56 protein-coding genes (1 of these 56 only partly in view) are annotated in these 57,073 nt (G+C 61.3%); 30 read left to right on the top strand and 26 right to left on the bottom strand.

The features are described from left to right. Positions 1-5 precede the first annotated feature (5 nt). The 6 genes from H9642_RS01070 to ahpC form a co-directional block, all read right to left on the bottom strand. Positions 6-776, bottom strand: coding sequence for an ABC transporter ATP-binding protein (locus H9642_RS01070; protein ID WP_251834563.1), 771 nt, complete (start codon positions 774-776; stop codon positions 6-8). Continuing rightward, entirely contained in the window at positions 776-1,582 is an 807-nt protein-coding gene (locus H9642_RS01065; RefSeq protein WP_251834562.1) for an ABC transporter permease, read from the bottom strand. Before H9642_RS01065 ends, H9642_RS01070 begins: the two co-directional genes overlap by 1 nt. Before the next feature lie 96 nt (positions 1,583-1,678). Continuing rightward, entirely contained in the window at positions 1,679-2,677 is a 999-nt protein-coding gene (locus H9642_RS01060; protein WP_251834561.1) for an ABC transporter substrate-binding protein, read from the bottom strand. Positions 2,678-2,832: 155 nt separating this feature from the next. Next, positions 2,833-3,450, bottom strand: a complete 618-nt coding sequence (trhA, locus tag H9642_RS01055; RefSeq protein WP_251834560.1) for a PAQR family membrane homeostasis protein TrhA — start codon at positions 3,448-3,450, stop codon at positions 2,833-2,835. A 419-nt stretch (positions 3,451-3,869) separates the two neighbouring features. After that, positions 3,870-5,426, bottom strand: coding sequence for an alkyl hydroperoxide reductase subunit F (gene ahpF / locus H9642_RS01050; protein WP_251834559.1), 1,557 nt, complete (start codon positions 5,424-5,426; stop codon positions 3,870-3,872). A 123-nt stretch (positions 5,427-5,549) separates the two neighbouring features. Continuing rightward, on the bottom strand, positions 5,550-6,113 hold the full coding sequence (gene ahpC, locus H9642_RS01045) for an alkyl hydroperoxide reductase subunit C (RefSeq protein WP_251834558.1): 564 nt from the start codon (positions 6,111-6,113) through the stop codon (positions 5,550-5,552). Between the two features lie 272 nt (positions 6,114-6,385). Here ahpC and H9642_RS01040 point away from each other — a divergent pair, with 272 nt between their 5' ends. From H9642_RS01040 to H9642_RS01010, 7 genes are all read left to right on the top strand, one after another. Continuing rightward, positions 6,386-8,200: a sensor histidine kinase gene (locus tag H9642_RS01040; RefSeq protein WP_251834557.1), complete on the top strand. Its 1,815-nt coding sequence runs from the start codon at positions 6,386-6,388 to the stop codon at positions 8,198-8,200. Next, a complete protein-coding gene (locus tag H9642_RS01035; RefSeq protein WP_251834556.1) occupies positions 8,197-9,594 on the top strand; it encodes a sigma-54-dependent transcriptional regulator in 1,398 nt (465 codons plus the stop codon). The genes H9642_RS01040 and H9642_RS01035 overlap by 4 nt, the downstream gene beginning before the upstream one ends. 233 nt (positions 9,595-9,827) lie before the next feature. After that, complete coding sequence (dctP, locus tag H9642_RS01030; RefSeq protein WP_251834555.1) at positions 9,828-10,820, top strand: C4-dicarboxylate TRAP substrate-binding protein DctP; 993 nt, start codon at positions 9,828-9,830, stop codon at positions 10,818-10,820. A 144-nt stretch (positions 10,821-10,964) separates the two neighbouring features. Beyond that, positions 10,965-11,600 (top strand): TRAP transporter small permease, encoded by a 636-nt coding sequence (locus H9642_RS01025; RefSeq protein ID WP_251834554.1) that lies wholly within the window; start codon positions 10,965-10,967, stop codon positions 11,598-11,600. Further along, a complete protein-coding gene (gene dctM, locus H9642_RS01020) occupies positions 11,601-12,884 on the top strand; it encodes a C4-dicarboxylate TRAP transporter large permease protein DctM (protein ID WP_251834553.1) in 1,284 nt (427 codons plus the stop codon). Between the two features lie 197 nt (positions 12,885-13,081). Next, positions 13,082-14,431 (top strand): Na+/H+ antiporter NhaA, encoded by a 1,350-nt coding sequence (gene nhaA, locus H9642_RS01015; RefSeq protein ID WP_251834552.1) that lies wholly within the window; start codon positions 13,082-13,084, stop codon positions 14,429-14,431. Positions 14,432-14,691: 260 nt separating this feature from the next. Then, on the top strand, positions 14,692-16,599 hold the full coding sequence (locus H9642_RS01010) for a beta-ketoacyl synthase (RefSeq protein ID WP_251834551.1): 1,908 nt from the start codon (positions 14,692-14,694) through the stop codon (positions 16,597-16,599). A gap of 196 nt (positions 16,600-16,795) precedes the next feature. On the opposite strand, the gene H9642_RS01005 is transcribed toward H9642_RS01010, so the two are convergent. Together H9642_RS01005 and dbpA are read right to left on the bottom strand one after the other, a co-directional pair. Beyond that, complete coding sequence (locus tag H9642_RS01005) at positions 16,796-17,986, bottom strand: BaiN/RdsA family NAD(P)/FAD-dependent oxidoreductase (protein ID WP_350027849.1); 1,191 nt, start codon at positions 17,984-17,986, stop codon at positions 16,796-16,798. Further along, positions 17,983-19,362 (bottom strand): ATP-dependent RNA helicase DbpA, encoded by a 1,380-nt coding sequence (gene dbpA, locus H9642_RS01000; RefSeq protein WP_251834550.1) that lies wholly within the window; start codon positions 19,360-19,362, stop codon positions 17,983-17,985. The genes H9642_RS01005 and dbpA overlap by 4 nt, the downstream gene beginning before the upstream one ends. Before the next feature lie 254 nt (positions 19,363-19,616). On the opposite strand from dbpA, the gene H9642_RS00995 reads away from it, so the two are divergent. The 3 genes from H9642_RS00995 to H9642_RS00985 all read left to right on the top strand — a co-directional run bounded on the left by H9642_RS00995 (position 19,617) and on the right by H9642_RS00985 (position 22,282). Continuing rightward, positions 19,617-19,874, top strand: coding sequence for a DUF4212 domain-containing protein (locus tag H9642_RS00995; protein ID WP_251834549.1), 258 nt, complete (start codon positions 19,617-19,619; stop codon positions 19,872-19,874). Between the two features lie 4 nt (positions 19,875-19,878). Continuing rightward, entirely contained in the window at positions 19,879-21,675 is a 1,797-nt protein-coding gene (locus H9642_RS00990) for a sodium:solute symporter family protein (RefSeq protein ID WP_251834548.1), read from the top strand. 91 nt (positions 21,676-21,766) lie between these two features. After that, a complete protein-coding gene (locus tag H9642_RS00985) occupies positions 21,767-22,282 on the top strand; it encodes a hypothetical protein (protein ID WP_251834547.1) in 516 nt (171 codons plus the stop codon). Positions 22,283-22,310: 28 nt separating this feature from the next. Here H9642_RS00985 and H9642_RS00980 read toward each other — a convergent pair whose 3' ends face one another. After that, entirely contained in the window at positions 22,311-22,946 is a 636-nt protein-coding gene (locus H9642_RS00980) for a LysE family translocator (protein ID WP_251834546.1), read from the bottom strand. Positions 22,947-23,069: 123 nt separating this feature from the next. Next, positions 23,070-24,479, bottom strand: a complete 1,410-nt coding sequence (gene mdtD, locus H9642_RS00975) for a multidrug transporter subunit MdtD (RefSeq protein ID WP_251834545.1) — start codon at positions 24,477-24,479, stop codon at positions 23,070-23,072. A gap of 171 nt (positions 24,480-24,650) precedes the next feature. Between mdtD and H9642_RS00970 the strand changes: the two genes are divergently transcribed. Continuing rightward, positions 24,651-26,282 (top strand): methyl-accepting chemotaxis protein, encoded by a 1,632-nt coding sequence (locus H9642_RS00970; RefSeq protein ID WP_251834544.1) that lies wholly within the window; start codon positions 24,651-24,653, stop codon positions 26,280-26,282. A 292-nt stretch (positions 26,283-26,574) separates the two neighbouring features. Next, the gene (locus H9642_RS00965) at positions 26,575-26,874 is read left to right on the top strand and encodes a hypothetical protein (protein ID WP_251834543.1); all 300 of its coding nucleotides are present in this window, start codon (positions 26,575-26,577) and stop codon (positions 26,872-26,874) included. 96 nt (positions 26,875-26,970) lie between these two features. Here H9642_RS00965 and yrfG read toward each other — a convergent pair whose 3' ends face one another. Then, a complete protein-coding gene (yrfG, locus tag H9642_RS00960) occupies positions 26,971-27,633 on the bottom strand; it encodes a GMP/IMP nucleotidase (RefSeq protein ID WP_251834542.1) in 663 nt (220 codons plus the stop codon). 103 nt (positions 27,634-27,736) lie between these two features. Between yrfG and nudE the strand changes: the two genes are divergently transcribed. After that, positions 27,737-28,303: an ADP compounds hydrolase NudE gene (nudE, locus tag H9642_RS00955; RefSeq protein WP_251834541.1), complete on the top strand. Its 567-nt coding sequence runs from the start codon at positions 27,737-27,739 to the stop codon at positions 28,301-28,303. Then, on the top strand, positions 28,300-29,124 hold the full coding sequence (gene cysQ / locus H9642_RS00950; protein WP_433962654.1) for a 3'(2'),5'-bisphosphate nucleotidase CysQ: 825 nt from the start codon (positions 28,300-28,302) through the stop codon (positions 29,122-29,124). Before nudE ends, cysQ begins: the two co-directional genes overlap by 4 nt. A gap of 147 nt (positions 29,125-29,271) precedes the next feature. On the opposite strand, the gene H9642_RS00945 is transcribed toward cysQ, so the two are convergent. The 5 genes from H9642_RS00945 to H9642_RS00925 form a co-directional block, all read right to left on the bottom strand. Continuing rightward, positions 29,272-31,242: a dynamin family protein gene (locus H9642_RS00945; RefSeq protein WP_251834540.1), complete on the bottom strand. Its 1,971-nt coding sequence runs from the start codon at positions 31,240-31,242 to the stop codon at positions 29,272-29,274. 321 nt (positions 31,243-31,563) lie between these two features. Further along, positions 31,564-31,857: a DUF167 domain-containing protein gene (locus H9642_RS00940; protein WP_251834539.1), complete on the bottom strand. Its 294-nt coding sequence runs from the start codon at positions 31,855-31,857 to the stop codon at positions 31,564-31,566. Beyond that, positions 31,857-32,450, bottom strand: coding sequence for a YggT family protein (locus H9642_RS00935; RefSeq protein WP_251834538.1), 594 nt, complete (start codon positions 32,448-32,450; stop codon positions 31,857-31,859). Before H9642_RS00935 ends, H9642_RS00940 begins: the two co-directional genes overlap by 1 nt. A 10-nt stretch (positions 32,451-32,460) precedes the next feature. Next, on the bottom strand, positions 32,461-33,294 hold the full coding sequence (proC, locus tag H9642_RS00930) for a pyrroline-5-carboxylate reductase (protein WP_251834537.1): 834 nt from the start codon (positions 33,292-33,294) through the stop codon (positions 32,461-32,463). 16 nt (positions 33,295-33,310) lie between these two features. Then, complete coding sequence (locus H9642_RS00925; RefSeq protein ID WP_251834536.1) at positions 33,311-34,000, bottom strand: YggS family pyridoxal phosphate-dependent enzyme; 690 nt, start codon at positions 33,998-34,000, stop codon at positions 33,311-33,313. Between the two features lie 70 nt (positions 34,001-34,070). Between H9642_RS00925 and H9642_RS00920 the strand changes: the two genes are divergently transcribed. The 8 genes from H9642_RS00920 to H9642_RS00885 all read left to right on the top strand — a co-directional run bounded on the left by H9642_RS00920 (position 34,071) and on the right by H9642_RS00885 (position 41,018). Then, on the top strand, positions 34,071-35,105 hold the full coding sequence (locus H9642_RS00920; protein WP_251834535.1) for a type IV pilus twitching motility protein PilT: 1,035 nt from the start codon (positions 34,071-34,073) through the stop codon (positions 35,103-35,105). 27 nt (positions 35,106-35,132) lie between these two features. Beyond that, positions 35,133-36,281, top strand: a complete 1,149-nt coding sequence (locus H9642_RS00915; protein WP_251834534.1) for a PilT/PilU family type 4a pilus ATPase — start codon at positions 35,133-35,135, stop codon at positions 36,279-36,281. A 261-nt stretch (positions 36,282-36,542) separates the two neighbouring features. Beyond that, positions 36,543-37,682: a homoserine O-succinyltransferase MetX gene (gene metX / locus H9642_RS00910; RefSeq protein ID WP_251834533.1), complete on the top strand. Its 1,140-nt coding sequence runs from the start codon at positions 36,543-36,545 to the stop codon at positions 37,680-37,682. 9 nt (positions 37,683-37,691) lie between these two features. Beyond that, positions 37,692-38,312: a methionine biosynthesis protein MetW gene (metW, locus tag H9642_RS00905; protein WP_251834532.1), complete on the top strand. Its 621-nt coding sequence runs from the start codon at positions 37,692-37,694 to the stop codon at positions 38,310-38,312. Positions 38,313-38,337: 25 nt separating this feature from the next. Next, on the top strand, positions 38,338-38,754 hold the full coding sequence (locus H9642_RS00900; RefSeq protein WP_251834531.1) for a DUF4426 domain-containing protein: 417 nt from the start codon (positions 38,338-38,340) through the stop codon (positions 38,752-38,754). Beyond that, positions 38,751-39,347, top strand: coding sequence for an RdgB/HAM1 family non-canonical purine NTP pyrophosphatase (rdgB, locus tag H9642_RS00895; RefSeq protein WP_251834530.1), 597 nt, complete (start codon positions 38,751-38,753; stop codon positions 39,345-39,347). The genes H9642_RS00900 and rdgB overlap by 4 nt, the downstream gene beginning before the upstream one ends. Before the next feature lie 47 nt (positions 39,348-39,394). Next, positions 39,395-40,558 (top strand): radical SAM family heme chaperone HemW, encoded by a 1,164-nt coding sequence (gene hemW / locus H9642_RS00890; protein WP_251835333.1) that lies wholly within the window; start codon positions 39,395-39,397, stop codon positions 40,556-40,558. Between the two features lie 136 nt (positions 40,559-40,694). Continuing rightward, positions 40,695-41,018: a DUF3392 domain-containing protein gene (locus H9642_RS00885; protein ID WP_251834529.1), complete on the top strand. Its 324-nt coding sequence runs from the start codon at positions 40,695-40,697 to the stop codon at positions 41,016-41,018. 229 nt (positions 41,019-41,247) lie between these two features. On the opposite strand, the gene H9642_RS00880 is transcribed toward H9642_RS00885, so the two are convergent. The 5 genes from H9642_RS00880 to H9642_RS00860 all read right to left on the bottom strand — a co-directional run bounded on the left by H9642_RS00880 (position 41,248) and on the right by H9642_RS00860 (position 45,057). Beyond that, on the bottom strand, positions 41,248-42,591 hold the full coding sequence (locus H9642_RS00880) for a DUF1329 domain-containing protein (protein WP_251834528.1): 1,344 nt from the start codon (positions 42,589-42,591) through the stop codon (positions 41,248-41,250). 147 nt (positions 42,592-42,738) lie between these two features. Beyond that, entirely contained in the window at positions 42,739-43,455 is a 717-nt protein-coding gene (trmB, locus tag H9642_RS00875; protein ID WP_251834527.1) for a tRNA (guanosine(46)-N7)-methyltransferase TrmB, read from the bottom strand. 75 nt (positions 43,456-43,530) lie between these two features. After that, positions 43,531-44,322, bottom strand: a complete 792-nt coding sequence (locus H9642_RS00870) for a thiazole synthase (protein WP_251834526.1) — start codon at positions 44,320-44,322, stop codon at positions 43,531-43,533. A 59-nt stretch (positions 44,323-44,381) separates the two neighbouring features. Next, the gene (gene thiS, locus H9642_RS00865; protein WP_251834525.1) at positions 44,382-44,582 is read right to left on the bottom strand and encodes a sulfur carrier protein ThiS; all 201 of its coding nucleotides are present in this window, start codon (positions 44,580-44,582) and stop codon (positions 44,382-44,384) included. A gap of 82 nt (positions 44,583-44,664) precedes the next feature. Continuing rightward, positions 44,665-45,057 carry a DUF423 domain-containing protein gene (locus H9642_RS00860; protein ID WP_251834524.1) on the bottom strand — a complete coding sequence of 131 codons (393 nt, stop codon included), beginning with the start codon at positions 45,055-45,057 and terminating at the stop codon, positions 44,665-44,667. Positions 45,058-45,152: 95 nt separating this feature from the next. On the opposite strand from H9642_RS00860, the gene mtgA reads away from it, so the two are divergent. From mtgA to H9642_RS00830, 6 genes are all read left to right on the top strand, one after another. After that, positions 45,153-45,845, top strand: coding sequence for a monofunctional biosynthetic peptidoglycan transglycosylase (gene mtgA, locus H9642_RS00855; protein WP_251834523.1), 693 nt, complete (start codon positions 45,153-45,155; stop codon positions 45,843-45,845). Positions 45,846-45,867: 22 nt separating this feature from the next. Continuing rightward, positions 45,868-46,068: a hypothetical protein gene (locus tag H9642_RS00850; protein ID WP_433962653.1), complete on the top strand. Its 201-nt coding sequence runs from the start codon at positions 45,868-45,870 to the stop codon at positions 46,066-46,068. A gap of 306 nt (positions 46,069-46,374) precedes the next feature. Beyond that, positions 46,375-46,638 (top strand): DUF4212 domain-containing protein, encoded by a 264-nt coding sequence (locus H9642_RS00845; protein ID WP_251834522.1) that lies wholly within the window; start codon positions 46,375-46,377, stop codon positions 46,636-46,638. Between the two features lie 2 nt (positions 46,639-46,640). Next, the gene (locus H9642_RS00840; RefSeq protein WP_251834521.1) at positions 46,641-48,392 is read left to right on the top strand and encodes a sodium:solute symporter family protein; all 1,752 of its coding nucleotides are present in this window, start codon (positions 46,641-46,643) and stop codon (positions 48,390-48,392) included. A gap of 208 nt (positions 48,393-48,600) precedes the next feature. Continuing rightward, positions 48,601-48,978 (top strand): hypothetical protein, encoded by a 378-nt coding sequence (locus H9642_RS00835; protein ID WP_251834520.1) that lies wholly within the window; start codon positions 48,601-48,603, stop codon positions 48,976-48,978. 377 nt (positions 48,979-49,355) lie between these two features. Next, a complete protein-coding gene (locus H9642_RS00830) occupies positions 49,356-49,829 on the top strand; it encodes a YMGG-like glycine zipper-containing protein (protein WP_251834519.1) in 474 nt (157 codons plus the stop codon). A 7-nt stretch (positions 49,830-49,836) separates the two neighbouring features. Here H9642_RS00830 and H9642_RS00825 read toward each other — a convergent pair whose 3' ends face one another. Genes H9642_RS00825 through H9642_RS00815 form a run of 3 tightly spaced genes read right to left on the bottom strand, consistent with a single transcriptional unit; the run spans position 49,837 to position 53,379 of the window. Further along, positions 49,837-50,553: a TraX family protein gene (locus H9642_RS00825; RefSeq protein WP_251834518.1), complete on the bottom strand. Its 717-nt coding sequence runs from the start codon at positions 50,551-50,553 to the stop codon at positions 49,837-49,839. Positions 50,554-50,596: 43 nt separating this feature from the next. After that, positions 50,597-52,876, bottom strand: a complete 2,280-nt coding sequence (gene ptsP / locus H9642_RS00820; RefSeq protein ID WP_251834517.1) for a phosphoenolpyruvate--protein phosphotransferase — start codon at positions 52,874-52,876, stop codon at positions 50,597-50,599. 35 nt (positions 52,877-52,911) lie between these two features. Next, positions 52,912-53,379: an RNA pyrophosphohydrolase gene (locus tag H9642_RS00815; protein ID WP_251834516.1), complete on the bottom strand. Its 468-nt coding sequence runs from the start codon at positions 53,377-53,379 to the stop codon at positions 52,912-52,914. 174 nt (positions 53,380-53,553) lie between these two features. On the opposite strand from H9642_RS00815, the gene H9642_RS00810 reads away from it, so the two are divergent. Next, complete coding sequence (locus H9642_RS00810; protein WP_251834515.1) at positions 53,554-54,207, top strand: histidinol-phosphatase; 654 nt, start codon at positions 53,554-53,556, stop codon at positions 54,205-54,207. Positions 54,208-54,328: 121 nt separating this feature from the next. Here the strand turns inward: H9642_RS00810 and H9642_RS00805 are convergent, their stop codons facing one another. Both H9642_RS00805 and ilvA read right to left on the bottom strand, forming a co-directional pair. Next, the gene (locus tag H9642_RS00805) at positions 54,329-54,766 is read right to left on the bottom strand and encodes a DUF2269 family protein (protein WP_251834514.1); all 438 of its coding nucleotides are present in this window, start codon (positions 54,764-54,766) and stop codon (positions 54,329-54,331) included. Positions 54,767-54,825: 59 nt separating this feature from the next. Beyond that, complete coding sequence (gene ilvA, locus H9642_RS00800; RefSeq protein ID WP_251834513.1) at positions 54,826-56,340, bottom strand: threonine ammonia-lyase, biosynthetic; 1,515 nt, start codon at positions 56,338-56,340, stop codon at positions 54,826-54,828. 173 nt (positions 56,341-56,513) lie between these two features. Here ilvA and rpiA point away from each other — a divergent pair, with 173 nt between their 5' ends. Continuing rightward, positions 56,514-57,073: the 5' portion of a ribose-5-phosphate isomerase RpiA gene (gene rpiA / locus H9642_RS00795; protein WP_251834512.1), read on the top strand. It continues 112 nt past the right edge of the window; 560 of the gene's 672 nt are visible here — the first part of the coding sequence; the start codon lies at positions 56,514-56,516; its stop codon lies beyond the right edge, outside the window.

Below are 57,073 nucleotides of genomic sequence, written 5' to 3'. Positions count from 1 at the left end.
AAGGTTCAGCTCACCTTGCGTTCTTCCTCGCGGATCGAGCGCAACACCTCGCGCTGCAACGCGATGAAATCCGCGGTGGACACCATGTCTTCATGACGCGGACGCGCCAGGCCGACGTGGTAGCTGGTCTTGATCCGTCCCGGACCGAGGCCCATGACCACGATGCGATCGGAGAGGTACACCGCCTCTTCAATGTCGTGGGTGACAAACATCACCGTCAGCCGGTGACTTTCCCAGATGCGGGTCAGCAGGTCCTGCATCTGATGGCGGGTCATGGCATCCAGCGCGCCGAAGGGTTCGTCCATCAGCAGGATCTTCGGTCGATAGGACAGCGCGCGAGCGATGGCCACGCGCTGTTGCATGCCGCCGGAAAGTTCGTTCGGGTAGGCCTCGGCGAACGCGCTGAGCTTGACCAGCTCCAGGTGCTCGGCGGCGATTTCGCGGCACTCGCCGCGCCCGTGACCGGCGGCCTTCAGGGCGAACTCGATGTTCTGCCGCGCGGTCAGCCAGGGCAGCAAGGTGTAGGACTGGAACACCACGCCGCGATCCAGCCCGGCGCCGGTAATCGGCTGGCCATCCACCAGCACCGCGCCGCGGTCGAAATCCTCGAGGCCGGCGGCAATCGACAACAACGTGCTTTTGCCGCAGCCCGAGGTGCCCACCAGGGAGACGAATTCGTTGTCGGCCAGGGTCAGGTCAATGTCGCACAGCACCTCGCGACGCTGTCTGCCCATGGGATAGCTCTTGGTGAGTCCCTTGATTTCCAGGCTGGCCATCAGCTGCGCCTCCGGTTGTAGCGGAACAACACGCGCTCGGCGGCGCGCATCAGTTGATCGGTAATCAGCCCGAGCACGCCGAGCAGCAGGATGTAGCCGATGATGGTGTCGGTCTGAAAGAAACGCTGCGACACGGTGATGCGATAGCCCAGGCCGGAGCTGGCAGCCACCAGTTCGGCCAGCACCAGCCAGGTCCAGGCCCAGCCCAGGCTGATGCGCAAGGCGTCCCAGATGCCCGGCAACGCACTGGGCAGGACGATGCGCAGCAGAATGCGGCGATCCTTCAGGCCCAGGGTGCGGCCCAGGCCGATGAAATCCTGCGGTACCCGCTTGACCGCGTCCATGACCATCAGCACTTGTTGGAAGAAGGTACCGATCCAAATGATCAGGAATTTCTGCATGTCACCTGTGCCGGTCCACAGAATACTCAGCGGCACGAAGGCCACCACCGGCATGTAGCGGATGAAATCCACCAGCGGCTCGCTGACGGCCTTCCAGAAGCCATAGCAACCGGCCAGCACACCGACAACGATGCTCATGGCCGAGGACACCAGAAAAGCCACCAGGATGCGATACAGGCTGACCTTGAGGTCGGCCCACAAGGTGCCTTCAACAGCCAGTTTGACCATGCGGGCCCAGACGTCGGCGGGATGGGGCAGAAACAGTTTCGGCACCAGGCCACTGGCGGTGGACAGGTACCAGGCCAGGCCGAGCACGACGAATACGCCAATGCCGATCAGCCATTGCGGCCGACGCGCCAGGGGCTTGCCGATGGTGAACAGAGGGGACGCTTTGCGTAGGGGCATAATCATGACCACCCTCGGCCTGCCCTGGCGCTGGGTGGTTCTCTCGATAAAAACAGGCAGCGCTGACGCCCCGCGTCGCTGCGGGGCGCCGTTCGGTTACTTCAGGGTATCGACGAAACGGGTGTCGAGTATCTGCTCGGGATCGATCGGTTGCGGCAGGATACCGGCGTTGCCGGCGGCCTTGATGATGTGCTGCCACGTGTCGCCAACGAAGCTGCCTTGCAACTCGCGCTGGTTATCGGCCAGGGAGTAGAACTGCACCCCTGCGAAGGCGCTGTCCAGCTCACCGACATCGGCGCCGACGCCCTTGGCGATGATGGCGCGGCCTTGTTCGGGCTGGGCCTGGAAGTGCGTATAGGCCGCATCCCAACTTTTCAGCAGCGCCAGAACCTGACCGGGGCGCTGTTTCAGCACGTCTTCACGCACCACCAGCACATCGCTGATCAAGCCGGCATCGTCGGAACCCTGGTACAGCGTGTGGATGTTCGCGCCTTGCCGGGCCGCGGCGCTCAGGTACGGCTCGTAGGTGACCGCAGCCGGTACCTGGCCTGCGAGCAGCGCGCTGCCGGCGGAAGATGCAGGCATCGGCACCGGCTTCACATCGGCCAGGCTCATGCCGGCCTTGGCCAACGCGCTGTGCAGCAGGATGTCGCTGGTGGTGCCTTCCTCGTAGGCGACACTCTTGCCCTTGAGGTCGGCGAGTGTCTTGACCGAGGCATCGGCGATCAGCGCATCGGCGCTGGTGCTCTGGTCGAGCAGCAGAACGATCTTCACCGGCAGGCCGGCGGCGACCATGGCCATGGCGGTGTGGGTCGCCAGGTTGCCGGCGTCGATGCGCCCGCTGGCAAGCGCGGCGTTCATGTCCTTGTCTTCGTTGAAGTTAATCAGTTCGACTTTATTCAAGCCATTGGCCTCGAACAGCCCCTGATCTTCAGCGACATACCACTGGCCATAACCCAGCCATGGTTGTACGCCGAGCTTCAGCGTGCCGGCTTCGGGCTTTAGATCAGCAGAGAGGGTGGCAGCCTGGGCCTGGCCGGCCAACATGCCAAAACAGGTGGCGACCAGCAGGCCGCGCAAGAAGGACAGAGACATGGTGATGCATTTCTCCCGAATGACGCCTGGAAATGGCCTGGGGATTCTACGCCAAGCCGTGACGAACGGTTGTCTTCCAACCCATTCCTATCAAAGAATTCACATTATTCAGCCGTTAGTGGCGGCCAAGTCGCACGATGCCGATGCCTCGCGCCTCACAGCACATAAAAGAGAATGGCAATAAAGTGCAGCAAGCTGCCGGCAATGACGAACAGGTGCCAGATACCGTGCCAGTGGCGATACCGCGTGTCGTAGGCAAAGAAAACAATGCCCACCGTATACAGCACGCCCCCGGCGGCCAGCCAGGTAAAGCCCGCGCGCCCCAGGGCGGCGAGTAGCGGCTTGACCGCCACCAGCACGATCCAGCCCATCAGTGCATAAATGACGATGGATAACACCCGCGCTTCGGAACGCGGCTTGATTTCCTGCAACATGCCGATCAGCGCCATGCCCCAGACAATCCCGAACAACGTCCAACCCCAGGCGCCTTGCAGGGTGATCAGGCAGAACGGCGTGTAGCTGCCGGCAATCAGCAAGTAGATCGACAGGTGATCAAGCTTGCGCATGATCACTTTCGCGCGCCCGCGTACGCTGTGATAGACGGTGGAAATCGTATAGAGCAATAGCAAGGTCAGCCCGTAGACCGCTACCCCGACGATTTTCAATGGATCGCCATCCAGGCTGGCCAGTACCAACAGCCAGATTGCACCTATAAAGGAAAGAACCGCGCCGACCAGATGCGTCCAGGCGTTGAGTCGTTCTCCGTGATACATGCTATGTGTTGCCTCCCCTGATTGGCCCGTTTCAACTATGGCAGGAAAGTATGACCGCAAGCGCATCGTCGTGCCCCAGGATGAGCCCGGATGGCCAGACCAGCCAGCCGATTGAACGGCAATGCTTCGGCCCGAGGTCGGGCCTCTCACAGTTGCTTTGTACACCCTCAGGTCTGTGGGAGTGGCGACCTCGCCGCGAAGGGCAGTATCAGATACGTAGGGTGTCGCGCTTCATCGATCCACCGGGGGGCGGTCCACCGGGTGGCGGTTCACCGAGCGGGGCCTGGGTGGATGGAAAAGCGACATCCACCCTACAGGAGCTGTGCTGACCGTAGCGCGCCAAATCAGTCGGACATAAAAAAGGCCCCGTGGTTTTCACCACGGGGCCTGGCCTGTGCACGCAGGCATTTAGGTATTTCTTAGCCCTGACGGATCAGATAGTCGAAGGCACTCAACGACGCCTTGGCGCCATCGCCGGTGGCGATGATGATCTGCTTGTAGGGCACTGTAGTCACGTCACCGGCGGCAAACACGCCAGGGATATTGGTCTGGCCTTTGGCGTCGACGATGATCTCGCCGAAGCGGTTCAGTTCGACGCTGCCTTTGAGCCAATCACTGTTGGGCAGCAGGCCGATCTGCACAAAAATGCCTTCCAGCTCGACGGTGTGCAGCTCTTCGCTGGTGCGGTCCTTGTACACCAGGCCGGTGACCTTCTGGCCATCGCCCAGCACGTCGGTGGTTTGCGCCATCAGGTGAATGGTCACGTTCGGCAGGCTGCGCAGCTTGCTCTGCAGCACCGCGTCAGCACGCATGCTTTCGCCGAACTCCAGCAGGGTCACGTGGCCCACGATGCCGGCCAGGTCGATGGCGGCTTCAACGCCGGAGTTACCGCCGCCTATGACCGCCACACGCTTGCCCTTGAACAGCGGACCGTCGCAGTGCGGGCAGAAGCACACGCCCTTGGCCTTGTACTCGGCTTCGCCCGGCACGTTCATTTCGCGCCAGCGGGCGCCCGTGGACAGGATCAGCGTCTTGGACTTGAGCTGCGCACCGTTCTCGAACTCGACAGTGTGCAGGCCACCCTCGGTCGCGGCCGGGATCAGCTTGCTGGCACGCTGCAGGTTCATGATGTCCACGTCGTATTCGCGCACGTGCTCTTCCAGAGCGCGGGCCAGTTTCGGGCCTTCGGTGGCCTTCACCGAAATGAAGTTCTCGATGGACATGGTGTCCAGCACCTGCCCGCCGAAGCGCTCGGCAGCAACACCGGTGCGGATGCCCTTACGGGCGGAATACACCGCTGCCGCTGCGCCCGCCGGACCACCGCCGATGACGAGCACGTCGAAGGCGTCCTTGGCGTTGAGTTTTTCAGCGTCGCGGGCACCAGCGTTGGTGTCCAGCTTGGCGAGGATTTCTTCCTCACCCATGCGGCCCTGGCCGAACAGTTCGCCGTTCAGGTAGATGCTCGGCACCGACATGACCTGGCGTGCCTCGACTTCATCCTGGAACAACGCGCCGTCGATGGCGACGTGGCGAATGTTCGGATTGAGCACGGCCATCAGGTTCAGCGCCTGCACGACATCCGGGCAGTTCTGGCAAGACAGCGAGTAGTAGGTTTCGAAGGAGTAGTCGCCTTCGATGGCTTTGATCTGTTCGATCACGTCCTGGCTGGTCTTGGACGGGTGGCCGCCGACTTGCAGCAGCGCCAGCACCAGCGAGGTGAATTCGTGGCCCATCGGAATACCTGCGAAACGCAGGTCGATGTTGCCGTTGATGCGGTTCAACGAGAACGAAGGGCGGCGTGCATCATTGCCATCGGTGCGCAGAGTGATCTTGTCGCTCAGGCTGGTGATGTCTTGCAGCAGGCCCAACAGTTCCTGGGATTTCGCGCCATCATCGAGGGACGCGACGATCTCGAACGGCTGGGTGACCTTTTCGAGGTAGGCCTTCAACTGGGTTTTAAGATTGGCGTCCAACATGTGTGCGGTACCCCGTTTCACTAAATTCAGGAAATAAAACGCCCGGACGGATCACGCCCGGGCGTCGGGCTAGCAGGGACCGGGTTTCAGCCCCTTATAGCGTTACAACCGTGGTGGGTTGTTTTAGATCTTGCCAACCAGATCCAGGGAAGGAGCCAGAGTCGCTTCGCCTTCCTTCCACTTGGCCGGGCAGACTTCGCCCGGGTGGGCGGCAACGTACTGGGCAGCCTTGACCTTGCGCAGCAGGTCGGTAGCGTCACGGCCGATGCCTTCGGCGGTGATTTCCACAGCCTGGATGATGCCTTCCGGGTCAACGATGAAAGTACCGCGGTTGGCCAGGCCCTGGTCTTCACGCAGGATTTCGAAGTTGCGGCTGATCTGCATGGTCGGGTCGCCCAGCATGGTGTACTGGATCTTGCCGATGGTCTCGGAGCTGTCGTGCCAGGCCTTGTGGGTGAAGTGGGTGTCGGTAGAGACCGAGTAAACTTCTACGCCCATCTTCTGCAGCTCGGCATAGTTGTCAGCCACGTCGCCCAGTTCGGTCGGGCATACGAAGGTGAAGTCAGCCGGGTAGAAGAAGAATACGGACCACTTGCCCTTCACATCAGCTTCGGTAACTTCGATGAACTTGCCCTGCTTGAAGGCTTGGGCTTTGAACGGCTTGATCTGAGTGTTGATAACGGACATTTACTGACTCCTTGGGGGTTCAGGTGTTTAAAATTTACGAGAGGCATCTTAGCCGATCAGTCGACAAGCACTAATTTATTAACTAAATGCTATCGATAGATTCGACCAATCACGCTTCCTCTCCTCTAGCTTGGGGCGTTTAGCTGAGTTTCAAGGGATGCCAACCCGCTCGCCCGAACCAAACGCGCCCCGGCCGACGTTGGTCGTCGCCACTTGCCCGCAGGGCTCTTTTCCAGCCACCCTATGTTTCGCTTGCCGAAGTACGCTTGCCTATGTCCGAATTCCAGCTTTACCTCAAACGCCCCCGCTGGCGGCGCCTGGTTCCATTTGCGCTGGCGCTGGCAGCCTTGCTCTGGCCGTTGAAATACCTGGCTGAAAACCATTACCACGCCAAACTCATCGAGCAGAATCGCCAGACTTTGGATCTGTATGTCGCCAACCTGCTCGGCACCTTGCGTGGCTATGAGAACCTGCCGGCCATCCTTGGCAACCTGCCGGTGCTACGCAATGCCTTGCTCAGCCCACAGAACTCCGCCTCTCAGGAGCTGGCTAGCCATGTGCTCAAGCAACTGCAGCAGCAGACCGGCGCCGATGTCATCTACCTGATGGATGCACAGGGGCTGACCCTGGCCGCGTCCAACTGGGATCAAAAAGACAGTTTCGTCGGGCGCAACTTCATTTTCCGGCCGTATTTTCGCGATGCGATGGATGGTCGGCTGGGTCGTTTTTTCGGCCTCGGCAACACCTCGGACAAACGGGGTTATTACTTTGGCTCAGCCGTTTACAGCGGCAGCGAAGCGCTGGGCGTACTGGTCGTCAAGGTCGATCTGGACCACACGGAGACCCTGTGGGGCAACGCACCCGAACGCCTGCTCGTCACCGACGGCCAGGGTGTGGTGATTCTCACCTCCCATGCGGACTGGCGCTTTCGCCTCACCCGCGAGCAGACAGATCAGGAACGGGCGGCCATCGCCTTTCACAAGCCTTATCCGACCCAGGAGCTACAGCCGCTGGAACTCGGCGCAGGGGTCTGGCTGTCGCAACAGCGCGAGCTTGAAGAAATCGACTGGACGGTGAGTATTCTCGCGCCCACCAGCCTGATCGACCGCCCCGTGCGCAGCGTGATCGGCGGCGGCGTCATCGCCCTGCTCGCCGTGCTGTTGCTGTTCGGCCTCTGGCTGCAGCGTCAGCGCCACTACCTGGAACGTATCGATCTGAGTACCAAGGCACGGCGCGACCTGGAGTTACGTGTGCAGGAGCGTACCCGCGCCCTGGAAACCCTCAATAGCCGCCTCAAGCAAGAAGTGCTGGAACGCGAACATGCCCAGCAGGAGCTGGTGCGTGCCCAGGATGAACTGGTGCAGGCGGGCAAACTGTCGGCGCTGGGCACCATGAGCGCGAGCATCAGCCACGAACTCAACCAGCCGCTGGCGGCGATCCGCAGTTATGCCGACAACGCCCGTGTACTCATGGAGCACCAACGCCACCATGACGTGCACGGCAATTTGCAGCAGATCAGCGCGCTGACCGCCCGCATGGCCTCGATCATCGCCCACTTGCGCGCCTTCGCCCGTCGCGACCGTCATGCGCCGGAAAGCATCGCCCTGCAACCGGCCCTGGAAGATGCCATTGCCCTGCACAGCCAGCGACGCCGGGCCATGGATGTCGAACTGATCCGCGACCTGCCGGACGCCCCGCTCTGGGTGCAGGCGGGCGAGACCCGGCTGCGCCAGGTGCTCAGCAACCTGATCGGCAACGCGCTGGATGCCCTGGCCGAAAAACCCCAGCCCCGCAAGCTCTGGCTGCACACCACACAGACCGAAGACAGCATTGAGCTGCGCATTCGCGATAATGGCCCAGGCTTCAGTGACGAAGCCTTGCAACGTGCCTGCGAGCCCTTTTTCACCACCAAGACCAGCACCCAGGGACTGGGCCTGGGCCTGGCCATCTGCGACAGCCTGATGCGCGCCCTGGACGGCGAACTGCTGTTCGAAAACCACCCCCAAGGCGGCGCCGTGCTGACCTTGCGTCTGCGCACCGGCGCGCCCGGCGTCAACCCCTATCCGCCCGAGGACCTTCCCGCATGACCACGGAATTCGCCATTGACAGCGCTATCCAGGTTTTGCTGATCGACGACGATCCCCATTTACGCCAGGCACTGAGCCAAACCCTGGACCTGGCGGGACTCAAGGTCGTGGCGCTGGATTCGGCGCTGCATGTCGCCGCGCGCATCCACCCTGACTGGCCCGGCGTGGTGGTCAGCGACATCCGCATGCCCGGTCTCGACGGCCTGCAATTGCTCGAACAGATTCAGGCCCAGGACCCGCAGTTGCCGATCTTGCTGATCACCGGCCACGGCGACGTGCCGTTGGCCGTGCAGGCCATGCGCGCCGGCGCCTACGATTTCCTCGAAAAGCCCTTCGCCAGCGAAAAACTGCTCGACAGCGTGCGTCGCGCACTGGATCTACGTCGCCTGGTGGTGGACAACCGCAGCTTGCGTCTGGCCCTGGCCGACCGCCAGCAGCTGGATGGCCGCCTGCTCGGCCAATGCCCGCCCATGCAGCGCTTGCGCGAGCAGATCGGCGCCCTGGCGGCGACCTCCGCCGATGTGCTGATCCTCGGCGAAACCGGCACCGGCAAGGAAGTCGTGGCGCGCGCTCTGCACGACTTGTCCAGTCGCCGCAGCGGCCCCTTCGTGGCCATCAATGCTGGCGCTCTGGCCGAGTCGGTGGTCGAGAGCGAACTGTTCGGCCATGAAGCCGGAGCCTTCACCGGCGCGGCCAAGCGGCGCATCGGCAAGTTCGAACATGCCAATGGCGGCACCCTGTTTCTCGATGAGATCGAGAGCATGAGCCTCGATGTGCAGGTCAAACTGCTGCGCCTGCTGCAGGAACGGACGGTCGAGCGCATGGGTTCCAACCAACTGATCCCGCTGGACATCCGCGTGATTGCCGCGACCAAGGAGGATTTGCGTCAGGCCGCCGATCAGGGACGTTTCCGCGCCGACCTCTATTACCGGCTGAACGTCGCGCCCCTGAAAACCCCCGCACTGCGCGAGCGCGGCGATGACGTGCTGTTTCTGTTCGAGCATTTCGCCCAGGCCGCCAGTACCCGCCACGGTTTGCCGCCCCCCATGCTGCAGCCGGCGCAACGGGCCCAACTGCTGCGCCACGACTGGCCCGGCAACGTCCGCGAGCTGCAGAACGTCGCCGAGCGGTTCGCCTTGGGATTGGGCCTGGGCCTGGAGCATGAGACAGAAGAGGTCGGCGCAGAGACCTCGTCGGTGACGGGCGGCCTCAGCGAACAGGTCGAGGCGTTCGAGCGCGCCTTGATCGCGGCGGAACTCAATCAGCCGCACAACTCACTACGCAGCCTCGCCGAAGCCCTCGGCCTGCCGCGCAAGACCTTGCACGACAAATTGCGTAAGCATGGGCTGAGTTTTCATGAAGCTGGCGGAAACTCGCCAGAGGTTGCCGACTAGCGTGGCGGTAATCCGCCAGAAAGCGCCCCTTGCCTGCGCATACAACGCCAGTGCGATAAGGTTCACACGGCTTCGCAGGTCTGGCATACCTATTGCTAATATCATAGAGCGCGTTAAACGAGACACGCTTTAGAGGATGTCCGGTGCTATCGGTCAGATGATTCATTAGACTGCGGCTGGCATCAACGCGCCATCGCACTTGCGATACATAAAACAAAGAGGAAGCATTCCAAATGTTCAAGCTATCTGCCAAGGCAATTGCCTGCGCACTGTCCCTGAGCATCGCTGGTATGGCCCAGGCGGCCGACCCGATCCTGATCAAGTTCTCCCACGTGGTTGCCGAGAACACTCCTAAGGGGCAGGGCGCCAACCTATTCAAGAAGCTGGCTGAAGAACGCCTGCCCGGCAAAGTCCGCGTCGAGGTCTACCCGAACTCTTCGCTGTACGGCGACGGCAAGGAAATGGAAGCGCTGCTGCTGGGCGATGTACACATCATTGCTCCGTCGCTGGCCAAGTTCGAGCATTACTCCAAGGGCGTGCAGATCTTCGACCTGCCCTTCCTGTTCGACAACATCGAGGCGGTGGACCGCTTCCAGAAGAGCGAAGCCGGCCAGAGCCTGCTCAACTCCATGGAAGACAAGGGCATCACCGGTCTGGGCTACTGGCACAACGGCCTCAAGCAGCTGTCGGCCAACAAGCCCCTGCGCGAGCCGAAAGACGCCCGCGGCCTGAAGTTCCGCGTACAGGCTTCCGCCGTACTGGACGAGCAGTTCAAGGCTGTGCGCGCCAACCCACGCAAGATGAGCTTTGCCGAGGTGTATCAGGGCCTGCAGACCGGCGTGGTAAACGGCGCCGAGAACCCCTACTCGAACATCTACTCGCAGAAGATGCACGAAGTGCAGAGCTACATCACCGAGTCCAACCACGGCCTGCTCGACTACATGGTGATTACCAACACCAAGTTCTGGGAAGGCCTGCCGGCCGACATTCGCACCGAGCTGCGCAGCATCATGGATGAAGTCAGCGTTGAGGTGAACAAGCTGGCCAACGACCTGAACGAAGGTGACAAGCAGCGCATCCTGGCTGCCGGCACCACCGAAATCCTCACCCTGACTGACGCGCAGCGCGCCAAATGGCGTGATGCGATGAAGCCGGTGTGGAAGAAGTTCGAAGCTGAAATCGGCGCCGACCTGATCAAGGCCGCCGAAGCCTCCAACCAACAGTAAGTAAGACTGTTGCGGCGGGTACGTTTGCGCGTACCCGCTTCTGTTGCAGGGTTCTCCGGCAACAGAAACGCTTTGCCAGGTAAGGCTCCCCGTTCGCTCTTGCGACGCCTCCAATAACTGCCAATCAATCAGGAGATGTCATCCATGAACGCCCTGCGGCGCCTCTGGGATCACTTCGAGGAAGGCTTTATCGTCTTCCTGCTTGCAGCCATGACACTGGTGACTTTTGTCTACGTCATGCTCAACAACCTCTACTCCATGTTTTATTACTTCGGGGATACCTTCCCCAGCATGGAAAATTTCTGGTACGCCATAGGCGATCCCATTCTCAGCATGGCCCAGGCGATGACCTGGGGTAACGCGCTGACTAAGGCCCTGTTCGCCTGGTTGATCTTCTTTGGCATCGCCTATGGCGTACGCACCGCCGGCCACATCGGCGTCGACGCTTTGGTCAAACTGCTCAATACCCGTAATCAGCGTATCGTCGGCACCATTGCCTGCCTGGTCTGCCTGGGCTACGCCGGCCTGCTGGGCGAATCCAGTGTGGAGTGGGTCTACACCCTGGCCAAAGCCGGCATCGGTGCAGAAGATCTCGGCCACTACGGCATCATGCAATGGCACATCGCGGCCATCGTGCCCTTCGGCTTTTTCATGTGTTTCATTCGTTTCGCTGAAATTCTTGTGCGCATCCTGCGTGGCCAACAACTGGGCCTGGGCCTGGCTGACGAAGCCGCCGACGCTACAAAGTTGAATCAGGTCGACACCGAGGAGCGCAAGTAAATGTCCATTCTGTTCCTGTTTGCCCTGCTCTTCGCGCTGATGTTCATCGGCGTGCCGATTGCCATTTCCCTCGGCCTGGCCGGCTCGATGACCATCATGTTCTTCAGTAACGACTCCGTGCGTTCGCTGGCGATCAAGCTGTTTGAAACCTCCGAGCACTACACTCTGCTGGCCATTCCGTTCTTCCTGCTGGCCGGTGCGTTCATGACCACCGGCGGCGTGGCCCGTCGCCTGATCGACTTCGCCAACGCCTGTGTCGGCCATATCCGTGGCGGTCTGGCCATTGGCGCCGTACTGGCATGCATGCTGTTCGCCGCCCTGTCCGGTTCTTCGCCGGCCACCGTGGCCGCGGTCGGCTCCATTGCCATTGCCGGCATGGTGCGCTCCGGTTACCCGCAAGCCTTCGGCGCCGGCATCGTGACCAACGCCGGTACCCTGGGCATCTTGATTCCGCCGTCGGTTGTCATGGTGGTATACGCCGCTGCTACCGAACAGTCGGTTGGCAAGCTGTTCATGGCCGGTGTCGTCCCGGGCATTCTGCTGGGCCTGGTGCTGATGGTGGCGATCTACATCGTTGCCGTGAAGAAGAACCTGCCGGCCATGCCGCGCGCATCGCTGCGCGAATGGTTGCGCTCCGGCCGCGAAGCCATGTGGGGCCTGCTGTTGATGGTGATCATCCTCGGCGGTATCTACTCCGGCATGTTCACCCCGACCGAAGCCGCCGCCGTGGCCGCCGTGTACTCGGCGTTCATCGCGATCTTCGTGTACAAGGACCTGACCTTCAAGCAGGTCCCTCATGTGATCTTGGACTCTGGCAAGCTGGGCATCATGCTGATGTTCATCATCGCCAACGCCATGCTGTTCGCCCACGTGCTGACCACTGAGCAGATCCCGCAGCAGATCACCGGCATGGTGATGGGCATGGGTCTGGAGCCCTGGCAGTTCCTGCTGGTGGTGAACATAGTTCTGTTGATCGCCGGTGCGTTCATGGAACCGTCTGCGGTGATCCTGATTCTGGCGCCGATCCTGTTCCCGATTGCCATGGAGCTGGGTATCGATCCGATCCACCTGGGCATCATTATGGTGGTGAACATGGAGATCGGCTTGATCACCCCACCAGTGGGCCTGAACCTGTTCGTCACCTCAGCGGTGACCGGCATGACAGTGCCGCAGGTAATCCGCGCAGCCATGCCGTGGCTGTGCCTGCTGCTCGGCTTCCTGGTGCTGGTCACCTATGTGCCCTCGATCTCGCTGGGCCTGCCAAACTGGCTGGGTATGCCGTAACTCAACCCTTGCGTAAACACGGAGCCCGGCCTAGTGCCGGGCTTTGTGCTTTCTGGCCTACCCTCATCCTATAGCCGTATGCCTGCCCTTTGCCTGATGCCGGTCCCTATAATTCGGCACGGGTGCATTCACCGGCTGCTCGGTGAAGCAGGTTAAAAAACTCATGCGAGGTCGGGCCGCCACGCAGGGAGTTCCGTATGCCACAACCCTTGTCCTATCGCCCTGCCTCCAGGGCTCAGCGCTATACCCAGCAGGCTTTCTCCGCCCTCGAACGCTTTATCCACATCGAAGCCGTTAGCGGCGCGGCATTGCTGATCGCCACCCTGATCGCCCTTATCTGGGCCAACTCCGCACAGGCACAGAGCTACGAGGCACTCTGGCACCTGCCCATCACCCTGGGGCTGGGCGACTGGCAGTTCACCCGCTCACTGCATTTCTATGTCAACGATGCGCTGATGACGGTGTTCTTCCTGGTGGTCGGCATGGAAATCCGCCGCGAAATCCACGACGGTGCCCTGGCCAACCTGCGCCAGGCTGCCCTGCCGGTGATCGCGGCCTTCGGTGGCGTACTGGTACCCGCGCTGCTTTACCTGGCTTTCAACCAGCAGGCACCGCTCAGCCATGGCTGGGCGATTCCGACCGCCACCGACATTGCCTTCGCTATCGGTGTGCTCGCCCTGCTGGGCCGTGGCATTCCCAGTAGCCTTCGCATCTTTCTGCTGACCCTGGCGATCATCGATGACGTGATCGCCGTGCTGATCATCGCCGTGGTGTATTCCGGCGGGTTGGATTACAGCGGTCTGCTGGTGGCCGGCCTCGGCATGCTGATGGTGCTGGCTTTGCAATGGATCGGCATCGGCACGGCCTATGCCTACGTCATTCCCGGCGCCGTCATCTGGTTCGGCTTGCTGAAAACGGGCGCGCATCCCAGCCTGGCCGGTGTGGTGCTGGGCCTGATGACGCCCGTAGTACGCTTGTATCGCCATGCCCATCCGCTGGAGGCGCTGGCCAGCAATCTCGATGAGGTACGCAGATTGGCCGGGCAGGGCCAGGCGGATGAACTGGCCCAGCCGCTCAGCGAGCTGCGCAAGACCCAGCGCGAGTTGCTGCCCCCGGTGATTCGCGTGCAAAAGGCCCTGCACCCCTGGGTGGCCTTCGGCATCATGCCGCTGTTCGCCCTGGCCAATGCCGGCGTGGCGCTGGGCACGGTCGACCTCGCCCTCGCCGACTCGCAGAAGGTCATGTTCGGCGTGTTCTGTGCGCTCGTGCTGGGCAAGCCCCTGAGCATCTTCCTGGCCACCTGGATCACCGTGCGCCTCGGTCTGTGCCGGCTGGCACCGGACATGAATTGGAACGGCGTGCTGCTCATCGGGCTGCTGGGCGGCATCGGCTTTACCATGTCGATCTTCGTCGCCAACCTGGCCTTCACCAGCGAGAACCTGCTGAGCGCCGCCAAGCTGGGCATCCTGCTGGGCTCCGCCACTGCGGCCTGCGTGGGTTTCCTGTGGGGCGTGCTGCTGTTCAAACGGGCGCGCAGCCGTGCTTAATGCTTCGCTGGAAAGGCGCCACCTGTTCGCCAAACCTTTGCAACCAAGCCGCGGCAACAGACGAACGGCCTGCCACGGCCACCCTGAAATCTACGACCATTGGGTTACCGCCGTGACTTGATGGTCGAGTGCCGCGTCAGCATAGGCATCCACAAGAATTGTCCGTCGCTGGCTGAACGCAGTCGGCATGATCGACGGCCTCAGGCCTGTCACCCCCACCTTCGGGCGCCAGGCCCTTTGCGTAAGGAGTTTTCCGGGTTATGTCTCGCTTACCTGTCATCGTTGGTTTCGGTGGTTACAACTCCGCCGGGCGCAGCTCGTTCCACCACGGTTTCCGGCGTATGGTCATCGAGTCCCTGGACAGTGAGGCGCGTCAACAGACCCTCGCCGGCCTGGCGATCATGATGAAGCTGGTGCGCTACGCAAACGGTGCCTACCGCGACAGCGACGACCAGGCACTGACCCTGGCTGACATCGAAACCCGCTACGCCCGGCAGATTCTCGATCACACGCTGATCCGTCGCATCGAAAAACAGTATTTCGACGTCGATGCCACTCATTGGCAGAAGAGCATCAGCCTGAACAGCGACAGCGACGCGCCCTTCAGCTTCACCACCAGCCGCAAGCAGCTGCCCGAGCCGCTGCCGGCCAACTGGAGCATCGAGCCGCTGGCGGGCAACGAGGTGCGCGTCACCCTCAACGGCAGCTGCGACTTCAAGGTCGACAGTTATCGCGAAATGCCGGTGAAATCCGCCGGGCAACTGCCCACCGGTTTCGAGCCCGGCGAGCTGTACAACTCGCGCTTCCACCCCCGCGGCCTGCAGATGTCCGTGGTCGGCATGACCGATGCACTGCGCTCCATCGGCATCGACTGGAAAACCATCACCGACAGCGTACCGCCGGACCAGATCGCCGTGCACGCCGGCAGCATCATGAGCCAGCTCGACGACAACGGTTATGGCGGCCTGATGCAAGCGCGCCTGAAAGGTGGACGGGTCTCCTCCAAGCAATTGCCGCTGGGCCTGAACACCATGCCGGCGGACTTCATCAATGCGTATGTGCTGGGCAGCGTCGGCAGCACCGGCGCAATGACCGGCGCCTGCGCCACCTTTCTCTACAACCTGCAAAAGGGCATCGACAGTATCGTCGACGGCCGCTCGCGGGTGGTGATCGTCGGCAACAGCGAAGCGCCGGTCACCGTCGAATGCGTCGACGGCTACGGCGCCATGAGCGCCCTGGCCACCGAGGATGGCCTGCGCGCCATCGAAGGCAAGCCAGAGGTGGACTTCCGCCGCGCCAGCCGCCCATTCGGTGAGAACTGCGGTTTCACCCTGGCCGAGTCCTGCCAGTTCGTGGTGTTGATGGATGACGAGTTGGCTTTGCAACTGGGCGCCGATATCCATGGCGCGACCCCAGATGTCTTCGTCAATGCCGACGGCTTCAAGCGTTCGATCTCCGCTCCCGGCCCGGGCAACTACCTGACCCTGGCCAAGGCCGTGGCCAGCGCCGCGCAAATCGTCGGCATCGACGGCGTACGCCAGCGCAGCTTCGTGCATGCCCACGGCTCCAGCACCCCGGCCAACCGCACCACCGAATCTGAACTGCTTAACCGCATCGCCACTACGTTTGGCATCGACGGCTGGCCGGTGGCAGCCGTCAAGGCTTATGTCGGCCACTCCCTGGCCCCGGCCAGCGCCGACCAGTTGATCGCCGCCCTCGGCTCGTTCAAGTACGGCTTGATTCCCGGCATCAAGACCATCGACCGGGTCGCCGACGACGTGCACCAAGATCACCTGCAGATCTCCACTGCCGACGTTGCGCGCGACCAGCAGACGCTGGACGTGTGCTTCCTCAACTCCAAGGGCTTTGGCGGCAACAACGCCACCGGCTACGTCTTGGCCCCCCATGTGGCCGAACGCATGCTGCGCAAGCGCCACGGCGAAGCCGCCTTCAACGACTACCTGGCCCGCCGCGAACAGACCCGCGCCAACGCCCAGGCCTACGAAGAACGCGCGCTGCAGGGCGACTTCGACGTGATCTACAACTTCGGCCTGGATATGATTCATGACCAAGATCTGCTCATCACCGATCAGCTGATCCAGGTACCGGGCTTCGCACAGCCGGTGACCTACCAGCAGGACGAACGCTACCGCGACATGCTCGACTGATCCGCGGCGGCGCCTGAACGACGCCGCTGCACCCGGTTCCCCTTGCCGCGTCGTTGGTTACAACGGCGCGGTTTTTTTATGTGCAGCGTATGGCTTGGACATGTAGGGTGGACAACGTTTTTTTTGTCCACCGAGCGGGGGCACTGGTGGATGTAAAAGCGTCATCCACCCTACGTCTGCCGAGGTTTTAACGGGTTCAGACGTATTGCGCCGCCGCGTAGGCCGAGGCCCAGGCCCATTGGAAGTTGAAGCCGCCCAAGTGGCCGCTGACGTCGAGCACCTCGCCGATGAAGTACAGGCCCGGCGCCTTCAGCGACTCCATGGTCTTCGAAGAAACTTCACGGGTATCCAGGCCGCCCAAGGTGACTTCGGCGGTGCGGTAACCCTCGGTGCCGGCCGGCACCAGTTGCCAGGCCTGCAACTGTTCGGCGATAGCGTTCAGTTCGCTTGGCGTGTACTGCTTGAGCGGCTTGGAGACGAACCACTGCTCGCACAGCAGCCCGGCCATCTTCTTGGTGAACAGCTCGCCCAGCAGGGTTTTGAGTTCCGTGTTGGGCCGTTCGCGCTGCTGTTCGGGCAGCCATTCAGGCAGCTCCAGGTGCGGCAAAAGGTCGATCTCGACGCGGTCGCCCGGCTGCCAATAAGAAGAAATCTGCAGGATCGCCGGTCCCGACAGGCCACGGTGGGTGAACAGGATGTTCTCCACGAAACTCTGCCCGTTGCAGCTGACCCGGCAATCCTCCACCGAAGTGCCGGACAGCTCTGTGCACAGCTGTTTGAGCTGCGGATCGGTGAGGGTGAACGGTACCAGCCCGGCACGGGTTGGCAGCACGCTGTGGCCAAACTGACGCGCTATCTGATAACCGAAGCCGCTGGCGCCCAGCGTGGGAATCGACAGGCCGCCGGTGGCGATCACCAATGATTGGCAGACGAATTCGCCCATGCTGGTGGTCAGGCGATAACCGCCGCCGTCGCACGGAGCGATGGTCTCGACCGAGGTATCCAGGTGAATCTGCACATCGGCTTCGCGGCATTCGTTGAGCAACAAGTCGAGGATGTCGCTGGACTTGCCGTCGCAAAACAGCTGGCCGAGCTTCTTCTCGTGGTAGGCCACGCCGTGTTTGCCGACCAGTTCGAGAAAATCCCACTGGGTGAAGCGCGCCAGCGCCGACTTGCAGAAGTGCGGGTTGGCGGATAGGAAGTTGCCGGACTCGACATACAGGTTGGTGAAATTGCAGCGCCCGCCACCGGACATGAGAATCTTCTTGCCGGCCTTGTTGGCGTGCTCGAGCACCTGCACGCGGCGGCCGCGCATGGCCGCCTGAAAGGCGCACATCAGCCCGGCGGCACCGGCGCCGATGATCAGCACATCGGTGGCATGACTCACAGGCTACGCACCCGGAACGAGCGGCCCTTGATCTTGCCGTTCTGCAGGCACAGCAGCGCCTGATGCGCAACGCTGCGCTCCACCGCCACATACGCCTGGTGATCAAACAGGGCGATCTTGCCGACCTGCTCGGCCTTGAGGCCGGCATCACCGGTCAGCGCGCCGAGGATGTCGCCGGGGCGCACCTTGTCCTTGCGCCCGCCACCGATGTTCAGGGTGATCATCGGCGGGCGCAGCAGCTCGCTGCCGTTCGGCTTGAGGCTGTCGAGGTTTTTCCAGTTCAACGCACGTTGCTGCAGGTCTTCGATGGCGCTGGCGCGCTGCGCCTCGCTCGGCGCGACCAGCGATACCGCCAGGCCCTTCTCACCGGCGCGACCGCTACGGCCGACGCGGTGGATGTGGATTTCCGGGTCGCGGCTCAGCTCGGCGTTCAGCACCAGGTCGAGGCCGGCAATGTCGATGCCGCGCGCCGCCACGTCAGTGGCCACCAGCACGCTGAGGCTGCGGTTGGCGAACAACGTCAGCACCTGATCCCGATCGCGCTGTTCCAGGTCGCCATGCAAGGCGGCTGCGCTCAGGCCACGGGCTTTGAGAAAGGCCACCAGTTCGTCGCACTGGATCTTGGTCTGGCAGAAGGTGATGGTCGAGGTGGGCCGGTAATGGTCGAGCACTTGCGCCACCGCTTCCATACGGCGCTGCGGTTCGATTTCGTAGAAACGCTGTTCGATCTGCGCGTTGTCGTGCTGACTTTCCACCTCGACCCGCGCCGGCTTCTTCAGGAAGCGTGCAGCCAGCTGCTCGATGCCTTCGGGGTAGGTGGCGGAAAACAGCAGCGTCTGCCGGCGTGCCGGCGTCTGCTCGATGATCGCACTGATCGAATCGATAAAGCCCATGTCGAGCATGCGGTCGGCTTCGTCGAGCACCAGGGTGTTCAGGCCGTCCAGTTTCAGGGTGCCCTTGGCAAGATGCTCCTGCACGCGGCCCGGCGTGCCGACGACGATATGCGCGCCGTGTTCCAGCGAGCCGATCTGCGGGCCGAATGGCATGCCGCCACACAGAGTCAGCACCTTGATGTTGTCAGCGGCTCGCGCCAGGCGGCGGATTTCCTTAGTCACCTGGTCGGCCAGCTCGCGCGTCGGACAGAGCACCAGCGCCTGGCAGCCGAAGTAACGCGGGTTGAGCGGGTGCAGCAAGCCGATGCCGAAGGCGGCGGTCTTGCCACTGCCCGTCTTGGCCTGGGCGATCAGATCCTGGCCTTTGAGGATCAGCGGCAGGCTCTGCGCCTGGATCGGCGTCATGGCGCTGTAGCCAAGGTCCTCGATAGTGGACAGCAAGGCGGCGGACAGCGGCAGGGAGGAGAAAGCAGAGGTGGTCACAGAGGCAGGCCTGGGGTGCGAAAAATGGCGTGCAGTGTATCAGGCTGCACGGCTCAGGCAGAGCCGCCGGGCAGGCGCCGCTGCCCGCACTACCTGGCGCGTAATGGGCTGCCCAGAGCCTTTCCTCAAAACCGGGCAGATACAAAAAAAAAGAAAAAAGACTAAAACAGGGGGTTATTCTGCGCGTAATTTCTCTATAAATTTGTCTGGCAACGCTACATCAACTCAATAAATACAAAACACGAGATGAGCCTATGCAAGATAAAACACAAGCTGCTGCCTATTGGTCTGCCAACCTACGCTTGATTACCTGCTGCTTCGTGATCTGGGTACTGGTTTCGTATGGCTTCGGCATTCTTCTACGGCCGTTGTTGGCCGGCATCGATGTAGGTGGGGCCGACCTTGGTTTCTGGTTCGCCCAACAGGGAGCCATTCTGACCTTTATCGCCTTGATCTTTTTCTATGCCTGGAGAATGAACAAGATCGATAAACAATTCGATGTGGAGGAGTAACAGCATGAGTCAATTCATGATCAACATGCTGTTCGTCGGTGGCTCATTCGCTCTTTACATCGCAATTGCCTGGTGGGCCCGCGCCGGGTCCACCAAAGAATTTTACGTTGCAGGAGGGGGCGTTCACCCCATAGCCAACGGCATGGCAACCGCGGCCGACTGGATGTCAGCCGCGTCGTTCATTTCCATGGCCGGCATCATTGCCGCCACGGGCTATGCAAGTTCTGCTTACTTGATGGGCTGGACCGGCGGCTATGTCATTCTGGCGATGCTGCTGGCGCCGTATTTGCGTAAATTCGGCCAATTCACCGTACCGGACTTCATTGGCGAGCGTTTTTACAGCAAGAGCGCACGATTGGTTGCGGTGCTGTGCCTGATCCTGGCATCCGTCACTTATGTGATCGGGCAAATGACCGGTGCCGGTGTTGCGTTCTCTCGCTTCCTGGAAGTGAGCAGCGAGGCAGGCATCTGGATCGCGTCGCTGGTGGTATTCGTGTACGCAGTTTTCGGCGGCATGAAAGGCATCACCTACACACAGGTGGCGCAATATGTTGTCTTGATCATTGCCTACACCATTCCTGCCGTATTCATTTCTCTGCAATTGACCAACAATGTCATTCCCAGCCTGGGGATGTTCAGTACCCATATCGAGTCGGGCGCACCCTTGCTGGGCAAGCTCAGCGAAGTTCTGGTTGAACTCGGCTTCACCGACTACACAGCGGATGTGCCGAGCCACTTGAACATGGTGCTGTTCACCCTGTCGCTGATGGTGGGTACTGCCGGTCTGCCCCACGTGATCATTCGCTTCTTCACCGTACCGAAGGTTGCCGATGCGCGTTGGTCGGCCGGCTGGGCTCTGGTGTTTATCGCGCTCCTGTACCTGACGGCGCCTGCCGTTGCCTCCATGGCACGTCTGAACCTGCTCACCACGGTCTACCCGGAAGCCGCGGGGCAAGTGGAAAACTACGATCAGGCTCTGGGTTCCCCCCTAGCCTATGAAGAGCGTCCGCAGTGGGTGAAGACCTGGGAAGAAACAGGCTTGATCAAGTTCGTGGACAAGAACGAAGATGGCCGTATCCAGTTTTATGACGACACCAACACCACCTTTGCCGCAGAAGCGGAATCGCGTGGCTGGGCCGGCAATGAGCTGACGGTCAACAACGACATTCTGGTGCTGGCCAACCCGGAAATTGCCAATCTGCCGGGCTGGGTAATCGGCTTGATCGCGGCGGGCGGGATAGCCGCGGCACTGTCGACGGCAGCGGGTCTGCTCTTGGCGATTTCGTCGGCCATCAGTCATGACTTGATCAAGAAAATCATCAATCCGAAGATATCCGAGAAAAACGAAATGCTTGCAGCACGGATCTCGATGGCTGCCGCAATTGTTTTGGCCACCTGGCTGGGACTCAATCCGCCGGGATTTGCCGCGCAGGTGGTGGCATTGGCGTTCGGTATTGCCGGAGCGTCGATCTTCCCGGCGCTGATGATGGGTATCTTTTCCAAGAAGATGAACGATAAGGGTGCGGTTGCCGGCATGCTGGCAGGCCTGACTGCCACCCTGTTGTATATCTTCACCTACCTGGGCTGGTTCTTCATCCCGGGCACCAACATGCTGCCGAACACGCCGGACAACTGGGTCATGGGTATCTCGCCCCTATCCTTTGGTGCAATCGGTGCTGTGATCAACTTTGCGGTCGCCTACAGCGTGTGCAGCGTCACTGAAACGACGCCGCAACGCATCCGCGACCTGGTTGATAGCGTGCGTTACCCGAAAGGTGCCGGTGCGGCGCTTGATCATTAAGCAACTCACAGCTCCTGCAGCAAAACGCTGACAGGCCTATCGCGGGCGGGCCTCTTAATCGAGGCCCGCTTGCTTATAAGAAGAGAAAAGTATGCTTTGGCATTTAGTCGCAACTATCTTTGCGGGTCTGGGCGCAGCGGGCATTGCCCTGCTGATTCGCGTCCTGTCTAAAAACAACGCGCCTAACTGGCTGATCCCGGTGTTCGCCGGTATCGGCATGCTGGGCTACCAGATTTATTTTGAATACAGCTGGTTCGACCATCAAACCTCCCGCCAGCCGGAGGGCGTCGTTGTGGTCTCCAGCGAACAGGGCGAGGCCTTCTGGCGACCCTGGACCTATCTCTTTCCGATGACCACGGCGTTTACCGTGGTCGACAGCGCGAATACCCAAACACGCCACCTCGAAGGATTGACCCTGGTTGAATTCATCCAGTATCGCTTCGAGAAAAAGGCGTTTGATGTGGTCACTCATAGGCGCTACGTCTTGAATTGCACGCAAGCACAAATGATCCCGGTCTCAGAACACAATCGGGCGCTGACTGAAACGCCGCAGGTCATCGAGCGCACCAGCCCGCTGTTTGTTGCAGTCTGTCCCGCCTCCGCATAACTCAGGTACCGGAGGGGCCAGAAGGCCATCAGGCCTTTTCGCTCAGCGCCAGACGCAGCCCCAATGCCACCAACAGGCTGCCCATGCCGCGCTCCAGCCAAGCGGCAATCGCTGGGCGACGGCGCAACAGGCCGGTGGCCTGGCTGGCCGCCAGCACCAATGCAAGCTCGACCAGAATCGCCACGACGATGACCAGCATGCCAAGCCCCAGCAATTGCAGCGTGGTATGGCCAAGTTCAGGGCGAACGAATTGCGGCAGGAACGCCATGAAAAAGATCGCCGCCTTGGGATTGAGCAGGTCGACCAGCACCCCCTGGCGATAAATCTGCCACCCGTTGCCGCTGGGTGCCACCTGCTCCACAGCGGTGAAACTGCGCCCGGCGGAGCGCAGCGCCTGCCAGCCGATATACAGCAGATAAGCGGCACCGATCCACTTCAACACGCTGAAGGCCAACGCCGATGTGGCCAGGATCGCCGAAAGCCCAAGCGCCGCAGCCAAGACATGCACCAAGGCTCCGCTGCACACCCCGCAGGACGCGGCGATGCCGCAGCGCCGACCTTGGGCAATGCTGCGCGACAGCACGAACAAGAGATCAGGACCCGGCGCCAGGTTGAGGGCCAGCGCGGCGGAGAAGAACAGCAGCCAATAGGTCGGATCGAGCATGGCGGCGACCTCGCAGTTTCAGCCCGCAGTCAAAAAGGTCACCTTCCGCCGGTGATGGATGCGGGTCAAGAGGCACCAGACCAACAGTGGATCCCGGCGCTGGATGCACTTCGATCTGCGCGCCTACGGTTGCGGGGGGGCCCTGCCATCTTCCCGCCCCAATTGCAGGAAGATCGTCGAGGCCAGCATCGAAATGCCGCCGACGCACAGGAAGGTCAATTGGAACGCGCGCAGTACCGCCTCGCTGCCAGGCGCCGCCCCCTCAAGAGTGAAACCGCCGAGGAGCGCACCGGCGGTGGCCACCCCCAGGCTCATCGCCAGTTGCACTACTACCGCCAGCAGGCTGTTGCCGCTGCTCGCCTCTCGGTCATGCAAGCCGATCAGGGTAATGGTGTTCATCGCGGTGAACTGCAGCGAGTTGATCGCCCCGATCAACCCCAGCTGAATCAACAGCATGAACAGCGGTGTCTGTGCGTTGGTGAAGCCCAGGCTGCCGATCAGCAGGCCGAGCAGCAGCGTATTGGTGGTAAGAACACGTCGATAACCCAGGCGATCAATCAGCAACTTGGCAAATGGCTTGATGGCCATGGCGGCCAGCGCCAGGGGAATCATGCTCATCCCGGCTTCGGCGGGTGAGTAGCCGAGCGCCACTTGCAGCAACAACGGCACCATGAAGGGCAGCGCCCCACTGCCCAGGCGGCCGAACAGGTTGCCCAGAATGCCCACGGAGAAGCTGCGCGTGCGAAACAGGTTGGGGCTGAACAACGGCTTGGCGATGCGCCCCGCCCGGAGCCAGTAAGCGGCCAGGCAGGCAGCGCCGGCAAACAGCAGCAGCATGACCCGCGCATGGGGCATGTGCAGCTCGCCGAGGCCGCCCAGGCCCAGGGTAATCATCAGCATGGCTGCGCCGAACAGCACGAAACCCAGTGTATCAAAGTGATTGCGCTCCGGACCGCGCAGGTCGGGCATGAAGCGCAACGCGGCATAACACCCCAGCGCTCCGACCGGCAGGTTGATCAGGAAAATCCAGTGCCAGCTGGCATATTCCACCAGCCAGCCGCCGAGCGTCGGCCCCAGCAGCGGACCGACCAGGCCAGGCAGAGTGATCAGGCTCATTACCCGCACCAACTCCGAGCGTGGATAAGCGCGCAGCACCACCAACCGTCCGACCGGCATCATCAGCGCGCCGCCTACCGCTTGCAGCACGCGCGCGCCAATCAATTGGGGCAAGGTCATGGACAGCGCGCAGAGCAGCGAGCCGAAGGTGAACAACAAAATGGCGCTGAAAAAAACCCGCCGCGTGCCAAAACGGTCGGCAATCCACCCCGACGCGGGAATCAACAGCGCCACGGTGAGCATGTAGGCAATGATCACACCCTGCATGCGCAGCGGATCTTCGGCCAGGTCGATCGCCATAGCCGGCAGGGCCGTGTTGAGGATGGTGCCATCCAGGGTCTGCATGAAGAAGGCGACGGCTACCAGCCAGGGCAGCAGGCGAGCGGTACGGTCATCGAGCAGGCTGGAAGGACGCATGACGGACCCCGCGGCAAAAGCTGGGAGTTTAAAGCAGCTATGCCTGCAACGGCATATGCAGAACCGCCTGTCTGGCCCCCTCAAAAATAAAGCGATAAAAAAGCTTTGTTAAACGGTGGCCTATATCATTGATGCCAATTTGACACCAACTCCCTTTTTGAGGCTCGACCCTTGCTGGCCCAACTCTCTATAAAGCGCCTGCTGACGATATCCTTCGGCATCATTCTGAGCGCTCTTTTGATCTTCAGCCTCTACCTGCATATCGCCATCGGCAACGTGGGGGCACAGCTGCAGAGCGTGGTCGAGCGCAACGTCAGCCTGCTCGACTCGATTTCCAACCTGCGCTACAGCACGGTGACCTACCGGCGTTTCGCCCTTGATTACGGCTTGACGACCGAGGCCAGCGAACACCCGGCCATCCTGCGCAAGATTGAGACAAACAATGCGGCAGTGGAGCGGCATCTGCGCGAGATGGAAGCGCTGGCGGCCGGCAGCATGATTCGCAACTTCATTGCCGACTTTCGCCGTCAAATGCAGGCCTACCACGACATGCAGAACCGCTATGTGGCACTGATCGATGAAGGCCGCATAGACGCGGCGCGCCGCGAGATCCTCACCGACATGCTGGCGCCCTTCGACCAGCTGGTGGCCTTGCTCACGCAGGTGCAGGCACAGATCGTCGAGGAATCGAACCGGCTCAAGGCCGAACAGGTTGCCACCATCAAACATCTGCAGCTGCTACAGACGCTGATTGGCCTGGCCCTGTTGTTGGTGACCCTGGCCCTGGGCTGGACGATCATCAACAAGATCAACCGTCCCCTGCAGCAGTTGAGCGCACAGATGCGCCGAGTCGGTGAAGGCAACCTGAGCCAGGACTTGGATCTGCATGCCTTCCACGAGGACGAGCTGGGCGAACTGGCCCGCGACTTCCATGCCATGCAGCAGGGTATTGCGGGCCTGGTAGGCGCGGTACAGGGCCGTTTGATCGAGCTGCAAGACACCTCCGTGCAGATGCATAACCTCTCCCGCGAAGCCGCCACCGAGCTCAACGAGCAGCAAGGCGAAATCGCGCAGATCGCCACGGCGATGAGCCAAATGGAGTCGACGTTCCATGAGATGGCCCGCAACACCGGGCAGGCCGCCACTGCCGCCGGACAGGCGCATAACGAGACCGTCAGCGGCGATCGCGTGGTTAGCCAGGCCATCCAGCAGCTCGACCAGGCCGCTGCCGAGGTCACCGAAGCCGGCGTACTGGCCCGTGCCCTGCAGAGCGACAGCGCAGCCATCGGCGCCATCTCCGACGTGATCAGTCAAATCGCCGACCAGACCAACCTGCTGGCGCTCAACGCCGCCATCGAAGCGGCACGGGCCGGCGAGCAGGGCCGTGGCTTTGCTGTGGTCGCCGGTGAAGTCCGCAATCTGGCGCGGCGCACCCAGGACTCGATCGGCGAGATCAACGGCATCATCGATCAGCTACAAAACCGCAGCACGCAAATCGGCGCGGTGATGCAACGCAGCCAGGCGAGCATGCAGACCAGCGTTGAACAGGCCGGAAGCGCCGGGGGATCGATTCGCCAGATCACCACGGCTGTGTCGCAGATTTCCGAAATGAACATGCAGATCGCCACAGCCGTCGAGGAACAAAGCGTGGTCACCGCCGAACTCAACCGCAATGTGGCCAGCATCAGCACCACCTCGGTGCGTGTCGCCGGCACCGCGCGCGGCGTCGGCGATGCCGGTGAGCGTCTCAACGCCATGACCCGCGTACTGAGCGACATGGTCAACCGTTTCCGCCTTTCCTGAAACGCTTGAGGCGGGGGCGCTGACGACGCGACAGCTGAGTTATACCGTCCCCCCGGCGCGCCCTCTCAGAGAGATGCCGCGCCGCCCAGTAGAAGCTGCAACTGGCTGGTGTTGCTCAAAAAAACGCCATCGGCAGGGAACCCACCGATGGCCGTTGCCGGCTGCGCTTGCCGACAGCTTGTCCCCAGAGTTATCCACGCCCCCTGTGGGTAAACCGTTGTCTCTGCGGAACTCCGCGCCGCACAAATCCTCACAAGAGCGATGCTTATCTCTGTCCAACAGGAGTTCTGCGATGCGTGCCATGTCCCTGACCGCTCTTTTCATCCCGTTACTGCTCAGCGCCCCGCTCATGGCCGGCGAATGGCCCGCTGGCGCCAAAAGCCAGTTCATCAGCGAATGTCAGCGCAGCGCCACCGCGGGCACGCCACCCGCCAAGTCCGAGGCGTACTGCACCTGCGCGGCAGAGCGGGTCAGCGATGAATTCAGCGATGCAGAAATCAAGCAGCTGCAAGGCGAAAACGCACTGGATGCCGACACCCGTGAGCGTCTCGGGCGTGCGGCAAGCGCCTGCCTCAGCCACTTGAACGAATGACGCACTGACCGTTGTAACAGGCCTGACTCGGGCGTTCCCAGGCATCCCGGGCGGCCACCCGCCGGCACGTAACAGCAGCCATCAGGGCATGCCCCGTTACAAGCCGGCGATCAACGCCTGGTAGTCATCCAGCGCCGCGAATTCCTCGGTGTCCTTGGCGTCTTTGCGACTGTCCGGTTGGCGTACCGCCAGCAGCTGGGCGATGCCGTAGCGCTGCGCGCTGCGTAGCACCGGCAGGCTGTCATCGATAAACAGCGTACGCGCCGGCTCGAAGCCGAAGTCCGCTTGCAAGGCGTGCCAGAACTGCTGATCTTCCTTGGCAAAGCCATAGTCGTGGGAACTGATCAGGCGGTCGAAATACGGCGCCAGTTCTATGCGTTCCAGTTTCAGCGACAGCGAATCACGGTGCGCATTGGTAACCAGAGCCACGCGCTTGCCAGCCTGACGCAACGCCTTGAGAAAACGGTCGGCGTCTGGGCGAAGCGTAATCAGATGCGCCACTTCGTGCTTGAGTTCAAGCACCGGCAGGTGCAGTTCGGCACTCCAGAAATCCAGGCAGTACCAGCTCAACTGACCGGCGTGGCGCGCAAACAACGGCGCCAACTGCTCGTCGGCCAGGGCACGGCTGATGCCGTGCTGCTCGGCGTAACGCAGGGGCAGGTGTTCGAGCCAGAAATGATTGTCGAAATGCAGATCGAGCAGTGTGCCGTCCATATCCAGCAGCACGGTGTCGATGGCGGTCCAGGATAAAGCGGACATGAGCGAATTCCAGATGGGCGTGGCACACGAAGCCACGAGCTGTGGCGCGGTGCGGCTGAAAAAGGCGGTTATGATACCCCCACGCCCGACTTGGAGATGCCCCATGCGTGAGAAACCTACCGTTCTGGCCCGCGAGATTGTCGCGCGCAGTCGGCTATTTGCCGTCGAGGAATTGCAACTGCGCTTCAGCAACGGCGTGGAACGAACCTATGAACGGCTGGCGAGCCGGGGCAGCGGTTACGGCGCGGTGATGATCGTGGCGATGCAGGATGCCGAACACGTGGTACTGATCGAGGAATACTGCGCCGGCACCGACGATTACCAGTTGTCACTGCCCAAGGGCCTGATCGAACCCGGCGAGGACGTGCTGGTTGCCGCTGACCGCGAACTCAAGGAAGAAGCCGGCTTCGGCGCCCGGCGCCTGGAGCTGCTCACCGAGCTGTCGTTGTCGCCCGGTTACATGAGCCAGCGCATCCAAGTGGTCTTGGCCACCGACCTCTACGAGGAACGCTTGCCCGGTGACGAACCCGAGCCGATGGCGGTGAGCAAGGTCAACCTGCGCGAGTTGCTAACGCTCATCCAGCACCCGCAGTTCAGCGAAGGGCGCGCATTGGCGGCGCTGTATCTGGTTCGCGACCTGCTGGTGCAGCGCGGCGAGCTGACGCTATGAGCACGGTCGATCTAATGCAGCCGGTCATCGACCTGGTGCAGCGGGCCGGAACGGTCATCCTGCCCTACTGGCGCAGCGACGTGGCGGTGCAGGAAAAAGCCGACGCATCACCGGTGACCGCAGCCGATTTAGCCGCCCATCACCTGCTCGCCGAAGGCCTGACTGCGCTGGCCCCGGACATTCCCGTGCTCTCCGAGGAAGCCTGCGATCTTGCGCTGGCCGAACGGGCTGGCTGGACTCGCTGGTGGCTGGTGGATCCTTTGGATGGCACCAAGGAATTCATCGCGGGCAGTGAAGAATTCACCGTCAATGTGGCGTTGATCGAACGAGGCCGTGTGGTGTTCGGGGTAGTGGGCGTACCGGCCAGCGAACGCTGCTATTACGGAGGCGCCGGGCTGGGCGCTTGGCGCGTGGCGCCACAGACCGCACCGCAACCTCTCAGCGTGCGTCTGGCACCGCAGAGTGCCTTTACGGTCGTGGCCAGCCGGCGCCATTCCAGCCCCGCCCAGGAACGCTTGCTGGCCGGATTGAAGTCGTCGTTTGGCGACCTGCAACTGGCCAGCGTGGGCAGTTCACTGAAGTTCTGCCTGCTGGCCGAAGGCGAGGCCGATTGTTACCCGCGCCTGGCGCCCACGTCGCAGTGGGATACCGCGGCCGCTCAGGGCGTGCTGGAAGGGGCAGGCGGCGAAGTGCTCGATTTGCAGGGCCACACGCTGCGCTACGACGCCCGAGAGAGCTTCCTCAATCCCTCGTTCCTGGCCCTGCCCAGCGCTGCCACGTGGCGCGCAACCTTGCTGGAGCTGGCCCGCTCTATAGGTTGAGACGCAGGCTGAGAGATTCAGGATTTGCCAGGCGGCCCGCGCCGATACCCATCAGGCCAAACAACCCGATGGGTATCGCTGCGCTCAACGCCATCCTACAACGGGGACGTGCTGGCCTGCAGGCCAATAAAATCGGACCGACGAAAACTAGCCTGACTGCTGCGCCGACGGCAATGTCACCACTTTGCCGCGGCTGAGCATCGGCGCCGGACGGCGCAGGATGCGCAGCATGTCGTTGGCCTGGGACAATTGGCTGCCCAACTGCTCGGCGTAGCGCGACAGGATCTGTCCGCGCACCTGCGCCTGGTGGCTGTCCTGGCTCAAGGTGCGCAACTCCAGCAGGTGCTGCTCCAGAAGCTGTTTGCGATCGCGGTGATAATGCAACAACGGCAGCAGGGCTTCCGCGTTCCAGTGCTCGAGCGCCTCACGCATGCGCTGATGCAGATCGACCACTGCCTGCGCCAGGGTAGTGAGAAAGCGTCGGGTCAGGCTGCGCTGCTCGGTGAGCAGCGTCTTGATCTGCAGGCGGAACAGGTCCGCCTGCTCCTTGAGTTGCTGCAGCTCGCGACGGTACGGCTGCAACCTGAGGCTGGGCGCCTCGACCGCATGCAGCGGGTCTTCCTGGTTATGCCGCTCATAGATCGCCGCAACCATCTTGTTGGCCATGGCGGCTTCACGTTCGAGATGGTCCAGATCGGCATCCAGTACGCTGAAGAACGCCAGGATCGCGCGATTGATGCCCAGTGTCGTCCAACTGCTTTTCAAATGATGCTGCACCTGCTGCACATGGGCCTCCAGGCGGTGCACGTGCAGCGCGGCCCTGAGCAGTTCAGACTGGCGCTGCAACAGGCTCTGATTGGTACGCAGGCCCAGCAGCCGTTTGTGGTGCAGATCGTGCTCGACGCGCACCCGCGCGCTCAATCCGGCCAGCACTTGGGCGTTATTCCCCTTGCGTTCGCTGAGTTGGTAGTGCTGTTCCAGCACCTTGTCCAGGCGCTGTTGGAGCAGTTGCTGGCTGTTGGTAAGCAGGCCCAGTATCTGGCCCACCACCTGCCCTTCCAGCAACTGTTCCTTTTGCGCAACGATGCGTTCACACAGCAACGTTTCCAGGTCCGCCAGCCGGCTGCGTTCAAACAGCGCGACGTCGCCGCGCACCTTGGCCAGTAGGGCCTGCTTGGCCGACAGGGGCAGTACGCTGTGTTCGTCGAGGCCGAGTTGCTCGGCGGTAAGCCGGCGAATGCGCTCCACCTCGCCCGACATGTGGGCGCTACCGTCCAGATCGTCCCAGAGCACGTCGATCTTGTTGAGCACGGCAAACAGCCGCTGTGGGCGATCCTCATCGAGCTGCCCGATGTGCTGTTTCCAGATCATCATGTCGCTGGCCGTTACGCCGCTGTCGGCCGCCAGCATGAACAGCACCGCCTCGGCATTGGGCAGCATCGACAGGGTCAGTTCCGGCTCGCAGCCCAGGGCATTCAGACCCGGGGTATCCAGCACGCGCAGCCCGTTGCGCAGCAGCGGATGATCGAGGTTCACCAGCGCATGCCGCCAGGCAGGCACCAGCACATGCCGTTCTGCCTCGGCAGGCTCCAGCTGATGAGGATGGAAACCCAGCTCGATGGCCTGCATCACCGGCAACGCTTTCACCTTGGCCACCTGGCTAAAGGCCTGCGCCATGTTTTCCGGATTGGCCGGATCGAGGGTCAGGTGCAGCCAGCCCTCGGAGCTGCGTTTATGCTCCGCCACACTGAGTTCACCCAGCCGCGTCTCGATTGGCAGCAAGCGCAGATAGCCCTGTTCGGCACGGGAATCGAAAAACAGCTCGGTCGGGCACATGGTGGTACGCCCGGCCTGAGACGGCAGCATGCGCTGGCCATAGTGGGAAAAAAACAGCGCATTGATCAGCTCGGTCTTGCCGCGGGAAAACTCGCCGACAAAAGCCAGGGTGATCTGATCGCTGCGCAAGCGCAGCAGCGCGCGCTCCAGCCGCGCCAGCAAGGCGGGCGAACTGAGCCGGTTGGTCTCCAACCAGCCGCGATAACGGGTGATTTCGCGAATCAGTACCCGCTTCCAGGCGACAAAATCATCGACCTGCTGGCTGAGACGTTCCAGGCTCATGTGGCACATCCTTGTGGGAGCGAAAGGCATGCCAAGCATTATTGGTCAGCGACGGCGAACGTCCAGCGACTGGTGCACATCTGCTGCGATCAATGAGCGTTTCGCCCGCACCCGAGCGGCAAGCCCTGGCGCAAACGATCCTCACCCGGTTCGATAAAAAAACGGGCGACCGCCCAAAGGTGGTCGCCCGCGTACCATTACCGCTACGCCTTAGGCGCTACGCTTCTTGCGCTCCGACTCAACACTCAGGAAAACTCCAGCGAGTCGTCCAGCGCCCCCATACACGGTGCTTTGCGCAGCCGCCGCCGTTAGCTGCGCTGTCTAGCTATGTGGCTGCACCCCGAGCCCTTCCGGCAGCCGCTGCGGCTTGGTAATTCGCACACGCTTCTGCCGATTCAACTCGCCGCTTTCCAGGCTGACCTGGCTTTTCGCCACGCCGAAGGCCTTGGCCAGGAAGGCCATGAGGTGGGCGTTCGCCTTGCCTTCCACCGGCGGGGCGGTGAGGCGGATCTTCAAACGATCGCCGTTCAGGCCAGCAAATTCGTCCTTGCTGGCCTTGGGCTGCAAGTGACAGGCGAGGATCAGGTCCTCGCCGTCCCAGCGGTACCACTCCATTACATGAAGGGGCTGAGGATGGTCGGCATGTTGGTCATGGCCGCCAGGTTGCGGATCACCAGCATGTCGAGCAGGTTCAGCGCGATAAAAGCGAATATTGGCGAAATATCCAAACCACCGAGGCTCGGCAGAAACCGCCGGATCGGCATCAGCAGTGGCTCACAGAGCTGGTTGACCAGTTGCGCCGCCGGGTTGTGGCTGCCAGGCGCCACCCAGGACAGGATCACGCTGATGATCAGGGCGAAGAAGAAGATCTTCAAAAACAAGGCCGTGACCCCGATGACCGACCAGATCAGCACCTGCAGCAAAAAGCCGCCAATGCCGTAACCCATCAGCAGCAGGGTGACCACCATCAGCGCCAGCTGCACGAGGATGGCCAGCACCAGCGAGGCCAGGTCGACGCCGCCGAAGCCGGGAACGATGCGCCGCAGCGGCATCAGCAGCGGCGAGGTGGCGCGCACGATGAACTGGCTGAGCGGATTGTAGAAATCGGCACGCACCAGTTGCAGGATGAAACGCAGCAATACGATCAGCAGGTACAGGCTGCCCAGCGTCTGGATGACGTAGACGGCGGCGGTAGTCAGACCATTCATCAAAAACTCCTTATTGACCCAATTGTTCGGCCAGCTCGGCCGAGCGTGTCGCGGCCGCGGTAAGGGCCTGGTGTACCAAGGCCTCGAATCCACCGGCCTGGAAACTCGTTATCGCCGCTTCGGTCGTACCGTTGGGCGAGGTAACCCGGCGGCGCAACTCAGCAGCGTCGACATCACTTTCCAGCGCCATGCGCGCTGCCCCCAAAGCCGTCTGCATCGTCAGCTGGGCGGCGGTTTCGCGGGGCAGCCCGAGCTGTTCCCCCGCAGCAGTCATCGCCTCGATAAGCAGGAAGAAATACGCCGGCCCGCTGCCGGACACCGCAGTGACCGCGTCGATCTGTTGCTCAGCATCCAGCCACAACGCCACGCCCACGGCGGACAGCAGTTGTTCGGCCTGCTGACGCTGTTCGGCGGTGACCCGCGCCGTGGCGTACAGGCCGCTGACGCCCTGGCGCAGCAACGCCGGCGTGTTGGGCATGCAGCGCACTATGGCCGGGGCGGCCTCCGGCTGGGCACTCAGCCACCGCTCAAGGCTGTTACAGGGAATACCGGCGGCAATGGACACGATCAGTTGGCTGTCGCTCAGGTGCGGCGCCAATGCCTGGCACACACGCTTCATCACCTGCGGCTTGACCGCCAGGACGATGACATCGGCGCCAGCCACAGCCTCGGCATTGTCGGCGCAGATGAAGATGCCGTGTTCAGCGCTGATTTTGGCGCGCTGCTCGGCGCCTGGGTCACTGGCACGGATGCGTTCGACCGGCACGCCTTGGGCGAGCAGGCCACCGATCAGGCTAGCGGCCATGTTGCCGGCACCGATAAAGGCAATTCGGGGTTCGTTCATGGAGAGAAGTCCTTAATTAAGGGCGCGTGCCGTAGTCGCGTGCGCCAAACAGCGCAGTGCCGACGCGCACCCAGGTGGCGCCTTCGGCAATGGCGGCTTCGAGGTCGTGGCTCATGCCCATGGAAAGTGTGTCGAGATCGAAGGGTAGCGCGCTCTGCAGTTGGCGCAGGCGGGCAAACGCGGCGTGTTGTTCGCGGGGATCGTCGCTGGGTTCGGGAATTGCCATCAGCCCGCGCAGCCTGAGGTGTGGCAACTGGGCCACAGCGCTGGCCAGCGCCGGCAGCTCCTCTGGCGCACAACCGGATTTGCTCACCTCGCCGCTGACATTCACTTGCAGGCAGATATTCAAGGGGGGCAGGTGGGCCGGGCGCTGCTCGGCCAAGCGCTGGGCAATCTTCAACCGGTCGACGGAGTGCACCCAGGCGAAATGCTCAGCGATGGCGCGGGTCTTGTTCGACTGTATCGGCCCGATGAAATGCCAGGTCAGCTCCAGGTCGCCTAGTTCGGCCTGTTTGGCCAATGCTTCCTGCAGATAGTTCTCGCCGAAATCCGTCATTCCGCTGGCATGCGCTTGACGAATGGCCGCCGCTGGCTGGGTCTTGCTCACCGCCAACAGGCCAACGGCGGCTGGATCTCGATGCGCGGCTTGCGCCGCCTCACGGATCCGCGCACGAACCTTTGCAATCATCTCTTCTATCGTCGACATTACTTGCGCTCTAAAGGCCGGCCCGTCTGGGTCAGGCATTCTACCTGCTTGCTTGTGATTGGGGAGTCCCATGGATATTACCGAGCTGCTCGCCTTCAGCGCCAAACAAGGCGCGTCGGACCTGCATCTGTCGTCCGGTTTGCCGCCAATGATCCGTGTGGATGGCGACGTGCGACGCATCAACCTGCCGGCTATGGATCACAAGCAGGTGCATGCGCTGATCTACGACATCATGAACGACAAGCAGCGCAAGGACTATGAGGAATTCCTGGAGACTGACTTCTCCTTCGAGGTGCCCGGCGTGGCACGTTTCCGGGTCAACGCCTTTAACCAGAACCGGGGCCCCGGCGCGGTATTCCGGACCATTCCGTCCAAGGTTCTGACCATGGAAGACCTCGGCATGGGCGAGATCTTCAAGACCATTTCCGATGTGCCGCGCGGTCTGGTGCTGGTCACCGGCCCCACCGGCTCGGGTAAATCCACCACCCTGGCGGCAATGCTCGATTACATCAACAACCACAAATACCAGCACATCCTCACCGTCGAAGACCCCATCGAATTCGTCCACGAATCGAAAAAGTGCCTGGTTAACCAGCGCGAAGTGCACCGCGATACCCTGGGCTTCACCGAAGCGCTGCGCTCGGCATTGCGCGAAGACCCGGACATCATTCTGGTCGGTGAAATGCGCGACCTGGAAACCATTCGCCTGGCTCTGACCGCGGCGGAAACCGGCCACTTGGTGTTCGGCACCCTGCACACCACCTCGGCGGCCAAGACCATCGACCGTATCGTCGACGTGTTCCCCGCCGAGGAAAAATCCATGGTGCGCTCGATGCTGTCCGAATCGCTGCAGGCGGTGATCTCGCAGAGCCTGCTGAAGAAGATCGGCGGCGGCCGCGTGGCGGCCCACGAGATCATGATCGGCACCCCCGCCATCCGTAACCTGATCCGCGAAGACAAGGTGGCGCAGATGTACTCGGCGATCCAGACCGGCGGCTCGCTGGGCATGCAGACGCTGGATGCCTGCCTGAAAAACCTGGTGGCCAAGGGGCTGATCAGCCGCGACAGCGCCCGCGAAAAAGCCAAGAGCCCGGAAAACTTCTAAGGACTGCGCACAGGGAGTCACTGATTCATGGAATTTGAAAGCCTGCTGCGCCTAATGGTCGAAAAAGGTGCCTCCGACCTGTTCATTACTGCCGGTGTGCCGCCATCGATGAAGGTCAATGGACGCATCCTGCCAGTGACCAAGACGGCACTGTCACCCGAGATGACCCGCGAAACCGTGCACTCGGTGATGAACGAGCAGCAGCGTCGGGATTTTGCCGAGAATCACGAATGCAACTTCGCCATCAGCGCCCGCGGCATCGGGCGTTTTCGGGTCAGCGCCTTCTATCAGCGCAACCTGGCCGGCATGGTGCTGCGGCGCATCGAGACCACCATTCCGACTCTCGATGAACTGAAGCTGCCGGAAATTCTCAAGAAGCTGTCCTTGTCCAAGCGCGGGCTGGTGTTGTTCGTTGGCGCCACCGGCACCGGTAAATCCACCTCGCTGGCGGCGATGATCGGCTATCGCAACAAGAACTCCAGCGGGCACATCATTTCCATCGAAGACCCGATCGAGTACATCCACCAGCACCAGAATTGCATCGTCACCCAGCGCGAAGTCGGCATCGACACCGACTCCTTCGAGGTGGCGCTGAAAAACACCCTGCGCCAGGCCCCCGATGTGATCCTGATCGGTGAGGTGCGGACCCGCGAGACCATGGACTACGCCGTGGCCTTCGCCGAAACCGGCCACCTGTGTCTGGCCACCCTGCACGCCAACAACGCCAACCAGGCGCTGGACCGCATCATCAACTTCTTCCCCGCCGACCGTCAGCAGCAGGTGTGGATGGACCTGTCGCTGAACCTGCGTGCCATCGTCGCCCAGCAACTGGTGCCCACTCCGGACGGCAAAGGCCGCCGCGCGGTGATCGAAGTGCTGATCAACACACCGTTGGCGGCAGACCTGATCCGCAAGGGCGAGGTGCACGAACTCAAGGCGCTGATGAAACGTTCCACCGAGTTGGGCATGCAAACCTTCGACCAGGCGCTCTATGAGCTGTACACCCAGGGCGAGATCACCTACGAGGATGCCCTGGCCCACGCCGACTCGGCCAACGACCTGCGCCTGATGATCAAGCTGGGCTCGGAAACCGACAGCGAATACCTGGCTCAGACCGCGCAAAAACTGGCCCTGGCGCCCAGCGACGACGACACGCCCGGCCGGCTCTTGCGCTGAAGCCTCCCTGGAGACCAAACCACGCCATTCCCAGGTCGGCCTCGCCCGTTGCACGGTGAGGCCAGATGGGTACGCCATTTTTACGTGGCGGGTCACCAGCGTGGCCTAGCAGGCACAGTCTGGCTTCACCTTCTTTTCCATATCTGACGCCCGTATTCCGGCTCGCCACCCCGCTATCTGGACCTGCAGCCGCTTTGCTTGATGAATTACCTGGCGCCAGGCAGTAGACTTTGCGGCTTCCTTTCTGCATGAGCCGGGTCGATGTCGTCTGTCTTTCCCGAAGATTCCGTAGGGCTCGTCGAGCCTCGTACTGCGCACTTCGCTGAACCGCTGCCCCTGGCCTGTGGGCGCGAAATAGCGGACTACCAGTTGGTCTATGAGACCTACGGCGAACTGAACACCGCGCGCAGCAATGCCGTGCTGATCTGCCACGCCCTGTCCGGCCATCATCATGCGGCCGGCTATCACAGCCCCAACGACCGTCGTCCGGGCTGGTGGGACGGTTGCATCGGTCCGGGCAAGGCCATCGACACCCGCAAGTTCTTCGTGGTCAGCCTCAACAACCTGGGCGGTTGCAACGGCTCGACCGGGCCGGCCAGCCTCAATCCGGCCACCGGCAAAGTCTATGGCGCGGACTTCCCGGTGGTCACCGTGGAGGACTGGGTGCACAGCCAGGCGCGCCTGGCCGATGTCCTGGGTATCGACCAGTGGGCGGCCGTGGTGGGTGGCAGCCTGGGCGGCATGCAGGCGCTGCAATGGACCATCAGCTATCCCGAGCGGGTGCGCCATTGCCTGAGCATCGCCTCGGCGCCGCGTCTATCAGCGGAAAACATCGCCTTCAATGAGGTGGCCCGCCAGGCGATTCTGTCCGACACGGACTTCCATGGCGGCCATTTCCAGGAACTGGGCGTGGTGCCCAAGCGCGGCCTGCGCCTGGCGCGCATGGTCGGCCACATCACCTACCTGTCGGATGACGCCATGGGCGCCAAATTCGGCCGCGAGTTGAAGAGCGACCAGCTCAACTACGACTTCCACAGCGTCGAGTTCCAGGTGGAAAGTTACCTGCGCCACCAGGGCGACGAGTTCTCCACGCGCTTTGACGCCAACACTTACCTGCTGATGACCAAGGCGCTGGACTATTTCGACCCCGCCGCCGCCCATGACGGCGACCTGGCCAAGGCGCTGAGCCCGGCCCAGGCAAAATTCTGCGTGATGTCCTTCACCACCGACTGGCGTTTCTCGCCAGCGCGCTCGCGGGAGATCGTCGATGCGCTGATGGCCACGGGCAAGAACGTCAGTTACCTGGAGATCGACGCGCCCCAGGGCCACGATTCCTTCCTGCTGCCGATCCCGCGCTATCAGCACGCCTTCAGCACCTACATGAACCGCATCGCCGTTTAAGGAGTCGTCATGCGCGCCGATCTGGACATTATCCAAGACTGGATTCCCGCCGGCAGCCGGGTGCTCGACCTGGGCTGCGGCGACGGCGAGTTGCTGGCCTGGCTGTCCGAGCACAAGCAGGTGAGCGGCTACGGCCTGGAAATCGACCCGGACAATATCGCCCGCTGTATCGAACAAGGCGTCAATGTCATCGAGCAAGACCTGGACAAGGGCCTGGGCAACTTCGCCACCGGCAGCTTCGACGTAGTGGTCATGACCCAGGCGCTGCAGGCGGTGAACTACCCCGACCGTTTGCTCGACGAGATGCTGCGGGTCGGCAAGACCTGCATCGTCACCTTCCCCAACTTCGGCCACTGGCGCTGTCGCTGGTACCTGACCACCAAGGGCCGCATGCCGGTGTCGGACTTCCTGCCCTACACCTGGTACAACACGCCGAACATCCACTTCTGCACCTTCGAGGATTTCGAGAACCTGTGCCGCGAGCACCAGGCCCGTGTGCTCGATCGCCTGGCTGTGGACCGCGCGCATCGCCACGGTTGGGCCAGCCGACTGTGGCCTAATCTATTGGGTGAGATCGGTATCTACCGGCTCAGCAGCCCAGGTTTGCAGGATCACGGCATCGCTGTCTGACCGTTTGCCACTGAGGAGAGCCACCATGCGCCGCCTATTCCTTTTGTTCTTCAGCCTGTGCCTGGCCCTACCGGCCATGGCTGAACGCAAATACAGCTTTGACGATGTCGACGTGCATTACAGCGCCTTCAACTCCAGCTTCCTGCAACCGCAGATTGCCGAAGCCTCCGGCCTGACTCGCGGCAAGAATCAGGGCGTGCTGAACATCGCCGTGCAGAAGGCCGGCAAGCCGACCACCGCGACGGTCAGCGGCCAGGTGCGCAACCTGATGGGCCAGGTCAGCAACCTGAGCTTCCGCCAGGTGCGCGAAGGCGATGCCATTTACTACCTCGCGCAATTCCCGTTCAGCGATGAAACCCTGTCGTTCACCATCAACGTGCAGAGCGCCGGCGGTCCGCGCAACAGCTTCACCTTCAATCAGGAATTCTTCTCCGAACGATGAGCCTCTTTCCCGAACTGGTGCTGGCCAGCCACAACGCCGGCAAACTCAAGGAACTTCAGGCCATGCTCGGCGAGCATGTGCGCGTGCGTTCGATTGGCGAGTTTTCCAGCGTCGAGGCCGAGGAAACCGGCCTGTCGTTTATCGAGAACGCCATCCTCAAGGCCCGCCACGCGGCGCGCCTGTCCGGCCTGCCGGCATTGGCCGACGACTCGGGTCTGGCCGTCGATGCCCTCGGCGGTGCGCCGGGCATTTACTCGGCACGCTACGCCGATGGCGCTGGGGACGCCGCCAACAATGCCAAGTTGCTCGAGGCGCTCAAGGACGTGCCGGACGCCGAGCGCGGCGCGCAGTTCGTCTGTGCCCTGGCCCTGGTGCGTCACGCCGACGATCCGCTGCCGATCCTCTGTGAAGGCCTGTGGCACGGGCGCATCCTGCATGCCGCACGCGGCGAGCAGGGGTTTGGCTACGACCCGCTGTTCTGGGTGCCCGAGCGCGACTGCTCCAGCGCCGAACTGTCGCCGTCCGAGAAGAACCAGCTCAGTCACCGCGCCCGCGCCATGGCGCTGCTCAAGCAGCGGTTGGGGATTGTGTGAAAACCAAAAGCCACAAGCCGCACGCTGCAAGCACGGACAGCCCCAACCTGTCGGTTGAGGCGCTCCGCTTCGAGCTGCCGCCCTTGGCGGCCTATGTGCACATCCCCTGGTGCGTGCGCAAATGCCCGTACTGCGATTTCAACTCCCATGCCGCCGGCCCGTCGCTGCCTGAGGCTGAGTATGTGCAGGCCCTGCACGCCGACCTGCGGGCGGATCTGCCTTATGTTCAGGGCCGCAAACTCACGTCGATCTTCTTCGGCGGCGGCACCCCCAGCCTGTTTTCGCCTCAGGCGCTGGAACGCATCCTCGCTGATCTGGAACATGAGGTCGGCTTTGCCGACGGCATTGAGGTCACCCTGGAAGCCAATCCGGGCACCTTCGAGCAGGCCAAGTTCCGCGATTACCGCAGCCTGGGCATCAATCGCCTGTCGATCGGCGTGCAAAGCTTTCAGGCCGACAAGCTGCAGGCCCTGGGGCGCATCCATGACGGTGACGAAGCGGTACGCGCCGCCGACATGGCCCGCGCGGCCGGCTTCGACAATTTCAACCTCGATCTCATGCATGGCCTGCCGGGCCAAAGTATTGTGGATGCGCTGTACGACCTGGAAATCGCCATCGCCCAGCAACCGACTCACCTGTCCTGGTATCAGCTGACCGTCGAACCCAACACGGTGTTCTGGAACCAGCCGCCCGTGCTGCCCGAAGACGACATTCTCTGGGACATCCAGGAAGCCGGGCAGGCGCTGCTGGCTGCCAACGGTTACGCACAGTACGAAACCTCGGCTTACGCCCAAGCGGATCGCCAGGCGCGGCATAACCTGAATTACTGGACCTTTGGCGATTTCCTCGGCCTCGGCGCCGGCGCCCACGCCAAGCTCAGCGACCCACAGGGCCAGATCCTGCGCAGTTGGAAAACGCGCCTACCCAAGGACTATCTCGATCCGGCCAAAGCCTTCCAGGCCGGCGTCCGCCCGTTGGGCGCCGACGAGTTGCCCTTCGAGTTCCTGATGAACGTGTTGCGCCTGACCGCTGGCGTGCCGGCCGAACTGTTCACCCAACGCACTGGACTGCCATTGGCCAGCCTGAACGCGGCGCGGCACGAAGCCGAACGGCGTGGCCTGCTGCAAGCCGACCCGCAGCGTCTGGTGGCCACGCCTAAGGGCCAGCTGTTTCTCAATGATCTGCTGCAACTGTTTCTGCCGGACGCCTGATCCCCGTCTACCCCGTCGTAGTGCAACACGCCGCGGATTTGATCGACTGCGGTAAAACCTTTCCTGCTTTATTTCTTCGGGTTATAAACGCTGCCTCATCCCTCTCGATATCAGGCTTTTGAGGAGCAGTACGCGCATGGACATTGTTCTGGATCTACTCGTCACCCTGTCGCGCTGGAGTCGCGGCCATCTGAGCGAAATCGCGCTGACGCTGATGGCCACCTTGCTGGTGCTGTTAGGTCCCAGTCTGAACAGTTGGCTGCGCCGACAGATTGGCAGCCTCAACTTTTTCCTGCGCACCCTGCTGTTCATGATCTTTTGCGCGCTGGTCTATGGGTTTGGCATCGTCTTCGTTGCGCCCTGGCTGGTCAAAGGCCTGGCCCAGTTAAACAACTACAGCTTGGCGCCGGTGCTCCTGCTGGCCTTCGTCATGCTGGGGATTATCGCTGACCGTCGGTGACGGTCTTATCCAGTGGTCAGTCGGCGCGCACGACAAACATGCGGCAGCCGCCTGCTCGCCGAACGTGTTGCTGGCGATGGCGCGGTCGGTTTGTAGGGTGGATGTCGCTTTTTACATCCACCGTCTACCGTGGGCAGGACGCTTACGTGCGACACGCAGTGGTGGAAAACGTTTTGCGGTTTTCCACCCTGCGAGTGGCTAAGGCTAATCCGCGTGCAACTCGAGGCCTTCAGTTACCTTCGCGACGCAACGCCTGGGCGGTGAAGTCGCGCGGGTGGAGCCTGACGTTGAAGTCGTACATCGGCTCGTTGTTGTCCAGACCGTCGACGAAGTAGCGCTTGTCCTTGAAGTCGTACAGGGTTTCCAGCGTACTGACGAACACCGGGACTTCGTAATAATTGATCGGATGGGCTTCCTGCAGGCCAATCAGCTCGCCCTGCTTGTCGAAGAGGTCCACCACCAGGATTTGCCAGCTGTCCTCATCGATGTAGAAGCGGCGCTTGGCATAGGCGTGGCGATGTCCGGTACGCAGCGTGGCTTCCACCACCCAGACACGGTGCAGCTCGTAGCGCAGCAGGTCAGGGTTGACGGTTTTCTCACGCAATATGTCCTCGTAGGGAATACCCTGCTGATGCACCGCATAGCTGTTATAGGGCACGATCATTTCACGCTTGCCCAGCAGCTCCCACTCGTAACGGTCCGGTGCGCCATTGTAGGCATCGACCATGTCCGCCGTGGCCATGCCGTTGGTGTCAGGCTGCAGCGAGTCGTAGGCCAGGGTCGGCAGGCGGCGTACGCGACGTTCGCCACGGCTGAAGCGCCAGGCCTTGCGGATCGCCATGACCTGATCAAGAGTTTCCTCGATCACCAGCGCCGAGCCGGACAGCTGGGAGGGCGATACCACCCGGTATTTGTAATGGAACAGGGTGTTGTTCAGTTCGGCCGGCGTCATGCCTTCGCGGCCATAGTTGAAGCGGATATCGCGATCCAGTTTGAGCAACGTGTAACTGCCGTTGGCCAACACCGCCACCCGGTTGGTGACCATATGCAGCTGCTCGCCACGATAACGCAGGATATGGTTCCAGATAGCTTCCAGCCCGTTCTGCGGCAACGGGAAGGGAATGCCCGACGCAGCTCCATCCACGCCATTGCCTGCGGAGATCAACTCAACCGTTGTCGCATTTCTCTGCGTCTCGGCATAGATACGCTCTGGCACCGAAGCGCTGCGCCGCGTCGGGTAGACCCGCAGCGCATAATTCGTATTTTGCTCGAGCAGTTTCTGCAGTCCTTCTGGCAGCTGCGCCAGATGGGCCGCCATGTTGCTTTTGTCGATGACCCGCAGCACCGGATCGTCGGCAAACGGGTCCGGGTGATGCATGCCCGGCTGATACGAGGCGGGCGGCTGGGTAATCCCGCCCGTCCAGGCGGGGATGGTACCTTGGGCATTACCGGCGCGCTCCGCCCCCAGCGGGGTAAGATCTTGTCCCAGGCGCGCGGCTTGAGCAGGGGTGACTTGGGCCTGGGCGTGCATCATGCAACCGGCCATCAGCAGTATTACCACGGGTTTCAACACAGCTAACTCCCCGCGACACTCACGTGTCGCACTCCTGTAATTGGCCGAAGCCATCTCCATTGCCTGTGAGGAAAAACCAGCTCACCGGGTGGTCCCGGTTTATTGTTGTTGTTTTTTCCTTGTAGCCCTGCTGTCGCTTGCGTGGCTTCAGTCAGTGCGCTGGAACTTCAGGTCCCAGACACCATGGCCGAGTCGCTCACCCCGTCGTTCGAATTTGGTAATCGGACGCTCCTCGGGGCGCGGCACAAAGTCTTCCGCTCCGGCCAGGTTGGTATACCCCGGCGCGGCACGCATGACCTCCAGCATATGCTCGGCATACGCATGCCAATCTGTAGCCATGTGCAGCACACCACCCACCTTGAGCTTCTGGCGCACCAGCTCGGCAAAGGCCGGCTGCACGATCCGCCGCTTGTGGTGGCGTGACTTGTGCCAGGGGTCAGGGAAGAACAGCAGTACCCGGTCGAGGCTGGCGTCGGCAATACAGTCGCGCAGCACTTCCAGGGCGTCGCAACTGTATACCCGGACATTCGTCAGGTTCTGTGACAAAAGTCCGTTTAGCAGGGCGCCCACGCCCGGCCGATGTACCTCGATACCGATAAAGTCCTGTTCCGGCGCAGCGGCGGCCATCTCCAGGGTCGAATGCCCCATGCCAAAACCGATTTCCAGGGTACGTGGCGCCTGACGACCAAATACCTGGTCGAAATCCCGCAGGCCGTCAGCCAATTCCAGGCCGAACAAGGGCCAGCCCTGATCCAGCCCGCGCTGCTGGCCTTCGGTCATGCGCCCGGCGCGCATGACGAAACTCTTGATGGTGCGGCGGTGCTCCGGCTGCTCGTGCTCGGGCGCTTGGCTCTGGTCAGTCATAAAAAACCTGTGACAAATAAACGGCACGTGACGGTAGGCCCCGCCACGTGATGGTCGGCGTTTTCAGCGGCCTGATTAAATCAAACCATCCAGCGGCGAAGACGCGCTGGCATAGAGCTTTTTCGGCATGCGTCCGGCCAGCCAGGCCAGGCGACCGGCTTCGATGGCATGGCGCATGGCACGGGCCATCAGCACTGGATGCTGGGCATGGGCGATGGCGCTGTTCATCAGCACGGCCTCGCAACCCATTTCCATGGCAATGGTGGCATCCGACGCGGTTCCGACGCCGGCATCCACCAGCACCGGAACGGTGGATTCTTCGAGAATGATGCGCAGATTGTAGGGGTTGCAGATCCCCAGCCCGGTGCCGATCAACCCGGCCAGCGGCATCACCGCAACGCAGCCGATTTCGGCCAACTGACGCGCGATGATCGGATCGTCGCTGGTGTAGACCATCACCTCGAAACCATCCTTGACCAGCACTTCGGCGGCCTTGAGAGTTTCGATGACATTAGGGAACAGGGTTTTCTGGTCAGCCAACACTTCCAGCTTGATCAGCTGTTGGCCATCGAGCAGTTCGCGGGCCAGACGGCAAGTGCGCACCGCCTCCTCGGCGTTATAGCACCCAGCGGTATTGGGCAGGATGGTATAGCGCGAGGGGGAAATCACATCGAGCAGGTTCGGTTCACCCGCTGTCTGGCCAATGTTGGTGCGGCGCACCGCCACGGTGACGATTTCGGCCCCTGAAGCCTCGATGGCCACGCGGGTTTCCTCAAGGTCACGGTACTTGCCGGTGCCTACCAGCAGGCGCGACTGATACGTGCGGCCGGCCAGCACGAAGGGTTTGTCTTGGGGTGCTGCGCTCATGGGTTAGTCCTCGGTAGCGAAAAAACATCGATCATCGATTAGCGCATTACCAGCAGGACTCAACCGCCACCAATGGCATGCACCACTTCAAGTCGATCACCTTCGGCCAGAAAGGTACTGGTGTGCTGACTGCGCGGCACGATGTCCAGGTTGAGCTCCACCGCCACTCGCCGGCCGGTCAGCTCGAGCCGCGCCAGGAGATCGGCGACGGATTGGCCGTCGTTCAGCTCGTAGGGTTCGCCGTTCAACAGGATACGCATGCCGTAACGCCCACCGTCTGGAAAAGGGACGACATTCTAGCCCGATCATGGGGGCCGACCAAGCCGCGCCCCGTCGTCCGGCTTACGGCGTGGGTCGCTGCCAGGCGGCCACACCCAGGCACAACCAGCCGCAAAGAAACAGCACACCGCCCAGCGGCGTGACCAGTCCCAGGTTCAAACCGGCCAGCGTGATCAGGTACAGACTGCCGGAAAACAACAGGATTCCCAGGCTGAACAGCGCGCCAGCGGTGGCCAGCACGCCAGCGGTGGCCAGCACGCGCGAGCCAGCCTGGCGGGCCAGCAACGCGACACTCAATAACGCCAAGGCATGAATCAGCTGATACTGCACAGCGGTCTGGAACACCGCCAGGTACTGCGTGGTCAAATGGCTCTTCAAGCCATGTGCGGCAAAGGCGCCCAGCGCCACACCGGTAAAACCAAAAAATGCTGCCGCCAACAGGTAGGCTCGCCACATGGTCACACTCCCGCCGATAAAAACAGACCCGCCATAATGCCTTGCCAGTCCGTTATTTGCCTGCCACCGCAACACCTCGCCGTACCGGGCCAGCCATGATACGGGCCATGATCCGTCGTCTGCTGCAGGTCATATCGGCCCTGGTTCTGCTCAGTATTGCCCTGGTGGTGATCTTCCGCTGGGTGCCGCCGCCCGGCACCGCCCTGATGGTCGAGCAAACCGTCGACGCCTGGCTGGAAGGCAGGCAACCCCAGCTGCAGCGTCACTGGCGGCCGTGGGCTGAATTGCCGGACTCGCTGAAAGTCGCCGTGATCGCCGCCGAAGATCAAAAATTTGCCGAGCACTGGGGATTCGATTTCGATGCCATTCAAGACGCTCTGGCCCACAACCAGCGCGGCAGCTCGTTGCGCGGTGCCAGTACACTCAGCCAGCAGGTGGCCAAGAATGTGTTTCTCTGGTCGGGCCGCAACTGGGTGCGCAAGGGGCTGGAAGCCTGGTTCACCGCGCTGATCGAGGTGTTCTGGCCCAAGCAGCGCATTCTCGAGGTGTACCTCAACAGCGTTGAGTGGGGTAAAGGCGTGTTCGGTGCCGAAGCTGCCGCCCGCCATCATTTCGGCATTGGCGCGCGTCAGTTGTCAGCGCGCCAGGCCAGCCTGCTCGCCGCCACCCTGCCCAATCCTCTGCGCTGGAGCGCCGGGCAACCGACCCGCTATATCGAACAGCGCGCCCGGTGGATTCGCCAGCAGAGCTGGCAGTTGGGCGGTAGTGACTACCTGCAGCGCCTGTAAGCGCTTCGCGGCGGATGCGCTATTGGCAAACGACGCGGTACACACGCACTACCGCGTCTTGCACGCTGTCGGTCAGCCGCAACACCGCAGTCGTAGCCAGCCACCGCGCACGGGTGAAGACGCCGACCAGCCATGTGCCGAACATCGCCAACCAGGTATGGTCATGGAACATGTGCCCGCCGACAGCGGTACGGGCCCGTATTTCTACCTGTACCTGATTTGAGGGCATCTACCGCCACAAGAAGGCGGACTGGGAGGGTCCACGAACAGGGAAGCGCCGAGCTGGGCGCCACGCCATCGCACAGCCGCCAAAAAAACACTTAGCTCACTAACGTTAAGAATCCTAAAGTCGAATGGCAAACTTGTTAGGGTGCCGTATAAATCACCCAGGAAAACCACTAAAAAACCAGTGGCAATAAAAGAACGGCCCATCCGTGAAAATGGAGATTCAAGAGGAATTCCATACATAAAAACAATAACTTAAGCAATCCTAGCTAACAAAAACAATTTATCAAAGGAAAGCATAATTATGCCTAAACAAGTCACCGAAAAAGATAAGGCGTATTGGGCAACCAACCTACGCTTAATCATCATCACTATTTGCATATGGGCAACAGTCTCATACGGCTTTGGTATCTTACTGCGCCCTTTCTTAATGGGTATCCACATCGGTGGAGCTGATATGGGCTTCTGGTTTGCACAACAGGGTTCGATCTTTACTTTCCTAGCATTAATCTTCTTCTACTCCTGGAGAATGAACGCGCTAGATAAAGAATACGGCCTGGAGGAGTAAGCATGAGCCAATTCGCAGTCAACTTGATCTTTGTGCTGGGCTCCTTTGTAATCTACACCTGGATTGCAGTATGGGCCCGTGCAAAGTCAACAAGAGAGTTCTACATCGCCGGGGGTGAAGTTCACCCAGTAATGAACGGGATGGCAACAGCTGCCGACTGGCTGTCTGCTGCGTCCTTCCTTTCGGTTGCAGGCTTGATTTCAGCGGGTTACGTCAACTCTTCCTTTGTGATGGGCTGGACGGGTGGCTATGTGCTACTTGCTACTCTGCTAGCTCCTTATCTGCGTCGTTTCGGGACTTACACAGTGCCGGACTTCGTTGGGAAGCGTTACGACAGTAAGCCAGCACGTGTGGTTGCGGTTGTGTGCTTGATCATTATCTCGCTCACTTACGTAATCGGCCAGATGACCGGTGCCGGTGTTGCCTTCGCCCGCTTCCTGGAAGTGAGCGCTGACTGGGGCCTTATCCTCTCGGCTATCGTGGTGTTCTTCTACGCGGTGTTGGGTGGCATGAAGGGTGTAACTTACACTCAGGTAGCTCAGTACATTGTATTGATTCTAGCCTTCACCATTCCTGCCATTTACCTCTCGCTGATGATGACCGGGCACTTCCTGCCACAAGTAGGTTTGGTGGGTGAGCACACAGCTTCAGGTATGCCACTACTTGCAAAACTTAACCAAGTAGTAAGTGACCTTGGCTTCCAGGACTACACCGCTGACGTGTCTAACAAGTGGAACATGTTCCTGTTCACCCTGACCTTGATGGTGGGCACTGCAGGTCTGCCCCACGTCATCATCCGCTTCTTCACCGTACCCAACATTCAGGACGCACGCTGGTCGGCGGGCTGGGCACTGGTCTTCATTGCCCTGTTCTACACCACTGTGCCCGCGCTGGCAGCGATGTCGCGCCTGAACCTGCTGGAAACGGTGTTCCCAGACGGTACTGATAAGCCTGCACTGGTTTACGAAGAGCGTCCGGATTGGTTCAAAAACTGGGAAGTTACCGGCCTTCTTACCTTTAATGACAAGAACAACGATGGTCGCATCCAGTTCTACAACGATGGCACCCTGCCGACGCCCGACAAGTCCTTCGACAAGGCTGAAGAGCGTGGCTGGATGGGTAACGAGCTGACTGTAAACAACGACATCATGGTATTGGCTGTGCCAGAGATCGCCAACATGCCGGTGTGGCTGATTGGCTTGATGGCGGCGGGTGCCATTGCCGCGTCGCTGTCCACAGCGTCTGGCTTGCTACTGGCCATTTCGTCTGCACTCAGTCATGACTTGTTGAAGAATACGCTAACGCCAAATATCACCGATAAACAGGAGATGCTCTATGCGCGTCTCTCCATGACAGCGGCTATTATCGTGGCGACATGGCTGGGGCTTAATCCACCCGGCTTTGCGGCACAGACAGTGGCACTGGCATTCGGTATAGCAGCATCCTCGATCTTCCCGGTACTGATGATGGGCATCTTCTTTGCCCGCATTAACAGCAGGGGCGCGGTTGCAGGCATGTTGGCGGGTTCGCTCTTCACCATTGGCTATATCTTCACCTACCTGGGCATCTTCTTTATTCCGGGAACCAACCTCCTGGAGAATACGCCTAGCGAGTGGATACTTGGCATTTCGCCGCTGTCTGTTGGCTGTATTGGTGCAGCCATTAACTTCACCGCTGCTATCACTGTTTCTCTGCTCACAGAAAAACCATCAGAAGAAATTCAAGGCATGGTACGTCGCGTGCGCTACACATAAATCTTGAATAGTGTAAAATAGGGTTGCAAAACTTTAGTGGGCTTTCTTAGAAAGCCCACTTTTTTATCCGGAGTAATAATTAATGATATGGCACCTTTTCGCTGTTTTGATAATAGGTCTTTGCGGAGGCGCCTTCCTTCACCTGCTAAGAAAATTAAGCGGTGGCAGACTACCCAAATGGACTATCTCAGTCGGTGCTGGCTTATGCATGTTTGGCTACCACGCCTACTACGACTACAGCTGGTACGAATTTAAAGCCGGCCAACTACCCGCAGGAAGCATCGTTATTTACGAGAAACACACCACCAGTTTTTTTAAACCCTGGAGCTACATCTCCCCGGTGATCAATGCCTTTACCGCCTTTGACGGCACCTCAAAGCGCAGCGAACAAAACCATCAGATTCTGGTGGAATATTTCACTTATCACTTCCTGAAAGACCCGAGCGAGCGCCAAATCATCTTTGAGTCCGTTTTAAATTGCACCACACAAGAGCGCGCCACACACGAAAGAGGCAAGCCCGTCAGCGATACCATATTTGAAAAAGTTGATACCACAGATAAGGTTTATCAACTGGTCTGCAACTAAACCAAGCACCCCGCACCTGTCGCGGGGTTTGCGCTCCGCACTGCCTGCCTACTGGGGAAGGGACAGCGAAGACACAGACTTCGCTGTCATAGCGCAGCATTCATTGAACGAGGCTGTGGCTGCCGATGCCGCTACTGCGACCATGATGTGCGCGTTGAAGTCCCGCGCTGGATGAAAAATCAACAGCTGCGAGTTGCTCCAATGGTTGGCCAAGCTGTATCGGACCTTGCTCTCGCAAGCAAGGTTCCATGTATCTGCAACTCCTTGTAAAGACTCAGTAAAAAGCCGGTAAAGCCATGCAGCTCGTCGGCTTCCGGCTTGTGTAGAAAGCATTTGGCAGCGAGCATCGCTTCGTCATTCCGATGAGGCAACACCTGATGAAAAGACATTCCCCGATTATATTGCTGACCCTTGGCTTGTTCAGTGGCGGCGTCTTTGCCGGCAACAATACTGAATCGGCAGTCGGTGGTGCCCTGGGCGGCGTAATGGGTAGCGTGGTCGGTGGACATATCGGTGGCAGCACAGGTGCCGCGATCGGCGCAGGCGTTGGCGGTGCCGCTGGCAGCGCGGTGGGTGCCGACCGGCGCAGCCGTACCGAAGCCGCAGTGGGCGGCGGCCTGGGCGCGGCCGGCGGCAACGTGCTGGGCCAACAGGCAGGCGGTGCAAATGGCGGCTTGCTGGGTGCTGCCATTGGTGGCGCCGCGGGCGGTGCCCTGGGCAATGCCTACGGTGACGATGACCGCCGCGACTACCGGGGTGATCATCGCCGCGTGCATCATGACCGCCACAAGCACAAACACAAGCGTGGCAAGGGCCATTACAAAGAGCACTGGCATCACAAGCACCGCTAACCGCGTCTTATCGGGCCACCTGCTCGCGCACCAGCGCCCAGATCAGCAGGTGGCCGGGATACAGCAGGTAACCCCAACGCCGCAACGGCCAGATGCGCAGTTCTAGTCCACCCCGCAGCAAGCTCAATCCCAACAGCGGCGCCACTCCACAGACCATTACGCCTACCCAGGCGAAGGCCTGAAACTGTCGCGCGCCGGCCCATAGCGTCGGTGAATAATTGGCCAGCACCGCACACATTCCCGCGAGCAAATACCAACCGCCGCGTCGACTCAGCGCCAACAGGCAGGCCGTTGGCAGCAAGGCACCAATAAAGCCGAACATCAGATGCTGCTGTCCCCACCAGGCCACGCCGAGTGCCAGCAACGCCAGCCCGCGCACTCGCGCTTGTTCATGAGCAACACCCTGAGCAATCAGCAACCCCAGCGCCAAGGTGGGCAGGATATTGAGCGTCGTGCTGTTGCCCACCAGCAACCGGTACGGCCACTCCGATAGCAGGGCAAACATGAGGAGCCACGCCAGGTAACGCCAGGACAGTACACCGCGCCTGACATTCGCGGCCACAGCCAGACAGAAGAAGGGAAAGGCCAGGCGACCGGGCACGAACGCCCAGGCCAGCTCAGGCCAGACAAACCGCAGGTGATCGACAAACATGCTCAGCATTGCCAGCCACTTGAGCAGATCGAGGGCCGCATCGCGACTGCCTACCAGGGCAGGCTGCATCATGAGTCGTCACCTTCATGGGTTGCCCACAGGGGTGCAAAAGCTTTCAGGCCTGGATGGACGCTGCCGGGTTGATCACCCGCCCCAGCCCCAGATTCCGCAGCGCCAGGTTCATCGTGCTGCGGATGATATGCGGACTGTCAATTTGCATGACCTGCTCCAACAGCTCGCGGGCCTTGGCCGAACTGATCTGCCGTAGCAGCCACTTCACTTTGGGCAGGTTGGTGGCATTCATCGACAGGCTGTCGAAGCCCATTGCCAGCAACAGCACCGCCGCCACGGGATCGCCGGCCATTTCGCCGCAAATGCTTGCCGACTTGCCTTCGGCATGGGCACCGTCAACCACCTGACGGAGCGCCTGCAAGACCGCCGGATGAAAGAAATCGTAGAGGTCGGCAACCCGGGGATTATTGCGATCCACTGCCAGCAGGTACTGGGTCAGGTCATTGGAGCCGACCGAGACGAAGTCAACCAGGCGCGACAGCTCGCGGATCTGATACACCGCTGCGGGAATCTCGATCATCACCCCTACCGGCGGCATGGCAATATCGATTTCCTCGTCGCGCACCTCGCTCCAGGCGCGATGAATCAGGTGCAGCGACTCTTCCAGCTCATGCAGCCCGGAAATCATCGGCAGCAGAATGCGCAAGTTGTTCAATCCCTCACTGGCCTTGAGCATGGCGCGCACCTGGACGAGGAAAATTTCCGGATGGTCGAGAGTGATGCGAATGCCGCGCCAGCCCAGGAACGGGTTCTGCTCCTTGATCGGAAAATACGACAGCGCTTTGTCGCCGCCGATGTCCAGGGTTCGCATGGTGACCGGCTGCGGATGGAAGGCGGCCAACTGCTCGCGGTAGATGACCAGTTGCTCCTTTTCGCTCGGAAAGCGCTCCTTGCTCATGAACGGCACTTCGGTGCGGTACAGGCCGACCCCTTCGGCACCGCGCTTCTGGGCACGGGCCACGTCGGCGAACAGGCCCGTATTCACCCATAACGGCATGCGCTGCCCGTCAAGGGTTTCACACGGCAGCGCCCTTAGGGAATCCAACCCCTGGGTCAGTTGCCGCTCCTCCTCGACCACCTCGGTGTATTGCTTGCGCAGGATCGGGCCGGGATTGGTGAACACCTCGCCATGGTAGCCGTCAATGATCAGCTCGATGCCATCGATCTTCGAATACGGCAGATCGACAGCACCCATCACCGTGGGAATGCCCATCGCCCGGGCAAGAATCGCCACATGGGAGTTGCCCGAGCCGAGCACCGAGACCAGGCCGACCAGCTTGCCTTCCGGCACCTCGCCGAGCATCGCCGGGGTAAGCTCCTCACTGACCAGGATGGTGTTGTCCTGGTATTCCAGCGTCTGTTGATGATCTTCCTGCAGGTAGGCCAGCAACCTGCGACCGATATCGCGGATGTCCGATGCTCGCTCGCGCAGGTAGGCGTCATCCATCATTTCAAAGCGATGCACGTGCGCCTTGACCACCTGACTGAGCGCCCCCTGCGCCCAGTGGCCGCTCTTGATGATGCGCACCACTTCCTTACTCAGCGAAGCGTCGTCGAGCATCATCAGATAGACGTCGAACAAGGCCCGCTCTTCCGGGCGCAACTGGGTGGCCAGCTTGGTCGACAGTTTTTGCATGTCGATGCGCACCGCGGCGAGCGCGTTGTCGAAGCGCTTGAGCTCCGCGTCGATATCCTCAATGGACTTGTCCGGCACCACATCCAGATCGGCCGGCGGTAACACCACCACGGCGGTACCGATGGCGGCGCCGGGTGCGCCGGGGATGCCAACAAAGCGAGCTTCCTGGATGCCCTTGCCCTGTTTGCCCAAGCCGCGGATCGTGCCGGTGGCCTCGGCATGAGCGATGACGCCAGCGAGCTGGGCACTCATGGTCACCAGAAAAGCTTCTTCACCCTCGTCGAACTGGCGGCGTTCTTTTTGCTGAATCACCAGCACGCCCATCACGCGTCGGTGGTGAATGATCGGTGCACCGAGAAACGAGGCGTAGCGCTCTTCGCCGGTTTCGGCGAAGTAACGGTAACGGGGATGCTCGGATGCATGTTCCAGGTTGAGGGGTTCTTCACGGCTGCCGACCAGGCCGACCAGACCCTCGTTGGGCGACATGCTGACCTTGCCGATAGCACGCTTGTTGAGGCCTTCAGTGGCCATCAGCACATAGCGGTTGGTTTCCGGGTCGAGCAGGTAGACCGAGCACACCTGGCTGCCCATGGCCTCGCGCACCCGCTGCACAATGATGCCCAACGCCGTTTTAAGATCTTTGGCGGCATTCACTTCCTGGACGATCTTGCGCAGCGTATTGAGCATGCTCAGAGCCTTTCTCCCCGTTTCCCGTCCCGCGCCTACAGGCGCGGGGCTAATTCTTTTAAGGCGCGGCGGTAAACCTCGCGCTTGAAGGTGACGACCTGGCCCAGCGGGTACCAATAACTGACCCAGCGCCAGCCATCGAATTCGGGCTTGCCGGTCAGGTCCATGCGCACCCGCTGCTCATCCGCGACCAGGCGCAGCAAAAACCACTTCTGCTTCTGACCGATGCACAACGGTTGGCTGTGAGTACGCACCAGGCGTTGCGGCAGGCGATAACGCAACCAGCCCCGGGTACAGGCGAGGATTTCCACATCCTGCGGATCCAGACCGATTTCTTCGTTCAATTCACGGTACAGGGCTTGTTCGGGCGTTTCTTCCGGATTGATGCCACCTTGGGGAAATTGCCAGGCATCCTGATTGATTCGTCGTGCCCACAGCACCTGGCCACTATCATTGGTCAGGATGATGCCGACATTGGGACGGAAACCATCGGAGTCGATCACGTCGGACCACCTCGTAAACCTACATTCACCGCATTGTTCCACAAAAATACTCGGTGCCGAAAGCAACTTGCATGCCTCTGTGTCAAGGCGCGTGAACGCAGTCCGTCACCTTCAGCCAAACCGACAGACCCGGTATGCTTGGTCTCTTTTATTTTCCGCATTTGCGAGGTTTCCGTGCGCCTGGCCTTATTCGATCTTGATAACACCCTGCTGGCTGGCGACAGCGACCACGCCTGGGGCGAATTCCTCTGCCAACGCGGCCTGGTCGACGCCGACAGCTACCGCGCACGCAACGATGCCTTTTATGAGGACTACCTGCAGAGTCGCCTGGACGTACTGGCCTATCAGGATTTCTGCCAGGAACTGCTCGGGCGCAGCGCCATGAGTGACCTGGAAGGCTGGCACCGTGAATTCATGGCCAGCCATATCGAGCCCATCATCCTGGCCAAGGGCGAGGCGCTGATTCGCCAACACCGCGACGCCGGCGACCGGGTGGTGATCATCACCGCCACCAACCGTTTTATCACCGCACCCATCGCTCGACGCCTGGGTGTGGACACGCTGTTGGCCACCGAATGCGAAATGCAGGACGGCCGCTACACCGGGCGCTGCATTGACGTGCCCTGTTTCCAGGACGGCAAGGTCACGCGTCTGGAGCGCTGGCTGGCAGAAAACCGGCAATCCCTGGACGACAGTTATTTCTACAGCGACTCGCGCAATGACATGCCGCTGCTGTCGCGCGTCAGCCACCCAGTAGCCGTCGATCCCGACCCGATCCTGCGCGAGGAAGCGCTAAAACGCGGCTGGCCGGTTATATCGCTGCGTTGAGCCGACCAGGTCCGGCCGCCGATACTGAGGTTCAGGGTGGGTCACGCGTTATCGATCCACCGCGCGATGGTCATGGCGGATGTAGAAAGCGACATCCGCCCTACGGCAGGCGACGGTTTCGCTACAGCGGACGCAGCGCGATCAACAGCAGAATGATCAGCAACACAACCAGCGCTACAACGGCGCAGGCGAATGTCACGGGTAAAAAACGCGCCTGGTCAGCCAGCGCGGGCTGACGATACACGCGCAGCAGGCGCTGTCCCAACAGCAACCAGGCGATGCCGGCGAGCAGATAGAGACAGGCGCTACCCAGCACCCACAAGTAACCGAACGGCACCTCGCCCAGGTGCAGCAACCACCAGGCCACTATCGGCGCGGCGATAACCAGCACGGCCAACGCCGGCAGGCCCACCCGAACCGAGGCATCCAAGGCAGGCCGCTGCGGCCAGCTCGAAGCCTGCCAGCGGTGCCAAACCATCCATGCCAGGCCGGCACTGACGGCCAGCAACAAGACCGCCAGCAACCCTTGCAGAATCTGCAGGCTCAGGTAGGCCTCCATGGCGCGCTCCCCGTTGTTTGATGCTTGCAGTCTAGCCAGTCGAACGTCGCTGTCCTTGCTTACCCTAGAAACAGCTTGTAGGCCGGGTTCTCGCTTTCATCCCAGTACGGATAACCGATCGCTTCCAGCGCCGCCGGCAGCAGATGACGGTCCGCCTCGGGCACCTGCAGCCCGGCGACCACCCTGCCGTCGGCCGCGCCATGGTTGCGGTAGTGGAACATCGAGATATTCCAACGTCCGCCCAGCTTGTTGAGGAAGTTGAACAACGCGCCCGGGCGCTCCGGAAACTCGAAGCGCAGCACAATCTCGTCATTGATGGCTGCCGAATGGCCGCCAACCATGTAGCGGATATGCAGCTTGGCCATCTCGTCTTCGCTCAGGTCAAGCACCGGAAAGCCTTTCTCGCGCAGCCCTTCGACCAGCGCTTCGCGCGGATCGTGCTCGGGGTGGGTCTGCACGCCCACGAAGATGTGCGCTTCTCGCTCGGAGTTGTAGCGGTAGTTGAATTCGGTAATTTGCCGTTTGCCAATTGCCTGGCAGAAGGTCTTGAAGCTGCCCGGTTGCTCGGGAATGGTCACGGCGATGATCGCTTCGCGCTTTTCGCCCAGCTCGGCGCGTTCGGCGACATGGCGCAGGCGGTCGAAATTGATGTTGGCGCCGGAGTCGACTGCCACCAGCACTTGCCCTGTGATGCCTTCACGGGCGATGTACTTCTTGATACCCGCCACCCCCAGCGCGCCGGCCGGTTCGGTGATCGAGCGGGTATCCTCGTAGATGTCCTTGATTGCCGCACACACTTCGTCGGTGCTGACGGTAATCACCTCATCGACGTAATCCTTGCAGATCTCGAAAGGGCGCTCACCGATCTGCGCCACGGCCACGCCATCGGTGAACAGGCCGACCTGGGGCAGCACCGTACGTTCGCCATCGGCCAACGCCTGCTGCAGGCAATTGGAATCATCCGGCTCGACGCCGATTACCTTGATTTCCGGGCGCAGGTATTTGACGTAGGCGACAATCCCGGCAATCAGCCCGCCGCCGCCAACCGGTACGAAAATCGCGTCCAACGGCCCTTGTTGCTGGCGGAGAATTTCCATCGCCACCGTGCCCTGGCCCGCGATGACATATTCATCATCGTAGGGGTGGATATAAACCAAGCCCTTTTCTTCGACCAATTTCAGCGAGTGGGCCAGCGCTTCGGGAAAAGCGTCGCCGTGCAACACCACCTTGCCGCCACGGGCGCGCACGCCCTGCACTTTCAATTCCGGCGTGGTGCGCGGCATGACGATGGTGGCCTTGATGCCCAGGTATTTGGCGGCCAGCGCCACGCCCTGGGCATGGTTGCCGGCCGACGCGGTGACCACGCCACGGCTGCGCTCTTCGGCGCTGAGCTGGGCGATCTTGTTGTAGGCGCCACGAATCTTGAAGGAATACACCGGCTGCAGATCTTCACGCTTGAGGAGAATCTGGTTGCCCAGGCGTTCGGACAATTGGCGGGCGGGTTGCAGCGGCGTTTCCTCGGCGACGTCATAGACGCGCGAGGTGAGGGTTTTCTTGACGTACTGTTCGAGCATCGTGGCGGTCTTATCGTGATAGGCGTTGCGCGGGGGAATCAGTCTACTCCAGCGCTTCGGCTGACGACCACCTGCGAATTCCTCGGAAAAATCGCTTCACCGGTCTCAGCGCGGCGAGACCGCCCCACCCCCGAAGGCTATAATTCGCGCCTTATTTACCCCTGGAACCCGTCATGAATCAGGACCAGCTCAAGCAGGCAGTGGCCCAGGCCGCCGTCGACTACATCCTCCCGCACCTGGAGCGCAACAGCGTCATCGGCGTGGGCACCGGCTCCACCGCCAACTACTTCATCGATGCCCTGGCTCGTCACACATTCGATTTCGATGGCGCCGTGGCCAGCTCGGAAGCCACTGCCCAGCGCTTGAAAGACCATGGCATTGCGGTCTATGACCTCAATTCGGTCGGCGAACTGGAGTTCTACGTTGATGGCGCTGACGAAGCCAATGACCGCCTGGAGCTGATCAAGGGCGGCGGCGCGGCGTTGACCCGCGAAAAAATCGTCGCCGCAGTGGCCAAGACCTTCGTCTGCATCGCCGACGCCAGCAAGCGCGTGCCGGTTCTGGGTGGTTTCCCGCTGCCGGTGGAGGTGATCCCGATGGCGCGCAGCCATGTTGCCCGCCAGTTGGTCCGCCTGGGTGGCGATCCGGTGTATCGCCAGGGAGTGGTCACCGATAACGGCAACGTCATCCTCGACGTTCACAACCTGCACATCACCGATGCGGCCAAGCTCGA

Origin of the sequence: Serpens gallinarum, from assembly GCF_014836765.1 — a bacterium.
In the GTDB taxonomy this organism is placed as follows: Bacteria; Pseudomonadota; Gammaproteobacteria; order Pseudomonadales; family Pseudomonadaceae; genus Serpens; species Serpens gallinarum.
Note: the sequence above shows the minus strand (reverse complement) of the source record. Positions and strands in the feature narration are given on the sequence as shown.

Bases quoted from the DNA above. Each gene is read 5' to 3' on its own strand.
- H9642_RS01070 (WP_251834563.1), bottom strand. From the start codon at position 776: ATGGCCAGCCTGGAAATCAAGGGACTCACCAAGAGCTATCCCATGGGC.
- H9642_RS01065 (WP_251834562.1), bottom strand. From the start codon at position 1,582: ATGCCCCTACGCAAAGCGTCCCCTCTGTTCACCATCGGCAAGCCCCTG.
- H9642_RS01060 (WP_251834561.1), bottom strand. From the start codon at position 2,677: ATGTCTCTGTCCTTCTTGCGCGGCCTGCTGGTCGCCACCTGTTTTGGC.
- trhA (WP_251834560.1), bottom strand. From the start codon at position 3,450: ATGTATCACGGAGAACGACTCAACGCCTGGACGCATCTGGTCGGCGCG.
- ahpF (WP_251834559.1), bottom strand. From the start codon at position 5,426: ATGTTGGACGCCAATCTTAAAACCCAGTTGAAGGCCTACCTCGAAAAG.
- ahpC (WP_251834558.1), bottom strand. From the start codon at position 6,113: ATGTCCGTTATCAACACTCAGATCAAGCCGTTCAAAGCCCAAGCCTTC.
- H9642_RS01040 (WP_251834557.1), top strand. From the start codon at position 6,386: ATGTCCGAATTCCAGCTTTACCTCAAACGCCCCCGCTGGCGGCGCCTG.
- H9642_RS01035 (WP_251834556.1), top strand. From the start codon at position 8,197: ATGACCACGGAATTCGCCATTGACAGCGCTATCCAGGTTTTGCTGATC.
- dctP (WP_251834555.1), top strand. From the start codon at position 9,828: ATGTTCAAGCTATCTGCCAAGGCAATTGCCTGCGCACTGTCCCTGAGC.
- H9642_RS01025 (WP_251834554.1), top strand. From the start codon at position 10,965: ATGAACGCCCTGCGGCGCCTCTGGGATCACTTCGAGGAAGGCTTTATC.
- dctM (WP_251834553.1), top strand. From the start codon at position 11,601: ATGTCCATTCTGTTCCTGTTTGCCCTGCTCTTCGCGCTGATGTTCATC.
- nhaA (WP_251834552.1), top strand. From the start codon at position 13,082: ATGCCACAACCCTTGTCCTATCGCCCTGCCTCCAGGGCTCAGCGCTAT.
- H9642_RS01010 (WP_251834551.1), top strand. From the start codon at position 14,692: ATGTCTCGCTTACCTGTCATCGTTGGTTTCGGTGGTTACAACTCCGCC.
- H9642_RS00995 (WP_251834549.1), top strand. From the start codon at position 19,617: ATGCAAGATAAAACACAAGCTGCTGCCTATTGGTCTGCCAACCTACGC.
- H9642_RS00990 (WP_251834548.1), top strand. From the start codon at position 19,879: ATGAGTCAATTCATGATCAACATGCTGTTCGTCGGTGGCTCATTCGCT.
- H9642_RS00985 (WP_251834547.1), top strand. From the start codon at position 21,767: ATGCTTTGGCATTTAGTCGCAACTATCTTTGCGGGTCTGGGCGCAGCG.
- H9642_RS00980 (WP_251834546.1), bottom strand. From the start codon at position 22,946: ATGCTCGATCCGACCTATTGGCTGCTGTTCTTCTCCGCCGCGCTGGCC.
- mdtD (WP_251834545.1), bottom strand. From the start codon at position 24,479: ATGCGTCCTTCCAGCCTGCTCGATGACCGTACCGCTCGCCTGCTGCCC.
- H9642_RS00965 (WP_251834543.1), top strand. From the start codon at position 26,575: ATGCGTGCCATGTCCCTGACCGCTCTTTTCATCCCGTTACTGCTCAGC.
- yrfG (WP_251834542.1), bottom strand. From the start codon at position 27,633: ATGTCCGCTTTATCCTGGACCGCCATCGACACCGTGCTGCTGGATATG.
- nudE (WP_251834541.1), top strand. From the start codon at position 27,737: ATGCGTGAGAAACCTACCGTTCTGGCCCGCGAGATTGTCGCGCGCAGT.
- cysQ (WP_433962654.1), top strand. From the start codon at position 28,300: ATGAGCACGGTCGATCTAATGCAGCCGGTCATCGACCTGGTGCAGCGG.
- H9642_RS00945 (WP_251834540.1), bottom strand. From the start codon at position 31,242: ATGAGCCTGGAACGTCTCAGCCAGCAGGTCGATGATTTTGTCGCCTGG.
- H9642_RS00940 (WP_251834539.1), bottom strand. From the start codon at position 31,857: ATGGAGTGGTACCGCTGGGACGGCGAGGACCTGATCCTCGCCTGTCAC.
- H9642_RS00935 (WP_251834538.1), bottom strand. From the start codon at position 32,450: ATGAATGGTCTGACTACCGCCGCCGTCTACGTCATCCAGACGCTGGGC.
- proC (WP_251834537.1), bottom strand. From the start codon at position 33,294: ATGAACGAACCCCGAATTGCCTTTATCGGTGCCGGCAACATGGCCGCT.
- H9642_RS00925 (WP_251834536.1), bottom strand. From the start codon at position 34,000: ATGTCGACGATAGAAGAGATGATTGCAAAGGTTCGTGCGCGGATCCGT.
- H9642_RS00920 (WP_251834535.1), top strand. From the start codon at position 34,071: ATGGATATTACCGAGCTGCTCGCCTTCAGCGCCAAACAAGGCGCGTCG.
- H9642_RS00915 (WP_251834534.1), top strand. From the start codon at position 35,133: ATGGAATTTGAAAGCCTGCTGCGCCTAATGGTCGAAAAAGGTGCCTCC.
- metX (WP_251834533.1), top strand. From the start codon at position 36,543: ATGTCGTCTGTCTTTCCCGAAGATTCCGTAGGGCTCGTCGAGCCTCGT.
- metW (WP_251834532.1), top strand. From the start codon at position 37,692: ATGCGCGCCGATCTGGACATTATCCAAGACTGGATTCCCGCCGGCAGC.
- H9642_RS00900 (WP_251834531.1), top strand. From the start codon at position 38,338: ATGCGCCGCCTATTCCTTTTGTTCTTCAGCCTGTGCCTGGCCCTACCG.
- rdgB (WP_251834530.1), top strand. From the start codon at position 38,751: ATGAGCCTCTTTCCCGAACTGGTGCTGGCCAGCCACAACGCCGGCAAA.
- H9642_RS00885 (WP_251834529.1), top strand. From the start codon at position 40,695: ATGGACATTGTTCTGGATCTACTCGTCACCCTGTCGCGCTGGAGTCGC.
- trmB (WP_251834527.1), bottom strand. From the start codon at position 43,455: ATGACTGACCAGAGCCAAGCGCCCGAGCACGAGCAGCCGGAGCACCGC.
- H9642_RS00870 (WP_251834526.1), bottom strand. From the start codon at position 44,322: ATGAGCGCAGCACCCCAAGACAAACCCTTCGTGCTGGCCGGCCGCACG.
- thiS (WP_251834525.1), bottom strand. From the start codon at position 44,582: ATGCGTATCCTGTTGAACGGCGAACCCTACGAGCTGAACGACGGCCAA.
- H9642_RS00860 (WP_251834524.1), bottom strand. From the start codon at position 45,057: ATGTGGCGAGCCTACCTGTTGGCGGCAGCATTTTTTGGTTTTACCGGT.
- mtgA (WP_251834523.1), top strand. From the start codon at position 45,153: ATGATACGGGCCATGATCCGTCGTCTGCTGCAGGTCATATCGGCCCTG.
- H9642_RS00845 (WP_251834522.1), top strand. From the start codon at position 46,375: ATGCCTAAACAAGTCACCGAAAAAGATAAGGCGTATTGGGCAACCAAC.
- H9642_RS00840 (WP_251834521.1), top strand. From the start codon at position 46,641: ATGAGCCAATTCGCAGTCAACTTGATCTTTGTGCTGGGCTCCTTTGTA.
- H9642_RS00835 (WP_251834520.1), top strand. From the start codon at position 48,601: ATGTTTGGCTACCACGCCTACTACGACTACAGCTGGTACGAATTTAAA.
- H9642_RS00830 (WP_251834519.1), top strand. From the start codon at position 49,356: ATGAAAAGACATTCCCCGATTATATTGCTGACCCTTGGCTTGTTCAGT.
- H9642_RS00825 (WP_251834518.1), bottom strand. From the start codon at position 50,553: ATGATGCAGCCTGCCCTGGTAGGCAGTCGCGATGCGGCCCTCGATCTG.
- ptsP (WP_251834517.1), bottom strand. From the start codon at position 52,876: ATGCTCAATACGCTGCGCAAGATCGTCCAGGAAGTGAATGCCGCCAAA.
- H9642_RS00805 (WP_251834514.1), bottom strand. From the start codon at position 54,766: ATGGAGGCCTACCTGAGCCTGCAGATTCTGCAAGGGTTGCTGGCGGTC.
- ilvA (WP_251834513.1), bottom strand. From the start codon at position 56,340: ATGCTCGAACAGTACGTCAAGAAAACCCTCACCTCGCGCGTCTATGAC.